General features: G+C 61.2%; 61 protein-coding genes (2 of these 61 running past the window's edge). 45 read left to right on the forward strand and 16 right to left on the reverse strand.

Annotation, left to right across the window (positions count from 1 at the left end):
• The 4 genes in view from VGG22_11825 to gcvH are tightly spaced (at most 9 nt apart) and all read left to right on the forward strand, a layout consistent with a single transcriptional unit that may run on beyond the window.
• Positions 1-100, forward strand: the final stretch of a protein-coding gene (locus VGG22_11825; protein HEY1729055.1) for a protease pro-enzyme activation domain-containing protein. 2,099 nt of this gene lie to the left of the window's left edge; only the last 100 of its 2,199 coding nucleotides appear in the window; its start codon lies beyond the left edge, outside the window; its stop codon occupies positions 98-100.
• A gap of 9 nt (positions 101-109) precedes the next feature.
• Complete coding sequence (locus tag VGG22_11830; protein ID HEY1729056.1) at positions 110-997, forward strand: hypothetical protein; 888 nt, start codon at positions 110-112, stop codon at positions 995-997.
• Positions 997-2,094 carry a glycine cleavage system aminomethyltransferase GcvT gene (gene gcvT, locus VGG22_11835; GenBank protein HEY1729057.1) on the forward strand — a complete coding sequence of 366 codons (1,098 nt, stop codon included), beginning with the start codon at positions 997-999 and terminating at the stop codon, positions 2,092-2,094. Before VGG22_11830 ends, gcvT begins: the two co-directional genes overlap by 1 nt.
• An 8-nt stretch (positions 2,095-2,102) precedes the next feature.
• Positions 2,103-2,483, forward strand: a complete 381-nt coding sequence (gcvH, locus tag VGG22_11840; protein HEY1729058.1) for a glycine cleavage system protein GcvH — start codon at positions 2,103-2,105, stop codon at positions 2,481-2,483.
• Here the strand turns inward: gcvH and VGG22_11845 are convergent.
• Positions 2,480-3,748 carry an ABC transporter substrate-binding protein gene (locus VGG22_11845; protein ID HEY1729059.1) on the reverse strand — a complete coding sequence of 423 codons (1,269 nt, stop codon included), beginning with the start codon at positions 3,746-3,748 and terminating at the stop codon, positions 2,480-2,482. The two genes, gcvH and VGG22_11845, sit on opposite strands and share 4 nt — an antisense overlap.
• A gap of 149 nt (positions 3,749-3,897) precedes the next feature.
• On the opposite strand from VGG22_11845, the gene VGG22_11850 reads away from it, so the two are divergent.
• The 11 genes from VGG22_11850 to VGG22_11900 all read left to right on the forward strand — a co-directional run bounded on the left by VGG22_11850 (position 3,898) and on the right by VGG22_11900 (position 14,892).
• Entirely contained in the window at positions 3,898-5,589 is a 1,692-nt protein-coding gene (locus VGG22_11850; protein HEY1729060.1) for a hypothetical protein, read from the forward strand.
• A gap of 20 nt (positions 5,590-5,609) precedes the next feature.
• Positions 5,610-6,974, forward strand: a complete 1,365-nt coding sequence (gcvPA, locus tag VGG22_11855) for an aminomethyl-transferring glycine dehydrogenase subunit GcvPA (GenBank protein HEY1729061.1) — start codon at positions 5,610-5,612, stop codon at positions 6,972-6,974.
• A complete protein-coding gene (gene gcvPB / locus VGG22_11860) occupies positions 6,958-8,430 on the forward strand; it encodes an aminomethyl-transferring glycine dehydrogenase subunit GcvPB (GenBank protein HEY1729062.1) in 1,473 nt (490 codons plus the stop codon). Before gcvPA ends, gcvPB begins: the two co-directional genes overlap by 17 nt.
• A 155-nt stretch (positions 8,431-8,585) precedes the next feature.
• Positions 8,586-9,074 carry an NUDIX hydrolase gene (locus tag VGG22_11865; protein HEY1729063.1) on the forward strand — a complete coding sequence of 163 codons (489 nt, stop codon included), beginning with the start codon at positions 8,586-8,588 and terminating at the stop codon, positions 9,072-9,074.
• On the forward strand, positions 9,071-9,823 hold the full coding sequence (locus VGG22_11870) for a segregation/condensation protein A (GenBank protein ID HEY1729064.1): 753 nt from the start codon (positions 9,071-9,073) through the stop codon (positions 9,821-9,823). Before VGG22_11865 ends, VGG22_11870 begins: the two co-directional genes overlap by 4 nt.
• Positions 9,824-10,411: an SMC-Scp complex subunit ScpB gene (scpB, locus tag VGG22_11875; protein HEY1729065.1), complete on the forward strand. Its 588-nt coding sequence runs from the start codon at positions 9,824-9,826 to the stop codon at positions 10,409-10,411.
• 6 nt (positions 10,412-10,417) lie between these two features.
• Positions 10,418-11,152 (forward strand): class I SAM-dependent methyltransferase, encoded by a 735-nt coding sequence (locus VGG22_11880; GenBank protein HEY1729066.1) that lies wholly within the window; start codon positions 10,418-10,420, stop codon positions 11,150-11,152.
• Positions 11,149-12,006: a deoxyribonuclease IV gene (locus tag VGG22_11885; GenBank protein ID HEY1729067.1), complete on the forward strand. Its 858-nt coding sequence runs from the start codon at positions 11,149-11,151 to the stop codon at positions 12,004-12,006. The genes VGG22_11880 and VGG22_11885 overlap by 4 nt, the downstream gene beginning before the upstream one ends.
• 52 nt (positions 12,007-12,058) lie before the next feature.
• Positions 12,059-13,381, forward strand: a complete 1,323-nt coding sequence (locus VGG22_11890) for a molybdopterin-dependent oxidoreductase (protein ID HEY1729068.1) — start codon at positions 12,059-12,061, stop codon at positions 13,379-13,381.
• Between the two features lie 3 nt (positions 13,382-13,384).
• Entirely contained in the window at positions 13,385-14,464 is a 1,080-nt protein-coding gene (locus VGG22_11895; protein ID HEY1729069.1) for an acetamidase/formamidase family protein, read from the forward strand.
• 95 nt (positions 14,465-14,559) lie between these two features.
• Positions 14,560-14,892, forward strand: coding sequence for a hypothetical protein (locus tag VGG22_11900; GenBank protein HEY1729070.1), 333 nt, complete (start codon positions 14,560-14,562; stop codon positions 14,890-14,892).
• On the opposite strand, the gene VGG22_11905 is transcribed toward VGG22_11900, so the two are convergent.
• Positions 14,831-16,042, reverse strand: coding sequence for an MFS transporter (locus VGG22_11905; GenBank protein ID HEY1729071.1), 1,212 nt, complete (start codon positions 16,040-16,042; stop codon positions 14,831-14,833). The two genes, VGG22_11900 and VGG22_11905, sit on opposite strands and share 62 nt — an antisense overlap.
• Before the next feature lie 111 nt (positions 16,043-16,153).
• Here VGG22_11905 and VGG22_11910 point away from each other — a divergent pair, with 111 nt between their 5' ends.
• The 18 genes from VGG22_11910 (at position 16,154) to VGG22_11995 (ending at position 34,123) form a co-directional block, all read left to right on the forward strand.
• Positions 16,154-17,632 (forward strand): hypothetical protein, encoded by a 1,479-nt coding sequence (locus VGG22_11910; GenBank protein HEY1729072.1) that lies wholly within the window; start codon positions 16,154-16,156, stop codon positions 17,630-17,632.
• Between the two features lie 2 nt (positions 17,633-17,634).
• Positions 17,635-18,054 carry a methylaspartate mutase subunit S gene (glmS, locus tag VGG22_11915; GenBank protein ID HEY1729073.1) on the forward strand — a complete coding sequence of 140 codons (420 nt, stop codon included), beginning with the start codon at positions 17,635-17,637 and terminating at the stop codon, positions 18,052-18,054.
• Positions 18,051-18,533 carry a MarR family transcriptional regulator gene (locus VGG22_11920; GenBank protein ID HEY1729074.1) on the forward strand — a complete coding sequence of 161 codons (483 nt, stop codon included), beginning with the start codon at positions 18,051-18,053 and terminating at the stop codon, positions 18,531-18,533. Before glmS (VGG22_11915) ends, VGG22_11920 begins: the two co-directional genes overlap by 4 nt.
• Before the next feature lie 5 nt (positions 18,534-18,538).
• Entirely contained in the window at positions 18,539-19,507 is a 969-nt protein-coding gene (locus VGG22_11925; GenBank protein HEY1729075.1) for an ABC transporter substrate-binding protein, read from the forward strand.
• Between the two features lie 13 nt (positions 19,508-19,520).
• Positions 19,521-20,918: an aldehyde dehydrogenase family protein gene (locus VGG22_11930; GenBank protein ID HEY1729076.1), complete on the forward strand. Its 1,398-nt coding sequence runs from the start codon at positions 19,521-19,523 to the stop codon at positions 20,916-20,918.
• Positions 20,911-21,726 (forward strand): phosphosulfolactate synthase, encoded by an 816-nt coding sequence (locus VGG22_11935; protein HEY1729077.1) that lies wholly within the window; start codon positions 20,911-20,913, stop codon positions 21,724-21,726. The genes VGG22_11930 and VGG22_11935 overlap by 8 nt, the downstream gene beginning before the upstream one ends.
• Positions 21,723-22,070, forward strand: a complete 348-nt coding sequence (locus VGG22_11940; protein HEY1729078.1) for a hypothetical protein — start codon at positions 21,723-21,725, stop codon at positions 22,068-22,070. The genes VGG22_11935 and VGG22_11940 overlap by 4 nt, the downstream gene beginning before the upstream one ends.
• 1 nt (position 22,071) lies before the next feature.
• Positions 22,072-22,737, forward strand: coding sequence for a succinate dehydrogenase/fumarate reductase iron-sulfur subunit (locus VGG22_11945; protein HEY1729079.1), 666 nt, complete (start codon positions 22,072-22,074; stop codon positions 22,735-22,737).
• Complete coding sequence (locus tag VGG22_11950; GenBank protein HEY1729080.1) at positions 22,737-24,407, forward strand: FAD-binding protein; 1,671 nt, start codon at positions 22,737-22,739, stop codon at positions 24,405-24,407. Before VGG22_11945 ends, VGG22_11950 begins: the two co-directional genes overlap by 1 nt.
• Entirely contained in the window at positions 24,404-25,924 is a 1,521-nt protein-coding gene (locus VGG22_11955) for a class I adenylate-forming enzyme family protein (GenBank protein ID HEY1729081.1), read from the forward strand. The genes VGG22_11950 and VGG22_11955 overlap by 4 nt, the downstream gene beginning before the upstream one ends.
• Positions 25,921-26,655, forward strand: a complete 735-nt coding sequence (locus VGG22_11960; protein HEY1729082.1) for an enoyl-CoA hydratase/isomerase family protein — start codon at positions 25,921-25,923, stop codon at positions 26,653-26,655. Before VGG22_11955 ends, VGG22_11960 begins: the two co-directional genes overlap by 4 nt.
• Entirely contained in the window at positions 26,652-27,734 is a 1,083-nt protein-coding gene (locus VGG22_11965) for an enolase C-terminal domain-like protein (GenBank protein HEY1729083.1), read from the forward strand. The genes VGG22_11960 and VGG22_11965 overlap by 4 nt, the downstream gene beginning before the upstream one ends.
• On the forward strand, positions 27,722-28,153 hold the full coding sequence (glmS, locus tag VGG22_11970) for a methylaspartate mutase subunit S (GenBank protein HEY1729084.1): 432 nt from the start codon (positions 27,722-27,724) through the stop codon (positions 28,151-28,153). Before VGG22_11965 ends, glmS (VGG22_11970) begins: the two co-directional genes overlap by 13 nt.
• Positions 28,150-29,556 (forward strand): methylaspartate mutase accessory protein GlmL, encoded by a 1,407-nt coding sequence (glmL, locus tag VGG22_11975; GenBank protein ID HEY1729085.1) that lies wholly within the window; start codon positions 28,150-28,152, stop codon positions 29,554-29,556. Before glmS (VGG22_11970) ends, glmL begins: the two co-directional genes overlap by 4 nt.
• Positions 29,553-31,034: a methylaspartate mutase subunit E gene (locus VGG22_11980; GenBank protein ID HEY1729086.1), complete on the forward strand. Its 1,482-nt coding sequence runs from the start codon at positions 29,553-29,555 to the stop codon at positions 31,032-31,034. Before glmL ends, VGG22_11980 begins: the two co-directional genes overlap by 4 nt.
• A gap of 99 nt (positions 31,035-31,133) precedes the next feature.
• Positions 31,134-31,625 carry a tripartite tricarboxylate transporter TctB family protein gene (locus VGG22_11985; protein HEY1729087.1) on the forward strand — a complete coding sequence of 164 codons (492 nt, stop codon included), beginning with the start codon at positions 31,134-31,136 and terminating at the stop codon, positions 31,623-31,625.
• A gap of 6 nt (positions 31,626-31,631) precedes the next feature.
• Positions 31,632-33,158 carry a tripartite tricarboxylate transporter permease gene (locus tag VGG22_11990; GenBank protein ID HEY1729088.1) on the forward strand — a complete coding sequence of 509 codons (1,527 nt, stop codon included), beginning with the start codon at positions 31,632-31,634 and terminating at the stop codon, positions 33,156-33,158.
• Complete coding sequence (locus tag VGG22_11995) at positions 33,155-34,123, forward strand: tripartite tricarboxylate transporter substrate binding protein (protein ID HEY1729089.1); 969 nt, start codon at positions 33,155-33,157, stop codon at positions 34,121-34,123. The genes VGG22_11990 and VGG22_11995 overlap by 4 nt, the downstream gene beginning before the upstream one ends.
• Here VGG22_11995 and VGG22_12000 read toward each other — a convergent pair.
• From VGG22_12000 to VGG22_12035, 8 genes are all read right to left on the reverse strand, one after another.
• Positions 34,104-35,072, reverse strand: a complete 969-nt coding sequence (locus VGG22_12000; protein HEY1729090.1) for a 4-hydroxythreonine-4-phosphate dehydrogenase PdxA — start codon at positions 35,070-35,072, stop codon at positions 34,104-34,106. The genes VGG22_11995 and VGG22_12000 overlap by 20 nt on opposite strands.
• Positions 35,072-36,031, reverse strand: a complete 960-nt coding sequence (locus VGG22_12005; GenBank protein HEY1729091.1) for a tripartite tricarboxylate transporter substrate binding protein — start codon at positions 36,029-36,031, stop codon at positions 35,072-35,074. The genes VGG22_12000 and VGG22_12005 overlap by 1 nt, the downstream gene beginning before the upstream one ends.
• A gap of 181 nt (positions 36,032-36,212) precedes the next feature.
• The gene (locus VGG22_12010) at positions 36,213-36,908 is read right to left on the reverse strand and encodes a hypothetical protein (protein HEY1729092.1); all 696 of its coding nucleotides are present in this window, start codon (positions 36,906-36,908) and stop codon (positions 36,213-36,215) included.
• Positions 36,909-36,911: 3 nt separating this feature from the next.
• A complete protein-coding gene (locus VGG22_12015; protein HEY1729093.1) occupies positions 36,912-37,364 on the reverse strand; it encodes a glycine/sarcosine/betaine reductase selenoprotein B family protein in 453 nt (150 codons plus the stop codon).
• A gap of 2 nt (positions 37,365-37,366) precedes the next feature.
• Complete coding sequence (locus tag VGG22_12020) at positions 37,367-38,149, reverse strand: ABC transporter permease (protein HEY1729094.1); 783 nt, start codon at positions 38,147-38,149, stop codon at positions 37,367-37,369.
• Positions 38,150-38,152: 3 nt separating this feature from the next.
• Positions 38,153-38,923, reverse strand: coding sequence for an ABC transporter ATP-binding protein (locus VGG22_12025; protein HEY1729095.1), 771 nt, complete (start codon positions 38,921-38,923; stop codon positions 38,153-38,155).
• Between the two features lie 15 nt (positions 38,924-38,938).
• Entirely contained in the window at positions 38,939-40,195 is a 1,257-nt protein-coding gene (locus tag VGG22_12030; protein HEY1729096.1) for an ABC transporter substrate-binding protein, read from the reverse strand.
• Positions 40,196-40,214: 19 nt separating this feature from the next.
• On the reverse strand, positions 40,215-41,006 hold the full coding sequence (locus VGG22_12035) for a 3-hydroxybutyrate dehydrogenase (protein HEY1729097.1): 792 nt from the start codon (positions 41,004-41,006) through the stop codon (positions 40,215-40,217).
• Between the two features lie 108 nt (positions 41,007-41,114).
• Between VGG22_12035 and VGG22_12040 the strand changes: the two genes are divergently transcribed.
• From VGG22_12040 to VGG22_12075, 8 genes are read left to right on the forward strand one after another with little or no spacing between them, the layout of a single operon-like run.
• Positions 41,115-42,371, forward strand: a complete 1,257-nt coding sequence (locus VGG22_12040) for a hypothetical protein (protein ID HEY1729098.1) — start codon at positions 41,115-41,117, stop codon at positions 42,369-42,371.
• Entirely contained in the window at positions 42,368-43,711 is a 1,344-nt protein-coding gene (gene accC, locus VGG22_12045; protein ID HEY1729099.1) for an acetyl-CoA carboxylase biotin carboxylase subunit, read from the forward strand. The genes VGG22_12040 and accC overlap by 4 nt, the downstream gene beginning before the upstream one ends.
• Entirely contained in the window at positions 43,708-44,163 is a 456-nt protein-coding gene (gene accB, locus VGG22_12050) for an acetyl-CoA carboxylase biotin carboxyl carrier protein (protein ID HEY1729100.1), read from the forward strand. Before accC ends, accB begins: the two co-directional genes overlap by 4 nt.
• Positions 44,160-44,516, forward strand: coding sequence for a hypothetical protein (locus tag VGG22_12055; protein HEY1729101.1), 357 nt, complete (start codon positions 44,160-44,162; stop codon positions 44,514-44,516). Before accB ends, VGG22_12055 begins: the two co-directional genes overlap by 4 nt.
• On the forward strand, positions 44,513-45,649 hold the full coding sequence (locus VGG22_12060) for an acetyl-CoA acetyltransferase (protein ID HEY1729102.1): 1,137 nt from the start codon (positions 44,513-44,515) through the stop codon (positions 45,647-45,649). Before VGG22_12055 ends, VGG22_12060 begins: the two co-directional genes overlap by 4 nt.
• Positions 45,646-46,107, forward strand: a complete 462-nt coding sequence (locus tag VGG22_12065) for a Zn-ribbon domain-containing OB-fold protein (GenBank protein ID HEY1729103.1) — start codon at positions 45,646-45,648, stop codon at positions 46,105-46,107. The genes VGG22_12060 and VGG22_12065 overlap by 4 nt, the downstream gene beginning before the upstream one ends.
• Positions 46,100-47,560, forward strand: coding sequence for a pyruvate carboxylase subunit B (locus VGG22_12070; GenBank protein HEY1729104.1), 1,461 nt, complete (start codon positions 46,100-46,102; stop codon positions 47,558-47,560). The genes VGG22_12065 and VGG22_12070 overlap by 8 nt, the downstream gene beginning before the upstream one ends.
• Positions 47,561-47,583: 23 nt before the next feature.
• On the forward strand, positions 47,584-49,638 hold the full coding sequence (locus VGG22_12075) for an acetate--CoA ligase family protein (protein HEY1729105.1): 2,055 nt from the start codon (positions 47,584-47,586) through the stop codon (positions 49,636-49,638).
• Here VGG22_12075 and VGG22_12080 read toward each other — a convergent pair.
• Genes VGG22_12080 through VGG22_12090 form a run of 3 tightly spaced genes read right to left on the reverse strand, consistent with a single transcriptional unit; the run spans position 49,631 to position 52,058 of the window.
• Positions 49,631-50,071 (reverse strand): hypothetical protein, encoded by a 441-nt coding sequence (locus tag VGG22_12080; protein HEY1729106.1) that lies wholly within the window; start codon positions 50,069-50,071, stop codon positions 49,631-49,633. The two genes, VGG22_12075 and VGG22_12080, sit on opposite strands and share 8 nt — an antisense overlap.
• 51 nt (positions 50,072-50,122) lie before the next feature.
• A complete protein-coding gene (locus VGG22_12085) occupies positions 50,123-50,884 on the reverse strand; it encodes an enoyl-CoA hydratase/isomerase family protein (GenBank protein HEY1729107.1) in 762 nt (253 codons plus the stop codon).
• The gene (locus VGG22_12090) at positions 50,877-52,058 is read right to left on the reverse strand and encodes a CoA transferase (protein HEY1729108.1); all 1,182 of its coding nucleotides are present in this window, start codon (positions 52,056-52,058) and stop codon (positions 50,877-50,879) included. Before VGG22_12090 ends, VGG22_12085 begins: the two co-directional genes overlap by 8 nt.
• Before the next feature lie 31 nt (positions 52,059-52,089).
• On the opposite strand from VGG22_12090, the gene VGG22_12095 reads away from it, so the two are divergent.
• Complete coding sequence (locus tag VGG22_12095) at positions 52,090-53,007, forward strand: FAD-dependent oxidoreductase (protein ID HEY1729109.1); 918 nt, start codon at positions 52,090-52,092, stop codon at positions 53,005-53,007.
• On the opposite strand, the gene VGG22_12100 is transcribed toward VGG22_12095, so the two are convergent.
• The 3 genes from VGG22_12100 to VGG22_12110 are packed head-to-tail and all read right to left on the reverse strand — an operon-like array spanning position 53,004 to position 56,175.
• The gene (locus tag VGG22_12100; GenBank protein ID HEY1729110.1) at positions 53,004-54,014 is read right to left on the reverse strand and encodes a TRAP transporter substrate-binding protein; all 1,011 of its coding nucleotides are present in this window, start codon (positions 54,012-54,014) and stop codon (positions 53,004-53,006) included. The genes VGG22_12095 and VGG22_12100 overlap by 4 nt on opposite strands.
• Positions 54,011-55,015 carry an acyl-CoA dehydrogenase family protein gene (locus VGG22_12105; protein ID HEY1729111.1) on the reverse strand — a complete coding sequence of 335 codons (1,005 nt, stop codon included), beginning with the start codon at positions 55,013-55,015 and terminating at the stop codon, positions 54,011-54,013. The genes VGG22_12100 and VGG22_12105 overlap by 4 nt, the downstream gene beginning before the upstream one ends.
• A complete protein-coding gene (locus VGG22_12110; protein HEY1729112.1) occupies positions 55,012-56,175 on the reverse strand; it encodes an acyl-CoA dehydrogenase family protein in 1,164 nt (387 codons plus the stop codon). Before VGG22_12110 ends, VGG22_12105 begins: the two co-directional genes overlap by 4 nt.
• A 3-nt stretch (positions 56,176-56,178) precedes the next feature.
• Between VGG22_12110 and VGG22_12115 the strand changes: the two genes are divergently transcribed.
• The 3 genes in view from VGG22_12115 to VGG22_12125 are tightly spaced (at most 33 nt apart) and all read left to right on the forward strand, a layout consistent with a single transcriptional unit that may run on beyond the window.
• Positions 56,179-56,460 (forward strand): hypothetical protein, encoded by a 282-nt coding sequence (locus tag VGG22_12115; protein HEY1729113.1) that lies wholly within the window; start codon positions 56,179-56,181, stop codon positions 56,458-56,460.
• Between the two features lie 33 nt (positions 56,461-56,493).
• Positions 56,494-56,706, forward strand: a complete 213-nt coding sequence (locus VGG22_12120) for a hypothetical protein (GenBank protein ID HEY1729114.1) — start codon at positions 56,494-56,496, stop codon at positions 56,704-56,706.
• A protein-coding gene (locus VGG22_12125) for a hypothetical protein (GenBank protein HEY1729115.1) crosses the window boundary here: on the forward strand, positions 56,703-56,940 show its start. 857 nt of this gene lie beyond the right edge of the window; 238 of the gene's 1,095 nt are visible here — the first part of the coding sequence; the start codon lies at positions 56,703-56,705; its stop codon lies beyond the right edge, outside the window. The genes VGG22_12120 and VGG22_12125 overlap by 4 nt, the downstream gene beginning before the upstream one ends.

Consider the following 56,940-nt stretch of genomic DNA (forward strand, 5'->3'; position numbering starts at 1 on the left):
CGGATACAATTCCGGACCTGGTTACGATCAAGTAACGGGCGTCGGCGCGCCGTTCGCAGGTCATCTCATTCAGGCGGTAACGGGAACAACGGTGCCGTAGCTTCGGCGCATGCCGAAAACCGAACACTGGCAGTGGTACGTCGAGGAATTCTCTCCGACGGAGATGCATCATCACGCCCTCGAAGAGACGTATTATTCCGGTCGCACCAAGTTCCAATCGGTCGCTGTCGTGCGCAGTGCAACGTTCGGTAAGATGCTCATCCTCGACGGCGACACGCAAAGCTCACAGGGCGACGAGCGGATCTATCACGAGACGCTCGTCCACCCTGCGCTTGCAGCAGCACAGGATCGTAGCCGGGTCCTGATTCTCGGTGGCGGCGAAGGCGCGACGCTGCGCGAAGTGCTGCGCTGCTCCGAGGTGCAGACGTGCACCATGGTCGACATCGACGGCGAGGTCGTCGATCTCTCCAAACGGTATCTCGCCGAATGGGGCGCGGATGCGTGGAACGATAAGCGCTCGAACGTGATCATCGGCGATGCGCTCAAATTCTTGCGCGAGAGTAAGGAGAAGTTCGGCGTCGTCATCTCCGATCTGACGGAGCCTCTGCCCGACTCGCCTTCGAATCCGCTCTTTAACGCCAACGTGTTTCGTGACATCAAGGCGCGTCTGGTCGACGGCGGTGTCTACGTGCTGCAAGCCAGCACCGCAGCCTTCCACAACATTGCGCTTCACGCCAAGATGGCGCGAACGCTACGCAAGTTCTTCAAGCACGTTCGCTCGTTCTCGACGCACGTTCCGGCCTTTGACACCGAGTGGGCATTTCTGGCGTGCAGCGACGAGGTCGACCTTGCCAGGCTCGATTCGGGACTCATCGACGCGTACGTCGCCAAGCTCGCGGGCTACAACACGTTCTACGATGCGGAGACGCACCGGCGACTCTTCTCGTTGCCGATCTTCGTTCGGCGTGCACTCGCGGAAGAAGGCGACGTCTTTTAGTGGCGACGATCAACCTGCGGCGGACGCCGCTGTACGATGCTCATGTAGCGCTTCAAGCGCGGATGGTCGGATTCGGCGGTTTCGAAATGCCGGTGCAGTATGCGGGCGTGCTGCGCGAACACGATGCCGTGCGGCATCGCGCGGGCCTGTTCGATCTCTCGCACATGGGCCAGTACGTCTTGCGAGGTGCGGAGATCGGCGAATGGGCGGATCAGCTCACCGTCAATGATGTCGCGAACATGCGGCCTTGGCAGGCTCGCTACAATCTCTTCTGCAGCGAGAGCGGCGGCGTGCACGACGACGTTATCTTCTACCGTCAAGAAGATGACGAGTGGCTGCTGGTCGTCAACGCCGGCAACGCGCGCAAGATGTGGGGAATCTTGCAAGCCCGCCGTCGCAACGGCATCAGGCTCGAAAATAATCATGGAACGCACGCGCTGATCGCGATTCAAGGCCCGCGCTCCGCCGAGATCGTTGAGCGTCTCGTCTCGCCCGCGGATCGCGAAAGCATCGTCGCGATGCGGTATTACGTTTGCGCGCGAACGGTCGTTGCGGGAATACCGGCGCTGATGGCACGCACCGGATATACCGGCGAAGACGGTTTCGAGATGTTCGTTCCGAACGACGACGCCGTCGCGTTGTGGGATGCGCTTTTGGAAGCCGGCGTAACGCATGGCCTCGAGCCCTGCGGACTCGGAGCGCGCGACGTGCTGCGGCTCGAAGCCGGGATGCCGCTCTACGGTCACGAGCTCGAAGAAGACATTACCCCCTTGCAAGCCGGCCTTTCGTGGGCAGTGAAATTCGGCAAGCCGTCGTTCGAAGGCAAGGTGGCGCTCGAAGCCCAGCGCGTTGCGGACGACTATCCGCGCATCGTCGGTTTTACGCTCGAGGGCCGTGCGCCGCAGCCGCGCATGGGGTACCGCGTCTTAGCAAACAATATCGATGTCGGCGAGGTGCGCAGCGGTGCGGTCGGCATCGGCACGGCGCTCGTCGACGTATCCGTCGCAAAACCCGGCTCCCAGCTCGAGATCGAGATTCGCGACCGGCGCTGGCCCGCAACCGTCGTCAAACTTCCCTTTTACAAACGTTCGAAATAGGAGAGAAAGTGGCGAGTCCCGCGGATTTTCTGTACAGCAAGGAACACGAGTGGCTCAAGCTCGACGGCGGCGTCGCTACCATCGGCATCACCGACTACGCGCAGAGCTCGCTCGGCGACATCGTTTACGTCGAGCTCCCGAAGGTCGGCGCGCAAGTCGAACAGTTCGGCAACATCGGCGTGGTTGAATCGGTGAAGGCGGTCTCCGATCTGTTCACGCCGATCGGCGGCGAAGTCACCGAAGTGAATGCCGCAATCGAGAGTGATCCCGCGCTCGTCAATCGCGAGCCGTTCGCCGGCGGGTGGCTTTTTAAATTGAAAGTCTCCGATCCGTCGACAAAGTCGGCGTTGATGTCAGCCGCCGACTACGACAAGCTCACGGAAGCCTAGACTTTCTTGGGCGTGTAGCCGTCGCGGTTCGGGATCTGCTGTGAATTGAAGGCCGCGGTTGCTGCAGCAGAATCGGAGGCATCGCACGCGCCGGCTGCGTCGAGGCCGTGGACCGTTGCCACGATCTCGAACATGAAGTCGGCTTTTTCGCGCGCTTTACTGCCGAGCACGACACCGGTATACATATCCTGCACGCATTGGTGATCGCAAGCGCGCCACCAAGCCGTCCCGGAGCGATATGCGTTGAAGCGATGATCGGCAAAGGCAGCCACGAGCGCATCGGCTTTGGTCGAACCGGCCGCGTGCATCCGTTCCGCAAGCTGCATCATGCATACGTACGGGAAGTAATAGCGCGACGAGGGAGAGTCACCGGTCGCCGCTTTTAATTTCGCAGCGATGGCGCGTGCCGAGTCGGAAACCGAGGGCGCCCAATTGACCGCGAACGACGAGCCGGCTAGTTCGTCGATGGGGACGGCCTTCCAGTAATAATCTTCCATCGATCCGGTGACGCCGCCCAGTTTCATTTTCTTGTGCAGGCCGAAATCGACGAATTGCTTGCACGTCTTTGCGCCGTCGAAGCCACCCAGGCAGAGTGCAAGCACGTCAGCGTCGGAGTTGCGTACTTTCGTAAGCGTTGCCGAGTAGTCGTTCGTACCGAGCGGAAGAAGATCCGAGCCGACCTCAGTGCCGCCCGCGGCCTTGAGCCGTGCCGACAAACGTGCGTAGCAATCTTTGCCGTATGCGAAATCGTTGACGACGAAGTACCATTTCTTGCCCTGTGCCAGCAATCGGTTTGCAACGGCGCGCACCTGCATCTCGACGTTCGGGGCGAAGCGATAGAGAACGCGCTGCGCCTTTTCACCGGTGATGCTCGTATCTTGAGGCCCGATCGCGAGTGTGAAGATACCGGCTTGTTCTGCAAGCGGTCCGATTGCGAGCGTCACGGCTGAAGACGTTCCGGTCATGAGAACGTCGATGTTCTCTTGGGTGAACAACCGTCGCGCTTCGTTGACGCCCGTTGCGGGCTTTGAGGCGTCGTCGGCTGGCACAAGCTCGTAATGAACGCCACCACGCCGGTTGAGCTCGTCGACTGCTACCTGAATGCCTTTGCGCTGGTGTTGCCCGATATCCGCGAGCGGACCGCTGAACGAATCGATATAGCCGATTTTCACCGTCGCGCTTTGCGCGCGAATCCTGGCGGGGACCGAAAAGGCGCTCGCGGCGGCTGCACCGCCCGCGATAAATGAAGCCCGTTTCGTAGCCATGGGGACTCCTCTCTCAAACGGCACTATCGCCCCTCGACTGGTTAGCGGTGCGAGCGCTTCGTCAACAAACACTTTACGTCCGCTTGCCGGAACTACCGGGAGGCAGTGGCTCGTGTTCCTAACCTACGAGCGTGCGACGCGCGCTTATTATGGCGGCTGCTTCTCTTTTATTTTCCGGCTGCGGAGGCGGTGGTGGTGCAGGCGCGGGAAGCGTGCTACCAGCCGCTGGTCCGCTTGCTACAACAGCACCGAGCACAACAAGCGTAACGCTCAACATTCCCGCCGATCCGAACGGTGGAATGATTGCCGGCATCTCCGATGCGCTCATCGTCGGCGGCATAAACTCGAACGTCGCGCCCGTGTCGATTACAGTCGGATTGAATTCGACGGCGACGACCGCGAGCGTTGGACATCATCGCGGTCCTTCGACTACGCGCTCTTCGAGCGCTACGCTCAGGATGACACAAGTGGCGGCAACGACACAAGTGTGGCAAGATGGGCCGAGCAATTCGGATATGCTGCGTGCGGTGCTTGCGACGCTGCAACGCAGCGAGACGTCGGCAACCAGCGGCGCGCGCCGCAGCGTGCAGAGCCTACCGACGGCCGTCGGCTCGCAAACGCAGATCTGGGTGCAGAACTTTGTGCCCGGCGTGGCTGGAACGACGTTCGAACAAGTCCCCGCAACGCTCGCGATTCAGACCGCGCACGCCAGCGTCTGGGTTCAGAACTCGCTCGATCTGCTAACGAATACGTCCGCGCTCAGCACGATCGCCTCGAACATCGAGAACGCGATGGCGAGCGACAACGCCCACTTCGGCACGTCGACCTGGGACGGCAGTGCCGCGTCGCTCAGCAAACAATACGGAACCTGCGACGCAAACGGCAATCGCAATGGCGGAAGCTCGCCCGAGTTCATCGTCCCGACCGATCCACACGTCAACTTCGTGTATGTCGATCCCAGCGAGATCAGCGTCGGCGGCTACATGGACGCCGACAGCCTGCTGCCCGAAGATGTCATCCGCTGCACGCAAGCCAACAACGGCACATATCATTCGAATGAATCGCCGACGATCGTTCTCGCATACTATGGCGACTCGCGTGGTATGAACTACGTGCTCGATGAAGATTCGATCGTTCACCCCGCGCACGAGTACCAGCATCTCATCAACATCGTTCACCACGCGATCTTGCAGTCGACGCCCGCGTATGAGGATGCGCTCCTCAACGAAGGTCTTTCGATGATGGCGCAAGATTTCGCGATCGCCGCGGCCACCAGCGGCGTCGAGCCGCTCGACGGCGAGAACCTGTATCGCTCGTCCGCCTATCTTGCCGCGACGCAGAACTACAGCGTCGCGGGATTCGCCGGCTTGCAATCCCCGGGCAATACGCTTTTCAACTGTTCGATCTGTTACGGCCCTGCATGGCTTTTTGAGCGTTATCTCTACGATCGATTCGGCGGCGATGCATACGTGCACGCGATGGAGGCCGGGTCGTCGACGAGCTGGGGCGAGCTTGGTTCCGTGACCGGAGCGAATCCGCAGCAACTGCTTCACGATTTTGCGCTCGCGGTCGGTTCGAGCAATACGCCGGCGGCCGTCGCCCCGTATCAATTCGCCAGCCTCAACCTACACGCGACGTACACCGATCAGCTCGGCAACGTCTACGCGCTCACCGGCCCCGCACCGCTCGCGTCGCTTACGTCAGGATCGTCGCAAAGCTACAACGTGTTGCTCGGCGCATATGTGTATTTTGCCTTACCGGGAAGTGCGAGCAGCGCAAGCGCATCCTTGAACGAGGCAGCCAGCAGCTTCGATCTCAACGGAGCAGTAATAGCCTACTAGACCCCCGAAATTGCGGTAACGTGAGCTACACCCCGCACACGCCTTCGGATATACGAGCGATGCTCGAGGCGGTCGGCGCAAAAGATCTCGCGGAGCTGGTAAAAGTCCCCGACGACGTCGCGCTTCGCGCGAAACTCGAGCTCTCGCCGGCGCTTTCCGAGAGCGAGATTGCATGCAAATTCACGGCGCTTGCAGCACGCAACGACGCGCCGAACTATGCGAGCTTCCTCGGAGCCGGCGTCTACCGTCATTATGTGCCGCCCGTCATCGGGGCGCTCGCGATGCGCGGCGAGTTTCTGACCGCGTATACGCCGTACCAAGCCGAAGTCTCGCAAGGCTACTTGCAAGCCATCTACGAGTGGCAGACCTATATCTGTCTGCTGACCGGAATGGATCTGGCGAACGCATCGGTCTACGACGGCGCTACCGCGCTTGCGGAAGGCGCGATCATGGCCGTCAATGCAACGGGCCGGCAAGCGTTGCTCGTTTCCAAAGCCGTTCACCCGAATTATCGTGCCGTGCTGGGGACGTATTGCGATGGCCTTGAAGTCGAAATCGACGAGCTCGAGTATCTTCCGAGCGGAACGACCGATTTCACGAATCTGAACGACAAGCTAGCCGGCGGCAAATATGCCGCCGTTATCGTGCAGTCGCCCAACTTCTTCGGCGCGATCGATACGTTCCCGAAGAATACTGCGGATGCGGTCAAGATCGGCGTCGTCGCGGAACCGCTTTCGCTCGCCGTCCTCTCTACGCCGCGCGACTGGGGCGCCGACATCTGCGTGGGCGAAGCGCAATCATTCGGCATCGCCGCGGCGTACGGCGGACCGCACGTCGGCTTCATCGCGTGTACAAAAGAACACATGCGGCGCATCCCCGGACGGCTCGTCGGCCGCACGGTCGACAACGCGGGCCGCAACGCGTACGTGCTGACGCTGCAGGCGCGCGAACAGCACATCCGGCGCGAGCGTGCCACCTCGAACATTTGCACGAATCAAGCCCACTGCGCGCTGATTGCAACGATCTATCTCGCCGCAATGGGCGCGACCGGTTTGCGAGACTGCGCACTCGAGAATCTTCGGCTTGCGCAGGCGACGCGCAAAGCGATGCTCGACGTACCCGATGTCACTGCGCGCTTCTCGGGTGCGACGTTCAACGAGTTCGTCATCCGCGTCCCGGGCAGCGCCGCCGAAACGCTCGAGGCGTTACGGCGTAAGCGCGTTTTGGGCGGCCTTGATCTCGGACGCTTCTATCCCGAGCTCGACGACTGCATTCTCACGACCGCAACCGAGCTCACGACGCAAGCTGACATCGATGCATTGCAGGCTGGTCTGCGCAGCGTTGTCCCAACCTTGAGAAAGAAAGAGCTTGCCGCAGCTCGCTGATGCGCTCGACGCGCCCCTGATCTTCGAGCAAGGCCAATCCGGCCGCGCGAACCCGTACGTTCCGCATCACGCGGAAAATGCGGACGCATACTTGCCCCGCGAAGTCTTGCGTTGCGAACTCCCGCTACCCGACAACACCGAACTCGACGTCGTGCGCCACTTCACGCGGCTCTCGCAGCGCACGTTCGGCATCGACATCGGCTTCTATCCGCTCGGGTCGTGCACGATGAAGTACAACCCGCGCATCAACGACGCGATGGCGAACCTGCCGGGTCTGCGCGATCTGCACCCGTTTGCGCCCGACGAGCTGGCGCAAGGCGCGCTCGCCGTCATGTGGGAGCTCGAACGCAGCTTGAGCTCGTTATTCGGAATGGCCGCGTTCTCGCTCAATCCTGCGGCCGGCGCGCACGGTGAACTGGCTGCGCTGTTGATCTCGAAGGCCTATTTTCGCAAACGTGGCGAGCGCGAACGCACGACGGTGATCGTCCCCGACACCGCGCACGGCACGAATCCGGCCTCGGCTGCAATGGTCGGTTACAAAGTCGTCTCGCTCGAATCGGACAAGCGGGGGCGCGTCGATCCGGAAACGTTGCGCAAGGTCGTCGGATCCGATACGGCCGTGTGCATGATGACGAATCCGAACACGCTCGGTCTGTTCGAAGATCGTATCAAAGAGATTGCCGAGATCGTGCACGCTGCGGGCGGCCTCATGTACTACGACGGCGCCAACGCCAATGCGCTGATGGGGAACGCGCGCCCGGGCGACATGGGCTTCGATCTCATGCATCTCAACCTGCACAAGACGTTCTCGATTCCACACGGCGGCGGCGGTGCGGGTGCGGGTCCGCTGGGTGTCGCCAAGCACCTCGTCGATTTCTTGCCGACGCCGGTCGTGCGCGAGCGCGACGGCGTCTTCGCGCTCGACTTCGACGTGCCGTCGACGATCGGTCCGATGCGCTCGTTCTGGTCGAACTTCGCGCACATGGTCCGGGCGCTCGCGTACGTCAACGCGAACGGCGCCGAAGGGTTGACGCGCGTCTCGCAGCTGGCCGTCCTGAATGCGAACTACATTCGTGCCAAGATCCGCGACGTGATCGAGACGCCGTACGATGAGCCGTGCAGGCACGAGTTCGTCGCCAGCGCGCAGACGCTCAAGCGTGAAACCGGCGTGCGCGCACTCGACATCGCAAAAGCATTGCTCGATCGCGGCTACATGGCGCCGACGATTTATTTTCCTCTGCTCGTTCCCGAGTGTTTGATGATCGAGCCGACGGAAACCGAATCAAAAGAAACGTTGGATGAATTCATCGCCGTATTTCGCGACATCATCGCGCAAGCGCATGCAAATCCGCAAGAAATACTTGCTGCTCCGCAACACACCGTTGTTGGCCGCGTTGATGAAACGAAAGCAGCGCGCGAACCGAACCTTCGTTGGAGCGATGGTAGCGTAGCTTAGAGAGGCAAGCGAGCAAGTCAAGCAACCGAAATTTTGAAAAAAGGTTGCTCCTCGACCTGTTGCTTCTTGGTCCCGGTTGCTACAATAGATGCAACCGGCGGAGCTCGCGAGGGCTCCGCTTTCGCACCCTTCGACGGGAAATAAGAACTCCGATCATGCGCATTAAGTATGAGGTCTCGGCCGGTGGTTTGATGCTCCGGCGAAGAGGCGGAACGATCGATGCATTGCTCATCGGTCGTGGACATCCGCGCATTTGGTCATTGCCTAAAGGGCACGTCGAAGCGCGCGAGACGCACGAGCAAGCCGCCATCCGCGAAGTGCGTGAAGAGACCGGCTGCTGGGGCGAGGTCCTTGGCAAGCTCTCGGATATCTCGTACTGGTTTTACATGAACCGCAGCAAGCACAAGAAGTCCGTTCACTTCTTTTTGATGCGCTATCTCTCGGGCGACACGATGAATCACGACCATGAGGTCGACGACGCAGCGTGGTTTGAGGTCCGGGCGGCGAAGAAAGCGCTCAAGTACGTCAACGAGAAGCGCCTGATCGACCTGGGAATGGAATACCTTGAAGCCCATCCCGACGCGATCGGCGACCGTGAAGACGTCGAGTACGTGAATCCGGCGAGGGAAAGCCCCGCGAGTTGAGTGTTATCCCGGCGCAAGAACGCGCTTGCGTAGTCAGCTTCCAAAACGTCTTTGACGGCCCGCTCGATCTCTTGTTGACGCTCGTCAAAGAACAAGAGCTCGACATCGCGACCGTTCCTTTGGCAATTGTCGCCGATCAGTACTTCGCGTACGTCTCGGGGATGGAAGAGCTGGACATCGAGCTGGTCGCCGAGTACCTCGTTATCGCCGCGACGCTCGTCTTTCTCAAGTCGCGCTCGCTCTTGCCGCCGATCCCGACAGAATTCGTCACCGACGGCGACGAGTCACCCGAGATGCTTGAAGAGCGTCTGCGTCAGCGGCTCATCACGTACTCGAAGTATCGCGAAGCCGGCGACGAGCTGCGGCGCTTTCTCGCCGAAGCGCAAGGCCACTACTATCGCGACGGTGGCGATTCGACGAGCGAGCTGCGCCAGCGCTATGCCATCGTCCCCGACAAGCTCGGTCTCGCGCTGATGGCGGCGCTGCGTTCGGCCAAGGACGACAAACGCACGATCGTGCGCGATCGCTTCACGGTCGCCGAGCAGATGCAACACGTGCTCGCGACGATACGCCGCGACGGCACGGCGATGTTTTCGAAGCTGGTTACGGAACTCGACCGCTCCGGGATCATCGTAACGTTCTTGGCTGTGCTCGAACTCATTCGGCGCGGCCGCCTCGGGTACGACCAGCCCGAAAGTTTCGCGGACATTCGACTCTTCACGATCGCTTCCGTACCGGCGGTTACCTAGATGCAAACTGAACTCATTGAAACCGGCGAGCTGCGCCGGCAAATCGAAGCCCTCTTATTCGTCGCGTCCGAAGCGCTCTCGATCAAGAAGATCGCGCACTTATGCGAAGCGGAAGAGATGGATGTAACGACGGCGCTTGCGGAGATCGAAGGCGATTACGCCGAGCGCGGAATCGTCGTGCGGAAAATTGCAGGCGGCTATCGTTTCGCAACCGCACCCTCGACGCGTCAAGTCGTTGAGACATATTTGCTGCCGCCGAAAACGACGCTCTCGCCTGCGGCGCTCGAGTCGCTTGCTATCGTTGCCTACAACGAACACCTCGAAGGCATGCCGACGACCAAAGCCGACATCGAGTCGGTTCGCGGCGTCAGCGCCGACTCGGTTGTGCAGACGTTGATTGAACGCGGCTTCATTGAGGAAAGCGGGCGCAAAGAAGTGCCTGGTCGCCCGATTCTTTACAAAACCACGCCTGAGTTCTTGGAGGCCTTTGGCCTCCTTTCGCTGGACGAGTTACCGAAGATCGATTTTGGGTCCCAGGTACCGGAGCTCTCTCTTCCGATACGCAGTCCCGAACCTTCGCCAACATAGCTGCGCATGATCGAAACCAACAATCCGTTCGACCAGCTAGCGGCTGAGTACGATGTGTACCGCAGCGGGTATTCGCGTGCGCTTTTCGACATTCTCGAAGAATACGGATTCAAGCCCGGGCTCAACGTGCTCGACATTGCGTGCGGCACAGGCCTTGCGTCGGAGTCGTTGGCAAAACGCGGTCTGAAGATTACGGGCCTCGATAATTCGGAAGCGATGCTCGAGAAGGCGCGCATTCGTTTGAAGGATGCCGGGCTCGTTCTGGGCGACGCAGAAAAACTTCCGTTTCCGGACCGCAGCTTCGATGCAATCGTCTGCGCGCAAGCGATCCACTGGATGGATCAATCCAAAGCGCTTGCTGAGATGACGCGCGTTACGGCAGCGGGTGGACGCGTCGCGATTTGGGTGAAGAAGATGGTAAGCGACGAGACGCTGCTCACATTGCGCGAAGATGCGGCGCGCGCGGTCGGCGTCGAACCGCCGGAAGACATCATGGCCAAGGGTTTTCGTGCTTTCTATCAGCACCCGTTCAAGCAGCGTCATCTGCGCGTCATTCCGTACGTCATCATGACCGACATCGACAAGTGGCTCGGCTACGAGCGCACACGCGCGCGCAAGAGTCATTACGGCGCGAAATTCGACCGCTATCTGGAAGCGCTCGAAAAGACGATGCGCGAGATGGCGGACGGTAAACCGTTTCAGGTTCGCTACTCGCAGTTTCTGTACGTCGGCGAGGTTTGAGGCTCGGCTTTCACGTCGGCGTCTCGCGTGGATACGCCGAGACGGTCGCGTACGCAAAGCGCGTCGGTTGCACGGCGCTGCAGTTCTTCAGCGGGAACCCGAAGACGTACCGCGTCGCGCCGATCGACACGCCGGCGCTCGAATGCTTCATCGAGCTGCGCCGCGAGAACGATCTCACGCCGGCGGTCATCCACACGTCGTATCTGATCAATCTCGCAAGCGAAGATGCGAATGCCGCTAAGAACTCGCTGCGCTTGCTCGAGAACGATCTGGCCTTCGCGGCTGTGGGCGAGGTGGCGTACGTCAACACGCATCTCGGCTCGTACGGCGAGGGCGACCGCAAAGCCGGATTCATGCGCGTCTGCAAAGCGCTCGAGAAAGCGCTTGCCGGCATTAAGCCCGGCGTGATGCTCGTGCTGGAGAACTCTGCGGGAGCCGGGCAGCTCTGCGGCGGGACGCTCGAAGAGCTCGGTGAGTTCGTGCGCACGCTCGATCATCCGCAGCTCGGAGTCTGTTTGGATACGGCGCATTCTTGGGCGGCTGGCTACGCCATCAACACCAAGGACGGCGTCGACCAGTTTTTCGCGCAAGCCGACAGCGAGATCGGCATGGACCGGATACCGATGTTCCACTTCAACGATACGCAAATTCCGCTGGGCGGTCATCGCGACCGGCATTGGCACATCGGCGAAGGAAACATCGGGTTCGACGGCTTTCGCGCGCTGCTCATGCATCCCGAAGTTCGTGAGAAGACGGCGATTCTCGAAACACCGGGCGAAGAAGCCGATGACGCGCGCAACATGCAAACGATCCAAGCCATCCTCAAAGGCGCCACTCTGTCATCCCGAGCGTAGCGCCGAAGGCGCGTAGTCGAGGGACCGCGACAATCGCCGCGAAGTGCGCGGCATGTTGAATCGGCGAGTTTTTATCGGCGCGACGGCGTCTGCAATCGCGGTCACGGGCGCGCCCGCGTTTTCCTTAGAAGAAAAACTAACGATCGGTATGGGCGGCATCGGACCGAGCCGGTTCCATCCATCGTTCGTCAAAGACGTCGGCTTACTGACCGATCTCAACAGTACGAATCAAGGCGCTCCGTACTGGAACCTTGACACGTACATCACTCCGGTCTCGGAATTCTATATTCGTAACGCGTTTCCAACGCCGCGTCCCGAGCTCGACAAGCGTGTCGATCCGCGCTTCTGGAAATTGAAGATTCACGGCGACGCCGTCGAGCGCGAGATGACGATCTCGTACGAAGATCTGCTGAAGATGCCGTCACGTTCGATGATGTCCGTGATGCAATGCACCGGCAACGGTCGCACGCTGTTCTGGGAACAGGAAGACATGCTCAGCGATCCCACCAAGGTGACCGGCAACGGCTGGGGACTTGGTGGCGTCGGAATGGGCGAGTGGGAATACGTACCGATGAGCTACATTCTCGATCTCGTCGGACTCAAGCCGAATGCCAAAGCGTGTTTGTTTTGGTCCGGCGTCGACGGCAAGACGCCGAATACAGAATCCGACACCGGCAGGCCGATTCCGATAAGCGAGCTGCACGATCGTCCGAACGAGATCGGTCTCGCGTTCAAGCTCAACGGCATGCCGTTGCCGGCCGATCACGGAGCACCCGTGCGCGCGTTTGTGCCCGGATGGTGTGGTGGTGCGTCGACAAAATGGCTCACTGAGATCAAAATTGCGTCGCACGATTTTTGGGTGCGCCTGAATACGACGGATCACACGCTGATTGGCCCCGATTATCCGCCGCCCGTTGCCGCGCCAAACGATGAATTCCGGTTCATCCGGCCGGATCAATTGCTCGGACAGCCCGTCACGTGGCAGATGGGGCGCTCGTTACTCGTCCTCCCGCTTACGCTGCGCAAATCGCCGGACATCCCCGAAAACTATCCGCTCGCGCGCGGTGAGCGGCCCGTGATGAAAGCCGGGCCGCAAACATTGCGCGGCTACGCATGGGCGCCGAACGCAGGCGTGCGGCAAGTCGACGTCCGCATCAACGGCGGCAGTTGGCAATCGACACGCCTCACCGACGTGCAGCCGAACCGCTATAGTTGGACGCGTTTCGAGTTTGCGTTCAATCCGGCGCCCGGCGACTATGTCATCGAAACGCGCACCACGGATCGCAAAGGAAACATGCAGCCGGCGAGCGTGCCGTTCAACAAGGGCGGCTACAATTTCTTCGCGATCCCGAAGTTCGATATTCGTTTTACCTGACCCATGCGCATATCGATCAACCGCGACTTACCGCTCGGAGAAGAACCGAACAAAGGCCACAATCGCTGGCATCCGGATATTCCGGCGATCGCAACGGTGCAGCCGGGCGACAGCATCGCGATCGAGACGCGCGACGCGCTGAACGGTCAAGTCAAGCCCGGCATGACCGGCGCCGACATCGAGCACTTCGCGGTGAACGTTGCGCACCCGCTCACGGGTCCGCTGCATATCGACGGCGCGAAGCCCGGCGATCTGCTTGCGGTGCACATTGAGAAGATCGAGCCGCAACCGCGCGGTTACACGAGCTTCCGCGGACCGGATTTCGGATTCTTGCGCGACGTCTTCAACTACAAGTATCTCGTGCACTGGGAAATCGAAGGCACGTTCGCGCGTTCGCCGCAAATTCCGGGCGTCGCGATTCCCGGCGCAGCGTTCATGGGCGTGATGGGTGTGGCGCCGTCGCACGAATTGATGAAGACGATCGTCGCGCGCGAAGCCGAGCTTGCCGCGAAAGGCCACCTCGTTGGGCTGCCCGATAAGCGCGGCGCCGTTCCTGCAACGGAACCGCTCGCGAGCACGGCGCTGCGCACCGTTCCTCCGCGTGAGCACGGCGGGAATTTCGACATCAAGCAGCTCGTCGCCGGGACGACGCTCTTTCTGCCGGTGTTCGTCGATGGCGCAAACTTTTCGACCGGTGATGCGCACTTTGCACAAGGTGACGGCGAGTCGTGCGGTACGGCGGTTGAAATGGCAGCCACGCTGCATGCACGCTTCGAAATCCTCAGCGGTGAAGCCGCACGCCGCAACCAGACCGAACCCTCATACGCGGGGATGTATGCGCACGACGCGGCGCGCGCCAACGGCAAGCACTACTACGCGACGACCGGATCGGCGGAAACGATGGAGCTCGCTGCGCGAAAAGCCTTGCTTTCCATGATCGATTACATCGTCGACGCTCGCGTCTACACGCGCGATCAAGCCTATTGCATCTGCAGCGTTGCCGTCGATTTGCATCTCAGCCAGATCGTCGACATGCCGAACTACACGGTCTCTGCCTTCTTGCCGTTCGAGATCTTCGAGTAGTGGCGGGCTACTCCGGGACGCCGCTTCCGAAGAAGCTTGGCATAAAGCCTGGCTAGCGGATCGCATTACCGGCAGTCGACAAAGACGTCCGCGCCGTGCTTACCGGCGCGATTGCCGATTGCACGTGCGCGAAAACGAAGCCGCTCGATTTCGTCTTGTTGTTCTCGGACTCGCGCAAGAAACTTCCGAAAGATTTCGCAGTCTGGGCGAAATTGCTGACGCCGGCGGGAATGTTGTGGGTCGCGTGGCCCAAGAAGACTTCGGGCGTTGCGACCGACCTCAACGAGCAGGTCGTCCGTGACGTCGGACTCGCGGCCGGTCTCGTCGACGTGAAAGTTTGCGCGATCAGCGAAATCTGGAGCGGGCTTAAGTTCGTGCGGCGACTGAAAGACCGCGGAGCATCTGTCGTGCAAAAATTCCGGGAATGATGCCGACCGCGACGATCACCGCCAAAACATTCCACGCATATGCAAATCCATCGCGATCGACGAGCGCACCGAAGAACGGCGGGATGAATGCGCCGACCAGATAGATCACGGTAAGCGAAGCGCCGAGCGCGCTTCCTGCGTGCCGGTAGCCGCCGATCTCGGCTTGCGCTGCGGCCCAAAGACCGTTCCAAGCCGCGGCCGAGAATCCGAGCGCGCCGGCTAAGATAAAGATGACGACGGCGGAGTCTGGACCGGAGTGCGCGAGCCGCCACAGCACGCCCAGCGTCATCGCAGAAATTATGAGCATCGGAATGATGCGATCGCCTCCAAAGACGTGGTCGCTCACGGAACCCCACACGAGCCTTCCGACGATCGCGCCGATTTGGAAGATCGCCATGGCTTCGATCGCAACTGTCAGCGGCGCGTGTTTCTGCGTGATCAGTGCGATCGCGAGAAATCCAACCGCCGTGTATTGAACCGAAACCAAAGAAGCGCACAGCAAATTCAAACAAATGCTGCTGGGACTCGTTGCAACCGCTACGAGACCACGCACCACTTCGCGAAAGCGAATGCGTTCTTGGCCGGCGTTCTCAATCGGACTCGAATAACCGCGGATGCCGACTACGGAGACGACGATGCAAATGATCCCCGAAACCGCGAGAGCGGCTTGATATCCGAAGCGGTATCCGACCGCCGGTAAGAGCAGAGAGCCGACGACTCCGCCAAGCGGAACGCCGGTTTGCCGGATTCCCATTGCAAATCCGCGATCGCGCGTGAACCATTGCAAGATCGCGCGTCCACCGGACGGCGCCGACGTCGCGTATGCCATCCCGAACAGCGCGAGCCATACGACCAGCCATATCAAGTTCGCAACGCACGCCGCGCCGAGCAGCGTGACGCCCATTGCGATGCCGCTCCACAACAGCACTTTGCGTTCGCCGAAATAGTCGACGGCGACGCCTGCGACGGCCGCGAACGCGGCGGCACCAATTGAAATTGCGGCGACGACCCAACCGAGATGCTGGTGATCCAAGTTCAGGCTGCGGCCGATCAGTGGTTGAATTGCGCCAATGCCTTGCTGCAAGAGCGAGGCCGACGTCTGCAAGATGACCGTGATCGTCAGGATGACGTAGCGCGCCGGCACCTTCACTGTGCAGCCACTCTGCCACCGAAACAGGGCTTGCGCAACGACAAATGCTTTGCTAGGATTCGTCAGGACGCATGACGAATGCGCTCGCCCGCTGCTGTGTGAGGGGAAACTATGCAGACAGCTTACGCCGTCCGCTTCAAACGCTGGGACTGGGATTACTTTCTGCGCGAGCGCAAGACGGTGCTCGAGCTGTGGCCGACCGGAGCCGAGATTGCGTCGGAAGACGCGCTCAAGCGCGCCCTCGAGTACCACAAGCAGCAGCCGTGGTACAAGTTCGCATCACTGCGCAACGCCAAGGCCGAGGAAGAAGAGCGTATCCAGATCACGCCGCAAGTCGGCCACGCGCTCGTCGACCACACGATCAAGCACATCCAGTGCTCGGAAGACCTTAAGCCCGATCGTTGGTACGTGCTCACGGATACATACAGCCGCAAGAACTTGTTCGATAAGGCGCAGGACGCGGTCGAGCGCTCGAAGCGCGACGGCTTCTCGTACCTGAACGGCTATCCGCCCGCGATCCACGGCGTGGCCGGTGCGCGTGCCATCAACGAGTCGACGAAAGCAGCGGTCGGCACCGACAACAACGACGAGGACGCGCGCTTCAATTGGGAGATTTTGCTGGCCGGCGGCTTTACGTGGGGGACGATCAAGAGCGTCGAGCAGCTGCTCCAGCATTCGCGCGACTATCCGATCGACAAGATGATCCACAACCAGCAATACATGGACCGGCTCTCCGCATTCTTCACCGAGAACGGCGTGCCGATCTTACGCCGCGCATCGGCGAATCTGCCCGGTTGGGATTCGCTCGGATTCAAGGTGCTGGTCTCGCTGATCGAAGTGCTGCTCGCCGCCGAACAAGGCCTCAAATATATCGACCTCAGCCTCGGCATCGGAATGAATCTCGTGCAGGACGTGGCTGCGATTCAATCGCTCAAGAAACTGGCGCGCGAATATCTCGACAAAGCCGGACACCAGGACGTCAAGATTTATTCGTGGACCTACTTCTTTTTGGGCGATTGGCCGCTGGTTCGCGGCCAGATGAACGCGCAGCTCGCGATGAACGCAACCGTTTCGGCACTCGGCGGATGCAACGGCATGTTCATCAAGTCGCCGGATGAATCGACGACGACGCCGACCGGAGCCGGCTTCCGCGAAGCAGTCGAGCTGTGCGGACAAATCGCGCGGCTGGTTGCGGGACAGCGCTTGCCGGACGGCGACGACGTTAAGCTGGAGCGCGAGATGCTCGAGCTCGAAGTCCGCACCTCACTCGATGCGCTGCTGAATATGGGCGACGGCGATCTTGCGCTCGGTTCGTGTTATGGAATCGAGAGCGGCGTGCTCGACACGATGTTCTCGCCGTATCGCAAGCTGCGCGGCAAGGTGAAGGTCGTGCGCGACAACCGCGGTGCGCTGCGCTACTTGGATCACGGCGACATTCCGTTGCCGCAGCCGGTTATCGACTACCATCGCTCGCGCATCGCGGAGCGCTCGAAGAAAGAAGGCAAGGACGCCGATCTCAGCTGGGTCATTCGTGAAGCAACGTGGGCGTCGCGACCGCTCGCAGAAGAAGCCGCGGAACGGAGTTATTAGAAATGGAATCGCGTCCTCGCGTCGTGCTCGGAACGATCGGACACGACGCACACATCGTCGGCAGTTCCGTGTTGCGGTACGCGCTCGAAGGAGCCGGTCTTGAACCGGTCTTTCTCGGCGCGCTCGTGCAGCCGCAAGAATTCATCGATGCAGCCAAAGAAACGGCGGCGTCCGCGATCTGGGTTTCCTCGCTCTACGGAATGGGCCGCATCGATTGCGAAGGCTTTCGCGAGAAGTGCATCGAGGCCGGCATGGACGACATCATCCTTTATATAGGCGGGATTCTCGTGACCGACCCCGAGCAGTGGGAGGAAACCGAAAAGCTTTTCAAATCGTTCGGCTTTAACCGCGTCTACCCGCCTCAAACAAAACCCGAGACCGCGCTCGCCGATCTGCGTAACGATCTCGGAATTCGGGCGTGATCGCAACCCGCAAATCCGTCGAAGCCGAGCGGACGGCCGCACTTGAAGCCGAACGCGCCGGAAATATTCGTCAAGCCCTGCTGGGTGCGTCCCGGGCGCTCAACCGTCTCGTCGTTGCAGCGCTCCAAAAGCGCGGACACAAGAAATTCCGCTCGACGCACCTCGGCCTTACGTCGAATATCGATTTGCACGGTACGCGGCTGAACGTTCTCGCGGCGCGCGCCAACATGACGAAACAGGCCATGTGGGAGCTTGCGAATGATCTCGAAAAATGCGGCTACGTCAAGCGTCGCATCGACGAAAACGATCGTCGTAACCGGATCATCGCATTCACCGATGCCGGATGGAAGCTGAAGATGGACAACATCGAGGTCTTTCGCGAGATCGAATCCGAGCTGCAGAGCAAGGTCGGTAGAACGCCATACGAGGCGCTGCGCGGGACGCTGCGCGCGATCGCAGCTTTAGGAGAAGAGGAATGAAGGCGTTGAAAGTCTCTTGCGTCCTCGCATGTCTGGCTCTGATACTTGCGCTGCATCCGGCGCGGCCGCTAGCAGCCGAGACAGCTCCCGCGCACGTCGCGATTGCATATCAGCCCGGCCTCGGTTATGCGCCGCTGCTGATCATCAAGCAGAACAAATGGATCGAGAAAGATTTTCCCGGCACAACGGTTGAGTGGCGCGAGCTCTCGAATGGCGCAACGATCCGCGACGGCATCATCTCCAACACGCTCCAAGTCGGAGTCGTCGGCACTGCGCCGTGGATCGTGGGTTGGGCGCGTGGCGTGCCGTGGAAGCTTCTCGCTTGCGCATCGAACATGGACATGTGGCTCAACGTGATGGACCCGAACATCAAGAGCCTCAAAGATCTCAAAGCCGGCGACCAAATCGCGCTGCCTGCGCCGGATTCGATTCAAGCCTTTGCGCTACGCAAAGGTGCGCAAGAGATTCTCGGCAACGCGCACGCGCTCGATACCAACATGGTGGCGATGGCGCATCCGCTGGGATTGCAAGCGCTCGTCTCCCATCAAGTCGTGGGACACTTGACCGCGCCTCCGTTTGAGTACGAAGAGATCGACCGGGGCGCGCACACGATTTTCAACACGCACGACGTCATGGGCGACACCTGCTTCACGGCCGTTACGATGCCGACGGCATTCGCAAGTCAGTATCCGGCGTTCACGGCGAAACTGCTCGGATACATGCAGCAGGCCGACAAGATGCTGAAATCGAGTCCGGCCGACGCCGCGAAATACATCGCGGACGCCGAGAGCAAGCCGGATCTTGCGGCGCAGTACAGAGCCTGGCTCGGACGTCCCGGCATCGCTTACACCGTTACGCCCAGTGGTTTCTTGAAGTATGCGACGTTCATGAAGCAGATCGGAAGCATCGACAAGGTTCCATCCGATATCAAGGAACTCGAGTTTCCCGCTCTTGCGCCGCTCGGCGGGAGCTGATAGGAGAAGCACAATGGCAGTCGCGACATCACAGAAGCATGCGGTGACCAACCCCTCGACGCTCGAGCACGTCGGTGAAGTCGAGTTTTCGTCGGTCGGCGACGTCGCGCGCAAAGTCGTTCGTGCGAACGAAGCGTTTGCGAAATGGCGCAGCACGCCGTTCACCGAGCGCGCAGCTATCCTGCGCAAGACGGCGGAGTCGCTGCGCAAGTTCAAATCCGAAATCGCCGCGACGCTGACGCGCGAACAAGGCAAGCCGGTCAAGGAAGCCGCGATCGAAGTCGAGCGCACCGCGGACACCTTCGATCTCTATGCCGGCGACGACATGGGTGCGCTTGTCGACTCGGTTGAGCTGCCCGGCAAAACCGCGCGCGTCGTGCGCCGTCCGCTGGGCGCGTGCGCCGCAATCGTGCCGTGGAATTTTCCACTGACGCTGATGGCGAACAAGCTCGTTCCCGCGCTTGCGACCGGCAACACGGTTGTCGTCAAGCCTGCGCCGACAACGCCGCTCGCAGCGCAGCGCTGCATCGAACTGCTGTATGAAGCCGGATTGCCCGAAGGCGTGGTCGAGATCGTCATCGGTGGCGCCGACGTCGGCGCGGCGTTGATCGAGCATCCATTGATTCGCAAAGTTTCGTTCACGGGCTCGACCACGACCGGCAAAGCGATCATGGCGCTGGCGGCCAAAGGCCTCAAGCGTCTCACGCTCGAGCTGGGCGGCAACGACGCGATGATTGTCTGTGAAGACGCCGACATCGTCGGTGCGGCGCGTGCGGCCGCGGTCGGCCGATTCTTCAACGCCGGTCAAGCCTGCATCGCAACGAAGCGCATCTACGTTCATCGCTCGAAATACGACGAGTTCGTCGAGCGTGTCAGCGAGCGCGCCGCGAAGCTTCCCGTCGGCGACGGCTTCGATTCGAACGTGCGCATGGGACCGCTGCATTCGCAACCGCAGCGCGAAAGCGTCGAAGGTTTCGTGCGCGACGCGCTCGAGCACGGCGCAAAGGCCACATCGGGCGGCAAGCGCTCCGATAAAGGCAAAGGCTACTTCTTCGAGCCGACCGTGCTCGTGGGCGTTCGCGACGACGCGCGTCTCATTCGCGAGGAATGCTTCGGCCCGGTGCTTCCGGTGATGGCGTTCGATTCGATCGACGAGGCCTTCGCGCGCGCGAATGCGACCGTGTTCGGTCTGGGCTCATCGATCTGGACGAACGATGCTGCCTTGCAAGAGCGCGCGGTGCGCGAACTGGACGCAGGCTACACGTGGATCAACGACATCGCGACGGACTACGACCGGTTGCCGTTCGGCGGCGTAAAGGAGAGCGGTTTTGGTAAAGAACGTGGCACCGAAGTTCTCAATGAATACCTCGAGCTCAAATCCGTCGTCGCAGGGGCGGCCGGACATGGCTGATCCCGCCTTCGGCTTCCTGAAAATCGGCCGTTATTCTTCGCAAAAGCCGCGCACGACGGCGATGACGATCTGCATCGACGGCATGGACAGCGGCTTCATCTCGAACGCGCAGGTCACGTCGCTCGGTGATTTCGTAGCACCCTACATCGACTACGCGAAGCTGGGCTGGATGATCCCGCGCCTGACCTCGAAGAAGATGCTGGTCGAGAAGATCGCCGCATATCACGCGCAAAACATTCGCGTCTTCTTCGGCGGCATGGCGATGGAAGTCGCGCTGATCCAGGGCAAAGCCGCCGAATACGTCGAGGCCTGCGCCGAGTACGGCGCCGACGCGATGGAAATCTCGGCCAGCGCCTCGTTCATCTCGGCGCGCGTTGCCGACGAATCGATTCGCCGCGCGAAATCTGCGGGACTCAAGGCCTTTCTCGAAATCGGCCGCAAAGGCGAAAACGCTGCGAATCCGACCGTCGACGACGTACGGCGGCAATTGGACAGAATGCTCGTGGCCGGCGGCGACGGACTCATCATCGAATCGGAACGCCTTGAATCAATGCATCACGGCGGAACGCTCGAGGGTTTTCTCGAGGGTTGCGGTGATCTCGATCTGGCCAAGCTGATCTTCGAGCTGCCGTACGGCTTGCCGTTTCCGCAGCTGCAGCCGATTGCAACCCGGCTCTTCTCGGTGCTGGGCGGCGAGATCAACGTCGCGAACGTCGAGTTCGCGCACGTCATGGGGATCGCAACGATTCGAACCGGCACGTGCTTCGGCGATCTCTTCGGCCTCGTTCCAACGGAGGTCACAGCGTGACCGAGACGCTCGAATCCGGACGGCATTTACGCATCGGCGTCCTTGCCTTTTGGCTTTCGCGCGTCGCGGCCATCGCGTTGCTCGTACTGCTCCCGCTCAAGCTGTACTCGGGCTGGGTGCGCATCGGAAAAGTTCCCGGGCCACCGGGACTGGCCGCACTGCATTCGGACGCAGTGCTCGATACGTTGCTCTTGCTCGCGCTCTTGACGCACGCGGCGCTTGGCGTTCGCGTGCTGTTGCTCGAGTTCGGCCTGAGCAAGAACGGCGACCGGCTCTTTTCGACCGTTGCCGTCTGCGCGGTCGTTTTGTTTGCGGCCGCGATTTACATAACGATCGCAGGTTAGCATGGCGCACGCACGCATCGATCGGTTCGAAGCCGGACGGCGCTGGACGCAAGACTACGAGCTCGAGCTGCCTCCTCAAAGCACCGTCCTCGATTTGCTCTTCGAGATCCAGCAGCGCCTGGATCAAACGCTCTCGTTTCGCTATTCGTGCCGCAACTGGATGTGCGGAAGCTGCGGTATGCTCGTGAACGGCCGCGAGCAGCTTGCCTGCCGCACGCGTCTGGCCGATCTTGATGCGCCCGCCGTGCAGATCGCGCCGCTGCGCAATCTTCCGGTCGTCAAAGATCTGATCGTGGATCTCGCGCCGTTCTTCGAGAAGTGGAACGCGGTCGGCGTCGCCTTCCCGGATCAAAGCCAGAAGCCGATTGCGAATCCCCAGAAGACGCAGCAAACGATCGATGCGCATTCCGACTGCATTACGTGCGGCTTGTGCTACTCCGCGTGCGACGTGCTCAGTCACGCCTCCGATTTTCTCGGTCCCGCCGCGCTCAACCGCGCATATACACTGCAGCTCGATGCGCGCGACGTCGCGCACCAGAAGCGCGGCGCGACGATTGCTGCCGACGGCGGCGTCTTCCGCTGTCACTCGATGGGACAGTGCACGAACGTTTGTCCCAAAGGCCTCGATCCGCTCGCCGCGATTGCGGCGCTCAAGCGAGGCGCGTGATGGAAGAGCTCGAGACCGACATTCTCGTTCTCGGCAGCGGCGGCGCCGGCCTGATGGCCGCGCTCTACGCGCTGGATACGAATCCGAAGCTGAACGTCACGCTCGCGACCAAAGGCCTTTTCGGGAAGAGCGGCTGCACGCGCATGGTCCAAGGCGGCTACAACGTCGTCCTCAGTCCGAACGATTCGACCGAGCGGCACTTTCAAGATACGATGCTTGGCGGACATTGGCTCAACAATCACATCTTGGCGCGCACGCTGGTCGAAGATGCGCCGGTCGTCGTCCACGAGATGTGGGAAAAGGCCGGCGTGCGTTTCGCGCGCGACAAAGACGGCAATCTGCACCAGAAAGGTCTGGCCGGACAAACCTTCGATCGCACGGTGCATCACGGCGATCTCACCGGCATCGAGATCGTCTCGCGCCTCTCGGAACAAGTCCGCGCGCGCGGAACGCGAATTCTCGAAGAGTGCCGTGCCGTCGATCTGCTCGTGGAAGACGGCGAAGTCTTCGGCGCCGTGCTTTTGCCGGCGCGCACCGGCGAGTTCATTGCCGTTCGCGCCAAGATCACGGTGCTTGCAACCGGCGGCTCGGCGCCGATCTTCAGTGTCTCGTCGGCCTCGCTCGAAAAGTGCGGCGACGGCTACGCGCTTGCGTACCGCGCAGGCGCGACCTTGATGGACATGGAGATGAGCCAGTTTCATCCGACCGGACTGGTTGCACCCGGTTCGCGCTTCAACGGCAGCGTCATCGCTGAAGAGCTGCGCGCTGCCGGCGGCCATCTCTATAACTCCGAGAACGAACGCTTCATGGGCAAGTACAATCCGCGTTTTGAAAAAGCGACGCGCGACGAAGTCTCGCGTGGATGCTATTTCGAAATTGCGGCCGGACGCGGAACACCGAACGGCGGCGTGTGGCTCGACGTTTCGCATCTGGGTGCAAAAGCGGTCGAAGAGCTTTTCCCCGGCATGCTCGAGCGCTGCTTTTTGATCGGGCGTGATTTGCGTAAGGAGCCGATCGAAGTTTGCCCGACCTCGCACTTCGAGATGGGCGGCGTGCGCATCGATCGCGATTGTCATTCGGATTTGCCGGGCTTGCTCGTCGCGGGCGAAGACTCGGGCGGCGTTCACGGCGCAAACCGGCTGGGTGGAAACGGCGTTGCCGATTCAACCGTGTACGGCCGGCGCGCAGGTTTGCGCGCGGCGAATACCGCCCTGGAACGCCGCATGAAGAAGGTCGATCCGTCGCGTTCAATTTCGGCGGCGCTTTCGCCATGGGAACGCACCGGCGGCGAGCAGCCGCAGGCGCTGCACGCCGAGTTTCGCGACGTGATGTGGACGAAGGTCGGCGTGGTTCGTGATGCCACGGCAATGAGCGAGGCAATCGACGCATTGCAAGCGTTGCAACAACGGATCGACCATGTATCAGTGACGGGTTCGCGTGCATACAATCTGACGTGGCAATCCGCGCTCGACGTCCGCAACGCCGTGACCGTCGGTCAAATGGTGGCCCAGTGTGCGCTCATCCGGCAAGAAAGCCGGGGCGCGCACTACCGGAGCGATTTTTCGAGTGAAGACCCGTCGTGGACGAAGAATCTCACGGTGCGGCTTGAAAGCGGTCAGATGCGTTTTGGCGAGCAAGAAGTCGTTCGGGAGCCGGCAGCCGCGCGATGAACCGCGCTGCGGGCGTCTCGCCGCTTAGCGGCGTCCGCTATTGGGCGCGTCTCGACCCGTCGCGCGAGGCGATCGTCGACGGCGGCGTGCGGCTAACATACGCGGACCTGCTCGCGCGAGTTGACGCGACCGCTGCGTACTTTCAATCACGCGGCGCGCGACGCGGAAGCATCATCGGGATGTCGCTCCGCAACACGCTCGATGCGCTCGTCATTCCGCTCGCGGCAGCCGCGCTCGGCGCGCAAATCTCGCCGGTCAACTTCCGGCTGAAGGCGCGCGAGCTCGGCAACATCGCTGCGCACCTGAACGCAACGGTCTTCGTGTACGGCGACGACCTTGCCGATGAGATGCAGCGCGCAAACCTGAACACGAAGCCCGCGTTCGTTGCGCACGCCGACTTCGAGGTTGAGCTGCAGGCGTTCGAAGGCAAGCGCGCGGGCGACGGCTTTGCGACGCCCGCCGATGCCTTCACGCTGATGTGGACGTCAGGGACGCGCGGTCTGCCGAAGCCGTGCCGCGGCTCGCTCGCTGCGCGCATGAATTGGATCGCAACCTTTCCGTTTGTGTACGGCGTGCGTCCGCACGACAACTATCTGGCCGTGATGCCGGTCGTGCACTCTGCCGGGATGACGTTTGCGCTCGCCTATCTGAACTTCGGCGGCACGGTGTTTCTGTGCGCGCATTTCGATGCGTGCGAGACCTGGCGCCTGATTCGCGAGGAGAAGATCGACGCGGGCATGTTCGTGCCGTCGATGCTGCAGATGTTGATCGAGGAGGATCCGTCTCCCGAAACTCCGGTGCCCGAAACGTTCCGCACGATGATCACGGCAGGTTCGCGCATCCGTCCCGCACTGCACGCGCAAGTCCTCGAGCGTTTTCCGAACCGGCTTTTCACGTATTACGGCTCGACCGAAAGTCCGAGCATGACCGTCTTACGTCCGCACGAGCAAGCCGCGTATCCCGAGTCGGTCGGCCGTCCGTATTTCGGCGTCGAGCTGCAAGTGCGCAATCCCCGCATGCTGCCGGATTATCCCGTGCGCGTCGGCGACATCGTTGCGCGCAATCCGTATGCGATGGATTCGTACGCCGTCGAAGGCGTCCCGATCCCGGTTTCGCGCGACGGCTGGATCGAAACCGGCGACATCGGCTATTTCAACGAGGACGGACTCTTGCACGTGTTCGGACGTGCAGCCGACGTCATCATCAGCGGCGGTCTCAACATCAGCTTGCCTGAAGTCGAGCGCGTCATCGCTGCGCACCCACTAGTGAAAGAGGTGGCCGTCGTCGGCATCGAGGACGAACGCTGGGGCGAGCTGCCCGCAGCCGCGATCGTCCCGATCGACGCGCGCGATGCCAACCGCATCATCGAAGCCATCGATGCCCATTGCCGCAGCGAGCTGGCAGGCTACAAGCGCCCGCGACACATCATCACGCTCGCGGAGCTGCCGCGCACGGCCTCAGGCAAAGCTTCGGTTTCCGAGATTCGCACGCTAATCGCCGTACGGGTGCAAGCATGAGCGAGCACGTCACGTACGCAACGCGCGAAAAAACTGCAATTCTCACCCTGAACCGCGCGGACAAGATGAATGCGCTCACGCCGGAGATGCGCGGCGCGCTGCTCGAGTATCTTGCGCAAGCCGAGACCGATGCAAATGTCGCGGCGATCATCTTGCGTGCCGAGGGCGAGCGCGCGTTTTGCGCCGGCGCAGACTTGAGCGAGCTGAAAACGCGCACCTGGAAAACGGAGATGAGCGACGCCGCCAAGCTGCGGCGCGCATTGCCGCGCACGCTCGAAGAGATGGGCAAGCCCGTCATTGCAGCACTGCACGGTTACGTTCTCGGCGCGGGCCTCGAGGTTGCGATGGCGTGCACGATTCGTGTCGCGGCCGATACGGCGACCTTCGGCTTACCGGAGCTCAAGCACGGCGTCGTCCCGGGCAGCGGCGGCACGCAGCGCTTGCCGCGTCTCGTCGGAATGAGCTTTGCGATGGACATGATGCTCACGGGACGCTCGCTCGACGCGCAAACCGCGCTCAGCGTCGGGCTCGTGAGCCGGGTCGTACCCGCCGCGCGATTGCTCGATGAAGCGCACGCGGTTGCCGAAACGATTGCGAAGCTCGATCCGTTTGCGGTGAAAGCCGCCAAAGCCGCGACGCTGCGTTCGTTCCGCCGCGACCTCGACTCCGATATCGAAGAAGAACGCCGCTGGTTCGCGCTTTGTCTCGTGGAGAAAGAGTCGCAGAAGTGATCGCGGTCGATCGGATCGAGCAACTCCGGGCGTGGCGTCTCTCGTTGCCGCTCACGCGGCCCTATCATCTCTCGCTCGGTGCGATCGAGGCGTTCGATACGATTCTCATCGAAGCGAGCGACGGACGCCACTCAGGAGTTGGGGAAGCGACGTATCTCACCGGGTACACCGACGAAACGGTCGACGCGGCTTGGGAAAGCGTCAAAGAATTATCTGCGCTCGTCGCCGGCAAGACCGCTACTGCAGCGCGCGCCCGTCTGGGAGATCTGCTTTCGAGCGCACCGTTCACGGTGACGGCGTTCGTTACGGCGCTCGACATGCTCGAAGAGAAGCCGCTCCTGCGCGTGGACGAGCTCACGCGCGTGCCGCTGCTCACGCTGCTCCAAGCCGAGACCGGCGCCGAGATCGAAACGGAGATCGCGGCTGCGATCGAGCGCGGCTTTTCAACCCTGAAAATCAAAGTTGGTTTCGACGCCGATGTGGATCTGGGCCGCGTCGCGACGATTCAGCGCATCAATCGTGGACGCTGCGCATTGCGTCTCGACGCCAATCAAGGTTATACGCGCGAGGATGCGATTCGGTTTTCCACGTCGCTCGATCCCGATGCGATCGAGCTTTTCGAACAGCCCTGCGATAAAAGCGATTGGGACTCTGCCGTCGCGGTTGCGCGCGTTTCGAACGTCCCGATGATGCTCGACGAATCGATCTACGGTGCTGCCGACATCGAACGCGTCGCGCAGCTCGATGCGGCGCGCTACGTCAAGCTCAAGCTCATGAAAGCCGGCTCGGTCGACACCTTAGCGCGCGATCTCGCGAAGATACGCGCGCTGGGTATGGAGCCCGTGCTCGGCAACGGTGTTGCCTGCGACGTGAGCAACTGGATGGAAGCCTGCGTCGCGCGCGGCCTCGTAACGAACGCTTTGGAATCGAACGGATTCCTCAAACCTCGCCGTTCGTATTTGAAAACGCCGCTACTGTTCGAGCGCGGTGCGATCGTCTTGGAACCGAACTGGACACCCCAGCTCGACATGGATGCCGTTCAAGCGCAAGTCCAGGCACATACGGAATGCCGGGCCTAGGCCGCACGCTCGTCACCGGAGTTATCGGATCCGACACGCACATCGTCGGGAATCGCATTCTCACGATGGCGCTCGAGGAGGCCGGCTATAAAGTCGTCTCGCTCGGTGCGTTGACGCCGGCCGGGGAATTCATCGCAGCGGCGGTCGAGACGAATGCCGACGCAATCCTCGTCAGCTCGCTCTACGGTCAGGGAGAGCTCGATTGCCGCGGCTTTCGCGAATTGTGCATCGAAGCCGGATTGCAAGATATCCTCATCTACGTCGGCGGAAATCTCGTGGTCGGCAAGCAGCCGTGGGAAGAAGTCGAGCAACGTTTTCTCGCAATGGGCTTCGATCGCGCGTTCCCGCCCGGCACGCGAACCGAAGACGTCGTTGCGATTCTTGCACAAGATTTCACCGCACGGGAAAAAGTCGGATGAACGCGCACGCTGCTCTCTTGATCGATTTCGGCAGCACGTACACGAAGCTGCGCGCCGTCGATCTCGACGAGGCTCGCCTGATCGGAACCGGTCAAGGTCCCTCGACCGTGCGCACCGACATTCGCATCGGAATGCGCGCGGCGCTGAGCGACCTCGAGGCAAAGCTGGGCGCACTTCCGCGCTTTCGCTACCGCCTTGCGTCGAGCAGTGCGGCGGGCGGCTTGCGTATGGTGACGATCGGTCTCGTCCGCGAGCTGACCGTCGAAGCCGCGCGCCAAGCCGCGCTCGGCGCCGGCGCAAAGCTGGTCGGAACGTTCACCAACAAGCTCACGCGCAGCGACGTCGAGGCGATTGACGCGCTTGCGCCCGACATCATTCTTCTCGCCGGCGGAACCGACGGCGGGAACACCGAGGTCGTCGTCCACAACGCGAAGATGCTGGCGCAGATCAAGACCGATGCGCCGATCGTCTACGCCGGTAATCGTGTCGCAGCCGACGATGCGCGCGAGCTTCTCGCCGGGCGCAGCTTGACGGTCGCCGACAACGTGATGCCCGAGCTCGGGAAGCTTGCATCGGAATCGGCGCGCGATGCGATTCGCCAAATTTTCATTGCGCGCATCGTGCACGCCAAGGGAATCGATCGCGCGCAAGAGATGTTCGACGACGTTTTGATGCCGACGCCCGCCGCCGTCATGGAAGGCGCGCGATTGCTCGCAGACGGCGCCGGCGGCGAACCGGGACTCGGCGAGCTGCTCGTCGTCGATCCCGGCGGCGCGACGACCGACGTTCACTCGATTGCAAGTGGCGAATCGAGCAGCGGCGCGATTCAGAAAGGCATGCCCGAGCCGCGCATCAAGCGCACCGTCGAAGGCGATCTCGGCATGCGTCACACTGCGGCCTCAGTCGTTGAAGCAGCGGGCGTCGAGCGGATTGCGCAGCAGGCAAACATTTCCGTTGCCGGCGTCGGCGCAATGCTCGAGCGCATCGCCGAGAACGTCGAGATGATTCCGCAAACGCCGGCGGAGCATGCCTTCGACCGCGCGTTACTTGCAACGGCGATTGAAATTGCGGTACGGCGGCACGCAGGAACGGTTGAGACCGTGTACACCACGATGGGACCTGCGACGGTTCAGTACGGCAAGGATCTCACACGTATCGAGTTCGTCGTTGCGACCGGCGGAGCGCCGATCCATCTCGGCGATCACGATGCGCTGCTCGAAGCCATGCGTTCGGCGCCTTCGGATCCACGCTCGCTGCGTCCGCGCGCACCGCATCTGTACCTTGACCGCGACTACATCTTATACGCGATCGGTTTGCTCGCCAGCGTCGATCCGCAAACGGCGCTACGCCTTGCGCGGCGTTCGATCACGCCGGCCGATCGCGCGAAAGAAGTCGCGCAGTGAGCACCGTCGCGCAAACACTGCTCTCGCAAGAACGGATCGCGGACGACGTGTTCGCCGCGATGCGGCGCGAAAATCTCGCGCGCTGGCCGACCGGCGCGGGCGTCGATATCGACGAGGCAGTCGCGTACCACAAGGGCATGCCCGACCACCGGCGCTTGGCCGGCGTTTTGCGGCGCGCCGACGCGGAGAAGCGAACCCTAACTCAGCCGCGCGGCGGTTTCGGTACCTTCGAGCTGCAGAAGAACCTCATGCAGATGCTCGATCGCGAGGGGCTCGCCGATATCGTCCCGACGACGACCGACAGCTATACGCGCAACGAACATTTTGAACAGGCCCAAGAAGGCGTCAACGAATCCGAACGGCTCGGACGTTCGATGCTCAACGGCTATCCGATGGTGAACTACGGCGTGCCGACCACGCGCAAGCTGATCGAAGCCATCGAAAAACCGGCCGTCATGCTGACCGGGACGTCGATGCCAAAACTCACCGGCGAGATCGGATTTGCTGCAGGCTACAACGGCTACCTCGGCTCCGGAATCGCGTACACGGTTTCGTACACGAAAGAGCTTTCCGTTGAGCAAGGCATTCGCAATTATCAGTATCTCGACCGCCTCGCGGCCGAATATCTCGCGCACGGCGTCGAGATCCACCGCCGCCAGCCCGGATTTTTGACGGGAACGAACATCCCGCCGTCGATTGCGATCGTCGTTTGTATTCTCGACATGCTGCTCGCGATGGCGCAGGGCGTTCGCAACTACGGCCTCGAGCTCGGGCAGACGCTGCATCTCATTCAAGATGCGGCGGCACTCGCGACCTGTCGCGAGCTGTGCGAGGAATATGCGCGCAAAGCCGGCCACGCGGACACGTTCACGCCAGTAACATCGTTGCATTGGATGGGCGCGTGGCCGCACGATGAAGCGCAAGCTGCCGCAATCGTCTCGTACGGCGGAACGCTGGCTGCGATCGGCGGCGCGGTCAGCGTGACGACCAAGAGCGTCCACGAAGCCTTCGGGATTCCAACGCCGGAAGCAAACTGCGAGGCTTTGCGGATGACGCGCATGGCGATCTATCTCGCGCGCAAGATCCGGCTCGAGGGGCTTCCCGAATACGAGTTCGAACGCGACCTGATTCGGCGCGAGGTGCGGCCGATCGTCGATCGGGTGCTCGAGCTAGGCGAAGGCGACGTCGCCAGTGGAACCGTTCGCGCGCTCGAGGCGGGGGTTCTCGACATCCCCTGGTCCCCGAACCGGTTCGTTCGCAGTCGCGTCATGCCGGCGCGTGACGTCGACGGCTACTTGCGTATTCTGGATGCCGCGGCGATGCCGTTTCCGAAAGACGTGCTCGCGGTGCACGAAGAGCGTCTGCGAAAACGTGCCGAGGCCGAGCACGTCGCATATGGACGCGACCTCGCGGTGTCGAGCGTCTACGAGCTCAGCGAGCCGATCGCGAAACTGCTTCCGTCCGAACGTAATCGTTAAGAAAACGTTTGCGATGCGTTCGGCAGGAAAAGCGCGATTCGTCATGGAGCATGACAAATGCTGCTGAGGGGTAGACTGCAGCGGTCGGCAGCCTATGCAGTGATCTTATGCTGCGCCGCCTATTTGTATTTTCTCGCGCAGCGTTTTCAGTTCGAGCTAGTGCCAGGGCGCGTCGGTCCCGACGCGTGGCCGAAGATCGTACTCGGCCTGCTGCTCGTGACGTGCGTCTGGCAGCTGGGAAGAATACTGATCGTCGGCGCCGCGCCGGCAGCCTCGGCTGACGATGAGCTTCCGCTCTCGGATGGCGGGGGCGATTACACGCACCTCGCGTTGCTTGCCATCGGCGTGACGGTCGTCTACGCGTACGTTCTGCCGGCTCTCGGATTTTTCGTTGCGACGGTGCTCTACATGGGCGCCATCGCCTACGTTAGCCGCTTTCGTCAAGTGGTGCCGCTTCTTGCAACGAGCATCATCGCGCCGCTCGTGCTGATGTTCGTCTTCATGAAGATCGTTTACGTCGCGCTGCCGCTCGGTGCCGGCCCGTTCAAAGCGCTCACGCTCGCGCTGCTCAAGATGCTCGGAGTGCACTGAGCTCGCATGGACGTGCTCAACAGTCTCGGCTCCGGCCTCCTGCATGTCTTCTCGCTCGGAGACTTTTCGATGTTGTTGCTCGGTCTCTTGATCGGGATGGCCGTCTCGATTATGCCGGGCTTGGGTCTCGTCATGGGCGTGGTGTTGGCGCTGCCGTTTACGTACCGCATGCCGATCGAGCCGGCGATCATCTTGCTGACGGCGATCTACGTTTCCGGAACGTACGCCGGATGCTTCACCGCGATCTTGTACCGGATTCCCGGCGAACCGATGGACGTTCCGCTGCTGTGGGACGGCTACAGCATGACGCAGCGCGGGGAAGCTGCAAAGGCTCTTGGTTGGGCGCTCGTCGCCGCACTCACCGGCGGTCTGATCTCATCAGCGGTGATGGTTGCGCTCGCGGTACCGTTTAGCAACGCGGCGCTCAAATTCGGACCGCCCGAATATTTTGCGGCAGTGTTCTTCGGATTTACATCGATCGCTGCGCTGGCCGGAAAATCGTTCGTCAATGCCTTCATCAGCTTGCTGATTGGACTCTGGATCGCAACGATCGGCGTCGATCAGACGTACAGTGCGCAGCGCTTCACGTTCGGCATGCCGGTTCTGATGGGCGGTTTGCCGTACGTCGTGATCCTGGTCGGCATGTACGGTCTCGGCGAGCTCATCAGCCGCGTCGGCCGGGGTCTTCCGAAGATCGAAAAACCGCCGGACGACGTCGCCGTCGGTACGTCGTTCCCGTCGCTGCGTGAAATGTGGTCGATCCGCTCGACCTTCATTCGCAGCAGCATCTTGGGCACGATTCTCGGGATCGTTCCGGGCGCCGGCGCGACCATCACGTCGTTCATCTCGTACGGCATAGAAAAGCAGTACGGCAAGCGCCGCGATCAGTTGGGCAAGGGCGTCCCCGAAGGGATCGTTGCACCCCAGATCGGTTCGACTGCATCGGTTGCCGGTCACATGATCCCACTCTTGACGCTGGGATTACCCGGCAGCGGTGCGACGGCGGTCATCCTCGGCGCGTTCTTACTGCATGGCGTGCAGCCGGGACCGCTGCTCTTCACGCAGCCCGATTCGAAGATCGTCGTCTACTCTATCCTCGCCTCGTTGTTCGTCGGCGTCATCGGCATGTGCGTGATGGGCTTCGTCTGGATCAAAGTGGTCGTCAAGGTGCTCAAGATACCGCAGCCGCTCTTGGTCGCGATTGTCATGGTCTTTTGCATCGTCGGCGCTTATGCGGATCGCAACAGCATGAACGACGTCTGGATCATCGTCGTCTTCGGCGTTCTCGGTTTTCTTTTCGAACGATTTCGGTTTCCAATCGCACCGATGGTGTTGGGCGTCATCCTCGGTCCGCTCGCAGAGAGCTCGTTCATCCAAACCATGGTGAGCTACAACAATGACTGGACGATTTTTCTGCGGCACCCGATCAGCGGGACGCTGATCGGACTCTCGATCGTCGCACTCGCCTACCCGCTGGTGCGCGAAATTCTGGGGCGCAAACCTAAACCTATTTTGCTGGGAGGGGAATCATGAAACGAACCACATTCACCGCGAGCATGCTCGGTGCGCTCGGCGCAGCGACGGTCGCTACGCCGCAGTTGGCGCGTGCAGAAGATGCGTATCCAAGCCGTCCGATCACGTTGATTGTTCCATGGGGGCCGGGCGGCGGCTCCGATCAAGTCGGACGCGCGGTTGCCAAGAATCTCCAAGACGTTCTGAAAGGGACCTCGATCCCCGTCATCAACGTCCCCGGCGCCGACGGTAACGACGGGATGGTCAGGTTGGCCGGCGGCGACGCCGACGGCTACACCATGGTCATTTTTATCGCGGACACGTTCGTCGGCAACATAACCGCGAAGACGCCGCCGGCTTGGCACTTGAGCGACATCACACCGCTCGCGATGATGAACACCATGCCGTTTGCATATTATCTTTCGAAGGACAGCCCATACAAGGATTGGGCCTCATTCGAGAAAGCCGCGAAGACTACGCAGATGCGCGTCGCCATCACCGGGTACGGAAGCGCGGAGGATATTGGAACCAAGTACTTTGCCAATAAGGGCGGCTTGAAACTTACACAGGTCGCATTTGCGAAACCGGGCGAACGCTATGCGGCGCTGCTCGGAAACCAGGTCGAAGTCATGTGCGATCCGATCGGCAATGTGAGTCATTATGTCGAATCCGGTCAGATGAAGCCAATTTGCGTCTGGGCCGAAAAACGTCTTGGGGTCGTCCCTTACTGCCCGACGGCGCACGAAGTCGGCTACAAGGTCGTCCTGGAAGAATGGCGCACCATCGCCGTCAAGGCGGGCACCGATCCGAAGAACGTGGCGTTTCTCGATCGCGCTTTAGCAAGCGCGTACAAAACCGCGGACTTCCAAGCGTTCTTGAAGTCGTCGTGGTCCGATCCCGACAGCTATGTTGCGGCGAAAGACCTGCCAGCGTTCTTTGCTGCGCGACGCAAGGACGTCGACACACTCATCGCAGCGACACACTGACCTTCGAGCCGCCGGCAAGGCGGCAAGCGATCTGGAACGTCTGCTTCACGCCGAGCGACTGCGCGATGCCTCGACCGGCGATGTCGTAGGCCGTTCCGTGACCGGGAGTCACGACGGGGAATGGGAGACCGCCCATGAGGGCGACTCCCTTCCCAAACCCAAGGAGCTTCATCGCAATTCCGCCTTGATCGTGATACATCGTCACGACCCCGTCGTACGAATGCGCCTGCGCACGTACAAACACAGAATCAGGCGGGAACGGACCGTCTACGTCAATGCCGAGTTGGCGGGCGTCGGCGATCGCCGGAGCAATGCTCTTGATTTCTTCGTCGCCGTAGAGGCCGCCGTCACCGGCGTGCGGATTCAATCCGGCTACCGCGATTTTCGGCTTCGTCTTTTTCGCGGGGGCAATGGTCCGATCGAGGAGTTGGATCGATTGCAGCACATTTTCTTTGGTGATCAGGTCAGGCACGTCACGAATCGAAGCGTGACCTGTGATGCGCGACATCCACATCGGTTCGAGAACGTAGATCCAGTTCGTATAGCCTTTGAAATCCAGTTGGGCGCAGAAAAACTCCAGATCGTCGTTTTCGCGTAGGCCGCCCAGATGCATCGCCTCTTTGTTTACCGGTGCGTAGAGAATTGCGTCGATCTCGCCGCGCTGCGCGGCTTGAATCATTTGCTTCCAGGTGTCAAGGACTTCAGAACCGGCAGTTGAGCTTACGCGTGCCTCACCGGCGCCTTCGGAAGGCCGCGATTTTGAAACGAATCGGGAAACCGCGGCTTTTGAAACGTTTGCGACCCGCTGTCCGAATTCGAGTACGGCGGGATCTCCGAACAAGACGATCTTCCCAATCCGATCGAGGTCGGGTTCTGCGAGAAAACGTGCCGTGATTTCGGGACCGATTCCATGTCGATCTCCCATCATCACGCCGATCGTCGGGGTCATTACGCTCCCTCAATTTCTTGTATCTGCTGCTGCGATCTCCGGTAGAAGGCCGGGACATCTTTTGCAGACACGTAGCTGTCTTTGGCAGACCAGGTGTAATCCATAAATTGCTGATAGTCAGCCGATTTATAGACGCGAGCAAACGCGTCGGATAAGAACGCAACGATGCGCGGGTCCGTCCCCGCCTTTACCACGAAGGAGCGCCAGAACAATGGTGCCACCTTGTAGCCGGCCTCGATCGCGGTCGGTACGCCCGGCATCTGGGGAACTCTCTTCGTGTCGAACACCATCACCGGCCGCATCTGTCCGCCCTCGATGTAGCGGCGAAGGTTGCCGTCGGGCTCGGTCATCAGATCGACCTGATTTCCCAGGAGCGCCGCGTAGCGTTCTCCGGGTTTCGCAAACGGAATCACCGTAAGTTTCACGCCCCTGCGGGCCAAGAATTTCGTGAGCAGATCTTCACAGCTGCCGAACCCGTCGATCGCGATTTTGATCTGCGTCGTTTTGGAGGCTTTCTCGAGATCCGCCCACGACTTGTACGGGCCGGTCGACGATACGAAATACGTGTACGGCTGACGATTCATCACCGCCAGCGGCGTGATGTCGCTCATATGCCACGCGGCCGAAGTCTTCGACGTCATGTTGCCGACGAACGTGTCCACGATGAACACGGCCATCGTGTAGCCGTCGGCGTCGCTGCCGACGAGCTTAACCATGCCGTCGTTACCGTCGGCGCCGGGCACGTTGATGACTGGGACCGACGTCCCTTTCAGGACGTCTTGCAGAGATTTAGCGACGGCACGTCCGACCTGATCGGAGCCGCCGCCGGGTCCCCACGGAACGATCAGCGTGATCGGACGGCTTGGAAATTCATCTGCTGCGCGTGCAATTCGGGGCGCGGCTACGGAAGCTGCGCCGAGCGCGCCGAGCATGCTTGTCGCGAACGAGGTTCGGTTCATAGGTCCTCGCAGTTCTGCCGGTAGGGCAGCATTTGTCAAGTTCCATGACGAATCTTTCTTCCGTGGTACCACGACGAGCACTTGCCGAAGAACGCAAGCGCTCGCGCTCGACGCCGTGGTTCCAGCGCTTATCTCAAAACGCGTGGTTCGATAAGGGATTCGCGCGGGCGCTATACGCGCGTTACTCTTGACCTCGCGGCACGATCGTATCTAAGTAATCCGTCCGGCCGGCTGCAATCAATTGTTGCTGTGCAGATCGCAAGAGCTTTCCGGCCTCCGTCTGCTGGAAAAACCACGATTCCGTCGCGCGCGCTTCCGGCACATGATCGGCGAGCGCGAGCGCGGCCTCTTCGTAATACGCGCGGACGTCGAGCGCGGCGCGATGCGGCTCGCTCGGCAGCCCCGCATCGTCAGGTGACGTGCCGGCCGCGATCTTTAAGAAGGCTTCGAGCAGCGCCGGGATCGTTTCGACGCCGCCGGTTATCCCAACCGACGTGCGTCCGCTGCGCTTGAGCTGACGTTCGTATGCGGAGCGCAGCGCGCGCGCTTCGTCGATTACCGAAGACGTCGCTCCATTGAATGACGGCGGCAGCGTGCACGTCATCGGCGTGTCGGTGGCGTCTGCGATGCGCTCGGGAAAATCTTCGAGGATCGGACCCTCTGTGCTCGCGAGCAATCCGAAGGCTGCCATGATAACGCTGCGCTGAAACGCTGCATCGTTTGGTTTTCCGAGCGGACGCCCGAACGGAAATTCGCAGTACAATGCGCGCGGCGGTTTGATGCGCTCCGTGTGACCGCGCACGGACGAAAGCTGAACGGTCGCGAGCCCTTGTTGTTCGAGCACGTGTGCGAGCGCACCACCTGTGCGCGTGCACATCGGTCAAGCTCCGGTCAGTAGCACCACGCTTACGCCGTCGTCGCGCAGCAGCTTGGCGGCTGCGGGTCCGGTGTCCAGACGAATCGTCGAGAGCGTATCGTGCAGAGCGCCCATGAATGAAAGATGCCGTGGCGCGACGCCGCCGATGATGCCTTCGGCCGCAAGCTCTTCGAGGCGGTCGATCGGATAGAGCACGTTGATGTCGCTCGTAAAGCCGGTGCGATCGAAGTTGAGACTCCAATGCGCCATGCGGAAGGCGCGCTGGGCGCGCGGGAGTACGCGAAATGTTTCCTCGCCTTGATTCCAATCCGCGTGACCGTCGCCGACGAGCGCGCCGGTCGTCACGATCGCTACCGTCGCTTGCGATAGCCGCGGCGGTACGGTGAACGCGGTCGTCGCAAATTCGAGGACGGGCATCTGTGCGGCGTTTGCGCGCGTTTGCGCGTCAGAGTTCATGTTCAGCGAGCTTCCCGCCACCACGGCAGCGCCCAACGCATGAGGAGCAGCAAGACCTGATCGAACGCTAGGCCGAGAAAGCCGATCGTGACCATGCACGTAATAATGATGTCGGTGCGCAGAAAGTTGCGCGAGTCCCACATCAGAAATCCGAGGCCGGTTCGTGCCCCGGTGATCTCGGCGGCGACCAGCGCCATCCACCCGATGCCGAAGCCGACGCGCAGGCCGGTGAAAATCTGCGGCAGTGCGGCATTCCACGCGACGCGAAACAGAATTGCGCTTTCGTTGGCGCCGAGGCTGCGCGCCGCGCGAATCATCTGAAGATCGACGGAACGAATTCCCGCGATCGTGTTGATCAGGACCGGAAAGAACACCGCGAGAAAGATAATGAACTCATTTTCCGTATTGCCGACGCCGAACCATAAGATGCCGAGCGGAATCCATGCCAGCGGCGGCATCGGCCGCAGCATCTCGGTCAAAGGAATCATCTGATTGTAGAAGCTGCGCCACCAACCCATCGCCATGCCAAGCGGAATCGCGGTTAGCGCTGCGGCTATGAATGCGACCATCTCGCGCTCGAAGCTCGCCCACGCCTGAATTCCGAGCTCGCCGGTGACGACAAGCTGGTAGGCCGCGACGGCAACCGCCGACGGTGGCGGCATCAGCGTCACGAACGACGGATGCGTCTTCGGAAATACGTAGCCGCTGAAGAATTGCCACACGATCACGACAATCGCAACGAAACCGAAATTGCGCACCCAGGCAATGCGCCGAAGAAGCTCCATAACCTACAAAGCGCTTTCGACGAAGTCCTGAAAGATCAGGTCGCGGATCTGCTCCTTGATCTCAAGGAAGCGCGGGTCGGTCTCTTTACGCGGCCGCGGCAAGTCGATCGCAAACACCGAACGGACGCGGCCCGGGCGCGGCGAGAGAACCAGGATGACGTCCGAGAGTTTAACCGCCTCCTCGATGCTGTGTGTCACCATCACGACGGTCTTGCGGTCGCGTTGCCAGATGCGCTCGAGCTCGTCTTGCATGAACATTCGCGTTTGTGCGTCGAGCGCGGCGAGCGGCTCGTCCATCAGCAGGATCAACGGCTGCACGGCGAGCGAACGCGCCAGCGAGACGCGTTGCCGCATGCCGCCCGACAGTTCGCCCGGATAGCGATCTTCAAAGCCGCGCAGTCCAACGAGATCGATGTAGCGCGCCGCGATCTCTTTGATCTCAGACCGCGGCAAACGTTTCATCTCGAGGCCGAACGTGATGTTCCGGTATACCGAGTACCACGGGAAAAGCGCGTGCTCTTGAAACACGATCGTCTTCGTCCAATCGGGCGAGACGATCGGCTTTCCATCGATCGTCAAAGTTCCGCTGGTCGGCTTCTCGTGCGCCGCGATCATGTTCAAGAGCGTGGTCTTCCCGCAGCCGCTATGGCCGAGCACGCTATAGAACTGGCCGTCCTCGACCGTAAACGAAATGTCTTTGAGGGCGACCAGTTCCGTGCGCTCGCGCGCGAGGCGAAAGACTTTATTGACGTGATCGACGACGAGCTTGGCCAAGCGTGTCCCTATAGATTACGGTTGATACGTCTTACCTTCAAATTGCCAAGCCGCGGTTAGATCACCCTTTTCGGGCCACGGCTGCGGCTTTTTCAATGTTGAAGTGTTGTAATAGGTCGGATACGGTGGGTGGCCGATTCTCCCGGGCCAGTTTTTCGGAATCCAAGGCGGCGTGCTCGGTACTTTCCAGCCGAGCTTCTTGAACGTCGCGTCCATGTAGTGGGGATCCCACGCCACGAAGTAATCTTGAGCGGTCAACAAGCGCGTGACGGTCTTATTCTTGTAGAGAAATTCTGCGATGCGTGCATTCTCCGTCGCCCAATACCGGGGGAACGGATATGCGGCGGTCGGCTTATACAGGTTGTTGTAATCGAGTTGCTGCTGCGCGAGCATCGCTTTCGGAAAGTGCTTGAGCATCGGGTCGACGCTCAGCCAGTCAACGACCTCGTCGGGATGATAGCGAATGTAGAGTGTCGCTTCCATGAACGCGTCGGTCAACGCTTGCGCGACGTCGGGCGCATTTTTTACGACATCCGCGGTGACGTAGTAATTGCCCTCATACATGCTGTAGGCGTAGCTTTCATCCATGATCCTGCCCGTCTTCAGATAGTCGGCCATGAACGAGCACGTCGGCTCCCAAGGAACGACGCCGGCGATACCGCGCGGCATTGTGATCTCGTCCGCGACCGGCATGTTCACAAGCGTAACGTCCTTGCCGATCACGACGCCGTTGACGCGCGCTGCGTCTTGGAAATAGAACTCAGGCGACGAGCCGATCAGCACTCCGACGCTGAGCGGCGTCTTTTGATTGGCCCAATCTTTGAGGGACTTGTACGGCGAGTCATTCGGCACGACGACGCAATGCAACAGATTCGGGCTAAGCACCGCAAGATCGACGACGGGGAATTGCTTGACGAGCAGCGTCGTGAACGGGAAGTTGCCTTCGAAACCGACTTGCGAGCGGCCGGCGAGCATCGACTCGTTGATCGGTGGGCCGCCGATGTATTCGGTGTATTTGGCCTCGACGCCGCGCTTTTGAAGCAGCTGCAGATGCTCCATCGCCGTTGCGATGCTGTCCTCACCCGACCACGGCCCCGTCCACGCGATTGAAAGCGGCCAATACCCCTTCGATTTGAGCCAGTCGATCGACTTCTGTGAAACCTGGTCGTACGGCTGCGGCCAGCCCCACGGTGTAAACGTTCGCGAAGGCGCCGCGTAGCTTGCGCTGCCGGCGAGCGACATCAAAATCAGGAAGCAAATGAATTTCTTCACGCGGGGTCCCCTCCGGCGTTCAGTGTGCCGACCATCCACCATCGATGGGGATGATCGAGCCTGTGATCGAGCGTGCGGCATCCGAACAAAGATAGGTACAGAGCTGACCGATCTCGCTTGGATCGATGAAGCGGCGAGTCGGCATCGTTTCGAGAAACGCGCGGCTGAGCGCTTCCTCCTCGGAGATGCCGCCGCCGAAACGTTTGACGTATTCCGGTCCTTGGCGGGTCACCATTTCCGTAAGAACGGCACCCGGGCAGATTGCGTTCGCCGTAATTCCGGCGGATGCGCCTTCGACGGCGGCCGCGCGGGTCAAGCCGACGACCCCGTGCTTTGAAGCAATATAGGCAGACTTGAGCGGCGACGCCACGATACCGTGAACGCTCGCCAAGTTGACGATTCTGCCCCGGCCGGCTTTTGCCATATACGGCCACGCCGACTTCACCGTGAGGAAAGTTCCGAAAAGATTAACATCGTTGATGAACTTCCACTTGTCTTCCGAGAACGAGGCCAGGTCGGAGAGATATTGCACGCCGTGAGCATTGACGAGATGGTCGACCGAACCGAAATCCCCAGCGGTTTCCTCGATGGTGTCGGCAAGGGAGCCGGCCTCGCGAATGTCCAGACAATAAGCACGCGCTTGAACGCCGTGCGTCAGTGCGATCGAACGCGCGATGTCACCGGCGTCCGCCAGATCGAAGAGCGCGACGTTTGATCCGGCTTTGGCGAGCTCCGCGGCTGTGGCTCGACCGATACCGCCCGCCGCGCCCGTAATGATCGTCGTGCGGCCTTTGAGGTCAATAAATGACACGGATCATGCCAGGTTAGAGCCTCCCTTAAAGGGTCTAGCTTGCCCAAATTAAAACTGATTTGCTAAAATTCGTCAAGCTAAATGACAAATATTTCATCCGTAGAAATTGTGGATTCCACGCTGACGGCCGGGCAAGCTTCGCTATGGGCCGGAATGATGACGAACGAGATGCTTCTGCCTATCGTTCCGAGGCTGGACAAGGCTGGATACAAAGCGGTCGAGTTGCTCGACCCGTTTGTTTTCATCGCGTGCGCGGATCGGCTCGGTGAGGATCCTTGGGAGCGTCTGCGCTTGGCAGCGAAGCGACTCTCGCATACGCCTGCCAGCGTCTCGCTGGCCGGCAAGTATCTCTTCGGCACCCGACCCGTCGGCAGGAAGACGCTGCGCAAAACGCTGCGACTGCTGGCGAAGAACGGCGTCTCGCGCGTCGATTGCTACGATCCGTTCAACGACGTCGATTCGCTCGAGCCGATCGTTGACGAGTGCAAGAAGCTAGGCCTGACCGTTTGCGGCGGCATCGTGTACGTGCTTGGCGAGGCGTACGATGCAAACTATTTCGCCGCGAAGGCGCAGAGGCTCGTGAAGTTCGGGTGCAACGCGATCGCGCTGCTGGATTTCAGCGGCATCTTACATCCCGAGTGCGTGCAAGTAATCATCGGAGCGCTAGCGCGGCAAATTCGTGCGATCCCGCTCGAACTTCGGACGCATTGCCGATCGAGCCGTGCTGAAATCTCATGTTTGTCGTCACTCGATTACGGTGTCTCGGCGGTCCATGCGGCGACGGAACCGCTTTCCGGCGGCGTCTCGTTGCCGTCTGCCGACTTCTTTGCCGAGCATCTTGAGCGTGAGGGCTATCATTCGGAGGTCGACGGCGCTACGGTCGCGGCGATTTCAGATTATTTTCTCGGCGTTGCAGACTACTACGGTCTGCCGAAAGGCGCTCCGGTCTTGTACGACGTTGAAACGGACCGGCATCAATTGCCGGCCGTCTTGCGCGAACGTGATACGGGCCGGCTCTTCGAGGCTGAGGTCGCGCGGATCCGCGCCGGCCTTGGCGATTCGCCCATGGCTCTTCCGGTTGCGACGTGGATCTGCGAGCAAGCCGCTTGGAACCTCGAGAACGGCGCCAGCGGGCTTTCGCATCTTCGTACGAAGCTGCGCGGAGAGAAGGCAAATGACGTCGCGAGCGAAGACGACGTTACGGCGTTGCACCTCAGCCAGGGAGCGATGCGAACGTTCACCGGGGCGCGCTCACAAATCGATCGCACCGCTTGGGACGTTTATGCCGATACCCCCGCCGCACAGTTGTTAGCCGAGCTTGCACGCCGCCCGTGGGTGCGCGAGATTGTCGTGGAACACGCATGATTCGACGCGTGTTGATTGCAAATCGCGGTGAAATTGCGGTGCGCGTCATTCGAGCATGCCGCGCCGCCGGAATCGAAACGGTCGCCGTCTATTCTGAAGCCGACACGGAATCGATGCACGTCGAGCAAGCGGATACCGCAGTTTGCATCGGGCCGCCGCCCGGCCGCCGCAGCTATCTCGACATGTCGTCCGTCGTCGCCGCCGCGCTCGGCACCGGCGCAGATGCGATTCATCCCGGCTACGGCTTTCTTGCCGAGAACGCCGAGTTTGCGGCGCTCTGTGCGTCGCAAGGCGTGATATTCATCGGACCGTCGCCGCAAGCCATCCGCGCGGTCGGCGACAAGATTATTGCGCGCGAGACCGTCGCGAAGGCCGGCGTTCCCGTCGTCGGCGGAACGAAGGACGCGATCTCCGATCCCTCCGAAGCTGCTGAAATGGCGCGCTCGATCGGCATGCCCGTTCTCTTGAAGGCGCGCGGCGGAGGCGGAGGGCGCGGCATGCGCGTGGTCGATGATGCTTCCGGGGTCGCCGCTGCATTTCTCGATGCGTCGCGTGAAGCCGAAGCTGCCTTTGGCGACGGCGGAATGTACATGGAACGCTATCTTGATGCAGTCAAGCATATTGAGATTCAAATCCTCGCCGATCAGCACGGCACAGTCGTCGCGCTCGGCGAGCGCGATTGTTCGACGCAGCGCCGGCATCAAAAGCTGATCGAAGAGGCGCCCTCGCCCGGATTGGATCAGACGATTCGCGAGCGGCTGTGCACGGCAGCCGTCAACGCCGCACGTTCCGTCGGCTACTTCGGAGCGGGAACAGTCGAGTTTCTTTACAATCCGAAGACGCGCGAGTTCTTTTTCATCGAGATGAACGCGCGAATTCAAGTCGAGCACCCCGTAACGGAAATGGTCACCGGAGTTGACATCGTGAAGGAGCAGCTGACCGTAGCTTCAGGCGGCAAGCTTTCGATCGGGAGCGACGTTCCACTCGCCGGACACGCGATCGAGTGCCGTATCAACGCAGAGGATCCGTCGCAAAATTTCATGCCGTGCCCCGGCGTCCTCACGCGATACCTACCGCCGGCCGGTCCCGGCGTGCGCGTCGACAGCCACGCTTACGAGGGTTATTGCTTTCCGCCGAACTATGATTCGCTGCTCGCGAAGCTTATCGTCCACGGCAAAGATCGCGAAGAATCGCGCACGCGAATGCAACGCGCGTTGAACGACTACGTCATCGAAGGGATCAAGACGACGATTCCATTTCACATCGCAATGTTGGATCATCCGGAGTTCCGCGCCGGCAATATCACGACGCAATTCGTCGGGAAAGGGATGATGACGTGAACGCGGGTGAGATCCTCGCGCTCTTGCAGCGGATTCGCGAGCTCGGCTACAAACATTTCCACTTCGCGCAGGGCGACGTCGTGCTCGAAGTCGACGTCGAGAGCACCGGGCGCATTCCGCAAGGCCGCGGCCGCGCTGCGCAGGCCGCAGGAGCCAGAGAGCAGCCTGTTCCAGCCGCTGCCTCGACGCAATCGCGCGCCGATTCGGATCTCATTGCGATCCGCGCGCCGATGAGCGGGACCTTTTTCCGTGCGCCGGCGCCGAATGAGCCGCCATTCGTCGAAGTGGGTAGCCGCGTGAGTGCTTCCGATACGGTCTGCATCGTCGAGGTGATGAAGCTGTTTAATACGATCTCGGCCGGCGTCGCGGGCACCGTCGTCGAGATCGCCGCCGAAAACGAGCAAGCGGTCACAACCGGGTTGCCGCTCATATGGATCAGGCCGGGCGCATGAACGTCGAATTGGCGTACGGCAAATTGACCTATCGCGACGTGCGCAAGATTCTTGCGCTTCTCGAGGCATGGCCGAGCGGTGCGCTGCACTTCGAAGAAAATGGACTCGTCGTCGACGCGATTACCGCGCGCGGCGACGCGCCAATTGCTACGGAGGTCGCATCGCCGGCGGTTGGGATTTTCCGCGCTGTCCCGGGCGACGGCATTCCGTCCGACGGCTGCATCGGACGCATCGAGGCGCCGCAAAAATCGACTCCCGTGCTTGCGCCAAGCGGCGCGCGGATCGCGGCGCATCTGGTGGAAGACGGCGCATTTGTCGAATATGGTCAGCCACTCGTCTTGGTGATGCGGTGAGCTCAGATACCATCTGCATTGTCGGCGTTGCCGAGTCCGATGAGATCGGCGATCTCCCGAACTGCTCCGGCCTCGAGCTACAGACGCAAGCCGCGCGCAACGCGCTCACCGACGCCGGTCTGACCAAAGGCGATATCGACGGTGTCGTTGCGCACACGGGCGGGCGAATGGCGGCCCTCAATTTTTCCGAGTACATGGGGCTTACACCGAAGTGGTTGGAGGAGACATTCGTCGGCGGCGCTTCCAACGTGTCGCACATGGACACGGCCGCAGCCGCAATCCGCTCCGGCATCTGTTCGACCGTTCTTGTCGCGTACGGAACGACGCCGCGGCAAGGCGAGTACGTCACCCTGACGCCGGAGTACGCCGATGATTTCGAGCGTCCGTTCGGCATGTGTTTCCCGGTCGGCGCGTATGCGCTTGTCGCGCAGCGCCACATGTATCAATACGGGACGACGCGCGCGCAGTTTGCAAAGCTCGTCGTTGAGAGTCGCCGCTGGGCGGCGCTCAATCCAAAGGCGATCCGCCGTAAGCCGATTACTATCGAAGAAGTCCTTGCCGCACCGGCCGTCGTCGATCCAATTCACCGGCTTGATTCGTGCCTTGTGACGGACGCGGGTGGAGCGTACGTGTTGACGACGCTCGAGCGGGCGGGCAAGCTAAAGAAGAAGCCGGTCGCGTTTCTTGGTGCCGGCCATTCATATACTCACCGCTCGATCGCGCAGAAGGAAGATATCACGACGAGCGGCGCCGCGATCTCTGCGCCACGCGCCCTCGAACGCGCCGGACTGACGCTCGATGATATCGACGTCTACGAAATTTACGATGCGTTTACGAGCCAGCTGCTGATCATGCTGGAAGACATCGGTCTCTGCAAAAAGGGCGAGGGCGGGACGTTCGTCGAGCGTACCGATTTTGGTCCGGGTGGCGATATTCCGCTCAATACCTCGGGCGGCGGTCTTTCATACTTGCATCCGGGTGCATTCGGGATGTTTCTCGTGATCGAAGCCGTGCGTCAGTTGCGCGGTGAGTGCGGAGAACGCCAAGTGCGTGGCGCTCGTCACGCGCTCGTGCACGGCAACGGCGGTGTCTATTTCAGCGAGGTCACTGCGATCCTCGGAGCGGTCGCATGAGCGAGTCACCCAAAGAGCTGCGCACGCTCTATAAATCGGAGCTCGCGGGAAGCGCCTATCAACCAACGCGCTCGCCCGAGGCGAAGCCGTTTTGGGACGGCTGCCGCGAGCATCGCTTGATGCTGCCGCAGTGCACGGCGTGCAAGCGTTTTCATTTCTATCCCCGCAAATTCTGTCCGTATTGCGATTCGCGCACGATCTCGTGGGTGCAATCGTCAGGGACCGGAACGATTTATTCTTTTGCTGTCGTGCGCCAGAAGATCGAACCGGCCTTCGCGCATCTCATTCCCTATGCGATTGCGATCATCGACGTGAGCGAAGGCATTCGCATGCTCAGCCGCATCCACGGCCGGATCGACGACGTTGCCTGCGGCAGACCGGTGCACGTGACGTTCGAAGAGCTCTCACCGGCAGTGACGGTTCCCCTGTTTTCGATGTCCCGAGGTGAACATGCGTAAAATCAAGCTCATCGACACCACGATCCGCGACGGCCAGCAGTCGCTTTGGGCGACGCGCATGACGAACGAGATGGTCCTTCCGTATTTGCCGCGCATGGACGAGATGGGTTTCGACTATATCGATCTGCTGGGCGGCGCGGTGTTCGACGTCTGCGTCCGGTTCTTGCGCGAGGATCCGTGGGAGCGCATGCGCCAGGCTGCGCGTCTTGTGAAGAAGACGCCGCTCAACGTGTGGACGCGCGGACAAAGCTTGTTTACCTTCGAGATGTTCCCGGACGACGTCGTCGAGTTAGCCGTGCGTCGCGTTGCCGCTACGGGAGCGAAGCGCTTTACGTGTTTTGACCCGATTCATGACATTCGCAATATCGAGCTTTCCATGCGCGTTGCAAAAGAATGCGGAATGGAAACCGTCGGCCACGTCGTGTACACGATTAGTCCGATTCATACCGACGAATACTACGTCGCAAAGGCCAAAGAGATTCTCGCCTTGGGTGTCGACGTGCTCGGCATCAAAGACCCCGGCGGTTTGCTTTCGGTCGAGCGCGCGCGGACACTCGTTCCGGCGATTCGCGCGATCGATGCGAATATTCCGCTCGAGCTGCATTCGCATTGCCGCGGCAGCGTCGGGGAGCTCGTACTACTCGAAAGCGTCCCGCTGGGTGCCGACATCGTGTACACCGCCGTTCGTCCGCTTGCGTCGTCCGACGCGTTGCCGGATGCACTCTACTGCACTCGCAACTTGCGCCGCATGGGCTATGAGGTCGGTGTTTCTGAAGACGGTCTCCTCGAGATGCAAGATCACTTCACGGAAGTTGCGATCAAGTACGGCAAACCAATCGTGCCACCCAACCGGTACGATCCGTTCCTTTACAAGCACCAAGTCCCGGGCGGCATGATCTCGAATCTGCACTCGCAGCTGCGCGAGCTCGGCATGGAAGATCGTATCGGCGAGGTGATGGATGAAGCGCCGCAAGTGCGCGAAGACCTCGGATACCCCGTGCTCGTGAGCCCCTTCGCGCAATTCGCGATCACGCAAGCGACGATCAATGTCGTCAGCGGCAAACGTTACGGCACGATCCCGGACGAAGTCGCACGCTACGTCCTCGGATACTACGGTAAGCCGGCCGGACCGATCGCGCCGATCGTCCAAGAGCGCGTCGCGGAAACGACAAAGGGAAGGGCGGCGATCACGCGGCGGCCAGGCGAAGTCATCGAGCCGCGACTGGAAGCGACGCGCAAAGCGCGCGGACCGTTCCTCTCGGACGACGATTTGCTCTTGGCCGTGTTCTATGCGCCGGCGCAGCTCGATCCGCTCTTCGCAGCGCGCGGCGCGGCGAGTACGTCCGTGTTACAACCGTCGCTAAAAGCGTTGCTCGCGAATCTCGAGGCGCTGCCGCGCAAACGCACGTTCCGTCTGGACGTTCCGGAATTCGTCGCGGAGGGCGCCCGATAAAAGCCCTCGACCTGAGTGCGATACTGGAGCCGCGCAGCGTCGCAATCGTCGGCGCGAATCCCGATGGCACGCGTATGGGCGGCGGCTTCGTCTTGCAGGCGATGCGCCGCCACCAATACAGCGGGAAAATTCTCCCGGTCAATCCGCGCTATTCCGATATCGACGGTTTAGCGTGCGTCGCCGATCTGGCGAGCGTCGACGGTACGGTCGACCTTGCGGTGTTCGCAGTCCCCGCCGCAACGATCCGCGCCAGCATCGAGGCCGTACCGAACGGAAAAATCACGTCAGCGCTCGTGCTGTCCTCCGGCTTCTCCGAAGTCGGAGAAGAAGGCGCGAAGCTGGAGCGCGAGCTGGTCCAAGCGTTTCGCGCAAAAAATATTCGGATGGTCGGTCCGAACTCGGTCGGCGTCGTCAATTTGGGAAACGGTCTCGTCGCCACGATCAGCCAGGCCTTCGATCGCACCGATTTTCCTAAAGGCGACGTCGCGCTCGTTTCGCAAAGCGGCGCGTTCGGTACGGCAGTCGTCGCGCGTGGGCTGCAAGAAGGCCTGGGGTTCCGCTTTTTCATCAGCACCGGAAACGAAGCCGATCTTCAGTTCACGGATCTGGCGCGCTCCCTCATCGTGCGCGATGACGTTAGCGTCCTGTGCGGCTACTTGGAAAACGTTCGCGATGGGAGCGGCTTTGTCGAGCTTGCCAAGCTAGCGGCCTCGATCGGCAAACCGATCGTGGTCCTGAAAGCCGGTACGACGCAAGCAGGTTCGGTCGCCGCCAAATCGCACACCGGCGCGCTCGTCGGATCCGACGAAGTCGCGCAAGCAATCTTCGATGCTTACGGCGTCGTCCGCGCGACCGACGGCGAGCATCTTCTCGAGCTGCTCAAGATGTTCGAACGAACGCCGCGTGCCAAAGGCAAACGGCTCGCGATCGTTTCGCATTCGGGCGGAGCCGGCGTCTTGGCCGCAGATGCCGCAGAGACCGCGGGTGCTGCCCTGCCGTTGCCGCCTGCCGAAGTGAAGGAGAAATTGTCCGAAAAGCTTGCCGCTTTTGCAACGATTTCGAATCCGCTCGACATGACGGGAGCTGCGTCGTTGCAAGCCGGCCTAATGGTGAACTGTCTGCGTACGATGCTCGAGAGCGACGCCTACGACGCAGGCGTTTTGTGTGTCGCATTGATTTGGCGCGAAGGCGAGATCTTGCTCGCCGAGCTGAACGCGCTTGCGGAAGAGTGCGCTAAACCGTTCGCCGTCTCGTGGTCGGCGCCGAGCGAAGCGCTGGCTCCAAAATTGCGCGCTGCACGCTTTCCGGTTGTGGCCGATCCCGCCCGCGCCGCAGGAGCGCTGGCGCGAAAGCTCGTTCACGACGCGACCGCGCATTCGAACCTGACGCATTCCCGCGAAGCGCGTGGCCGCGTCCGCGGCGACGATCTCGCGACGACGGCCGGACAAATTGCAGTCCTCGTACGTTACGGCATTGCGCTTCCGCGCCAGCTGCTCGCGGCGTCGCTCGAAGAGGCGGAGCACTTTCGCGCGTCGGTGAACGGTCCGGTTGTCGTCAAGATTGCGGCACCGGAATTGTTGCACCGTACCGAGGCCGGCGGCGTCGCAATCAATATCCGTTCGGCGGACGAGCTGGCGCAAGCGTACGAGCGCGTTCTCGCGAGCATTCGCGCAAATCATCCGGACGCGCGCATCGACGGCATGTTGATCCAAGAGATGGTCGGTGAGGGGACGCATGCATTCGTCGGCGTCAAACGCGATCCGACGTTCGGGCCCATCGTCGCGATCGGACCAGGCGGAACGTTCGTCGAGCTTTTCGGAAAGCTCGCGATGCGGCCGGCGCCGCTCGACCCGGATCAGGCGCTTTCGATGTTGCACGGCACCGTGCTCGACCGGCTGCTCGCGGGATTTCGCGGCGCTGCGGGATTCGATCGCAACTCGTTCGCGCAGCTGATCGCAAATGTGTCGAAGCTGGCACTCGAGGCTCCTGACGTGCAGGAGATGGAGTTCAATCCGGTCATCGTGCGACCCGACGGCAGCGGCTGCGTCGCGGTCGACTACAAGTTCGCGCTTACGTAGCGCGTTTACGCGTCGTGCGTTTCGCGCGCAGGTGTGCGAGCGAATGCAGCGTTTTGCGCATGCTCGTGTACGTCGAAGCGCCGACGACTTGCCGGAGCTCTGCTTCGATTTCCGAGAGCGCGTCCATGCATTCGAGCATCAAGTGGTTGCCGGCCTCCGTTAACGCGATGATCCGGTTACGGCGGTCGCTCGCGTCGATCTTGCGCCGGACGTAGCCGAGGAGTTGGAGCTCGTTGGCGAGCTGCCACATCGCCTGCTTTGTCATACTCGCACGGGTCGCGAGCACGTTGAGCCGTGTTCCCTCGAAGTCGATGTGCGAGTAGAGGTTCAAATGCGTCGGCTTGAATTTCTTGTGCCCGCGCTGCAAGAGCAGCGCCGTCATGTGCGCGTTCACCATGCGCGACGTCGCCAGCAGGAGCTGCCGCAGGTTCATAGCTCTCTGAGCCGAGAGCACCTTGAGCGTTGACGCTTTTGGTTTCGCCACCTAACGCTTCCGCCAGGCTTCGATCATCGCACGCATCTCCGCGGAGGCAAAACCACTCGCCTGCGCCATCGCTTCGTAATCCAGCGCGGCTTCGAGGCCTTCGAGCTTGCGCCGCGTGAGCGCGCGTTTTGCCAGACGCATCGCTTGCCCGGGTTTGGCCGCGATCTCGCGCGCCATCGTCATCGCGGTCTCGCGCACGGTCTTGGCTGCAAGTGCCTGATTCACAAGACCGATTGAGGCAGCGTCGCTCCCGGAGATCAGCTTGCCTGTGAAGACCAGCTCGGCTGCGCGCGCATCACCGACGAGCAGCGGAAGAAGATGCGTCGTTCCCATACCCGGATGTAGGCCGAGGTTCAGAAACGTGAAGCCGAGACGCGCCGATTCGGACGCGATCCGAATATCATACGAAAGCGTAAGCGTCAGGCCGGCGCCGATTGCGTCGCCTTCGATGGCTGCGATCGCCGGCACGTCGAGTGTAAGCCCGGTGAGATACGCGCGATAGAAGCGGCCCATTTGGCGGCGATTTTTCTCGGGCTCCCACGTCAGCTGCTCCTCGAGCATTCCCATGTCGCCGCCCGCGCTGAATGCGGGTCCGTTCGAGGCGAGCACGACTGCGCGCACGCGAGCGTCGCGCCGGATCTCTTCGATCGCAGCCGCATAGGCGTGCATCAGCGCTTCGGTGAGCGGATTGCGTTTCTCGGGCGCGTCGAGGACGAGCAGCGTCACGCCGTCTTCGTGCGTGACGCGCAGGGCGCTAGACAATCTTTTGCTCTTGCAGTTTCGCGATCTCGGCTTCGCTGTATCCCGATTCGCGCAGCACTTCGCCGGTGTGCGCGCCGCGCTCCGGCGCCGCCGTCACGAGCTTGCCGGGCGTACGCATCAAGGTCGCAAACTGGCTGAGAATCTTCAGCCTTCCGAGGCGCGGATGCTCGACCTCGCTCGTCACGCGCAGATGCTGCATCTGCTCGTCGGCGAAGACTTGATCCATCTTGTAGATCGGTCCGCACGGAATCTCGGCCGCACCCAGGATCGCAACCCACTCGGCGGTCGTTTTCGTTTTCATCGCGGCATCGATCGTGTCGTTGAGCGCCTTGCGGTTTTTGATCCGGTTCGGATTGTCCGCGTAATCCGGGTCCGCAAATAAATCGGGACGCCCGATGACGTCGCACAGGCGCTTCCAAAAGGCGCTGCCGGTTGCGGCGATGCTGACGTAACCGTCGGCCGTCGTATACGCCGACGACGGAACGTTGGTAGGATGATCGTTGCCGACTTGAGCCGGAACTTCACCCAGCATCGTGTAGCGTGCAGCTTGAAAATCGAGCACTTGCAAGCCGGCTTGCAAGAGCGTCGATTGCACCCACTGGCCTTCGCCCGAATGTTCGCGCTCGAGCAGCGCTGTCATGATGCCGAGCGCCGCCAGCAAACCCGCGGTCACGTCGCAGACCGCGGCCCCCGCGCGCATCGGACCCTCGCCCGGCGCCCCCGTTACCGACATGATCCCGCTCATGCCTTGCGCGATTTGATCCAGGCCCGGACGCTCGCGGTACGGTCCGTCTTGTCCGAAGCCCGAAATGCTCGCGAGAATGATGCGTTTGTTGACCGCGCGCAGCGATTCGTAATCGATCCCCAAACGTGCCTTGACGTCGGGCCGGAAATTTTCGACGACGACGTCGGCCGTCTTGACCAGCCGCATGAAGACCTCGCGGCCTTCGGGCTTCTTCAGATCGAGCGTCAGCGAACGTTTGTTGCGATGGAGGTTCTGGAAATCGGGGCTCTCACGCGGCGCGCCGAAATCTTCCGCGACCGTCGCCTCGATCTTAATGACGTCGGCGCCGAAATCCGCGAATTGCTTGACGCAGGTCGGCCCGGAACGGACGCGCGTGAGGTCGAGAATCCGGAGATGCGAGAGAGCAGGACTTGCAGTTATTGCAGGCATTATTACCTATAGTACGCGAGAAGGAAGTGAAATGGAACGCGCCTGGGACGTCATCGTTATCGGAGCCGGCGCTGCTGGATTGACCTCGGCAAAAGAAACGGCCTCCGCTGGTTTACGGACGGCTTGTATCGAGTCGTTGATGTTCGGCGGCTTGATCGTGAACGTCAACGAGCTGAACCCCAGCCTCGACGGCGCGAGCGGTTCAGGTGTCGACTTCGCGACCGAGCTGATGACGGCGGCAACGGATGCCGGCGTCGAGTCGCTGAACGGAATCGTCGAGCTGGTCGAAAACAACGGCGACGGATTCGCGGTGCGCGTCGACGGCGAGGTGCACACTGCACGCACGGTCATTCTCGCCTCAGGCGCGCGTCTGAAGCGTCTGGGCATTCCCGGTGAAGAAGAGTACGAAGGGCGCGGCGTTTCGCAGTGCGCGGATTGCGATGGGCCGATGTTTTCCGGCAAAGACGTCATCGTCGTCGGCGGCGGGGATTCGGCGATACAGGAAGCGCTGACGCTCGCCGGCTTGTGCAGTACCGTGTACGTTGCGCATCGCGATGAGGCGTTCACCGCGACGCCGGAATTCGTCGAAGAGCTGGAACGCTGCAGCAACGTTCGGATTCTCTGGAACACGATCGTCGAGCGGCTCGAAGGCGAAGAGCACGTCGAGAAAGCCGTCGTCTGGGATACGAAAGCCGATGCAAGCCGCGAGCTGCCGTGCAGCGCGATGTTCGCATATATCGGTCTCGAACCCAATTCTGAATATCTCGACGAGGACGTTCCGCGTGACGAGCACGGCCGCGTCATAACCGACGGCTCACTGCAAACGAAGATCCCCGGTCTCTTTGCTGCGGGCGCCGTTCGCGTGGGCTGCGGTGGTTTGCTGTCGGACGCAATCGGCGAAGGCCGCGCCGCGGCGTCAGCGGCCATTCGTTTCGTGGAACTAAGCTAAGCGAGTTTCCCAACCGCTTTCTGAAGCAGATCGAAGGCGGCCGGATCGTATTGCTGACGCCACTGCGCGTAAAGTCCGGCGCTGCGAATGACTTGCCGGAACGGTTCGAGTGCCGGTGCATTGAACATCATGCCTTGTCCGCGCAGCGTCGTTTCGAGATTCTGCTCTTGATCGGCCATGCTGAGCGTCGCTTCGTTTGAAGCTAGGGCGAACTCACGATCGACGATCTCTTGCAGTTTCTTCGGGAGGCGCTGCCACGCAGCCAGATTTCCGAGCAGCAGATAGTTGACGTAGCTATGTGAGGTCAGCGAACAGTACTTCACTTGTTCGTAGAACTTGAATTTTTCGAACACCGGCAGCGGCACGGTCAACGCGTCGACGAGATGCGTTTGCAGCGAGGTGTAGACTTCAGCCAGCGAGACCGGGGTCGGCGATGCATCGAATGCTTTGAACATTGCAATCGCAAGCGGGCCGGGTGGGACGCGGATCTTGAGGCCTTTCAGATCGCCGGGAGCGTTGATCGGTCCGAGGCGGCTTTGCGTTTGAAACAGCCCCGCGTAAAACGCATTCGGAAACTTTCGAATGCCGGCTTTCTCCGCGAGTCCGGCAACGTAGGCGCCGTACGCGCCGCCGGTCGCGCTCTCCATTTGCTGGTATGAGTTGAATGCGAACGGCATCGTACCGAGTGCCGCAGCCGGGACGATCGCGCCGAGAATGTCGTTGCCGACCTCGATGAATTCGACGGCTCCGCTGCGCACTTGCGAAAGCAGCTGCGGATCGCTGCCCAGCGACGCGTTTTGGAAGACGCGAATCTCGAGCTGGCCGCCGGAGGCATCTTGAATGCGCTTGACGGCCGTTGCCGTGGAGACATTGAGCGGATGCGTCGGAACGGTGTCGTTGGCGAGCTTGTACGAAAACTCGGCTGCATCACCGCGAAAGCGCAGAATGCCGACGGAGGCAAACGCACCTGCCGCAGCTCCGAGAACCTGTTTGCGTGAGACCTTCATGTAATATCACTCCAAAAGTTTGCGCCACCGCGGGCGACGACGTCTTCTCCAAGTTTTCGCGCCCAGTGCGATTCCGAACCGAACTCGGCGCGCCACGACCATAACCTGCGCGTGGCAAAATGCAGCGTGTGTTCGCGCGTCATCCCGATCGCGGCGTGAACCGCGTGCCCGATCGTCGTCGCGATCCCGGCCGCTCGTCCGGCGCGAATTTTTGCGACGCCGGCTGCATTGCTCTTCGCATCGCTCGCCAGCTCGCGCCACGCATACGCCGACGCCACCTCTGCTGCGATTTTCTCTTCCGTGAGAATCGCAAGCTGATGCGAGATCGCCTGATAGCTGCCGATCTGCTTTCCGAACTGTTCGCGTTCTTTTGCGAAGCGCACCGACTGCTCGAGGATACGATTGACGGCACCCGCCATTTGCACCGCGCGCACGAGCGCACCGAAGCGTTGCACAACGTCAGCCGGCAGATTGCCGGGCAGCGCGGCCGACTTAACCGGACCCGCGGCCGCGGCGTCAAGCGTATCGCGGGGCTCATCGGCGGCGTTTTTCCCCGGCGTCACGCGCAGATGCGCGATCCGGTACAGCACGACCGAGCTTTCAAGCGCACCGGGAATGACCGCGACGGCGTGTTCGGCCGCGCGGCCCCACGGAACACCTTGCATGTGTGCCACGTCGCTCGCGTCCGGAACGATCGTGAGCGGGCCCGGCGGTTGTTCGATGCCGGCCTGCCGCAAGAGCCATCCCGCAATCAACGTTTCAGCGAGCGGAATCGGTGCGAGCGCTTCGCTTGCTGCTGCGATAATCGGATACGCTTCGTTCCAGGTTGCGCCGAGCTCGTCGTCGTCGAACAGCGTCGTGTAACCGCTCTCTTCGACGTGCTTCCACAGCGCGCGCGGCCACGTTCCGCCCTCGGCGGCACGCAGCGTGTTCTCGTCGACTTCGCTTGAGAACAATTCGTGCGCGCTCTCTGCGAAGAGCGCTTGCAGCTCGGCCGTCATCGCAAGAGCTCCCGGCCGATGAGCGAGCGCAAAATTTCGCGCGTTCCACCACGCAACGAAAATCCCGGCGCCATCTCGGTCGTGACGGCTTGCACGCGCGTGAGATCGTCGGTTCCGAGCAGTTCGCGTCCGAACATGTCGTGAATCGCGTGCGGAATGCGCTGCTCGAACGTGACGCCGAGGTCTTTCACCACGGCGGCAGCGATGCCGGTGTCTTTGCCTTCGCCGAGCATGGCGGCGACGCCGAGCGACATCTGCCGCAGCGTCACGAGCTCGGCATACATGATTCCAAGCTCCGTCGTCACGCGCGAGTCGCCACGATCTGCCGCCCCGATCGCTTCGACGAGTAACCGGAAGCTGCTGAGATAACGCTCCGGTCCGCTGCGCTCGAGCGCAAGCTCGGAGACGACTTGCGACCAGCCACCGCCCTCGTCACCGAGCAATGAGTCTTCGCGAATGACGGCGTCGCGAAAAACGACCTCGTTGAAATTGTCGTGGCCGCCAAGCTCGCGAATCGTGCGAATCTCGATGCCTGGCGTGTGCAGATCGATGACGAACTGCGAGAGCCCTTTGTGTTTGTCGGTTGACGTGCCGCTCGTTCGGAAGAGTCCGATCATGTAATCGGCCTGGTGCGCGAACGTCGTCCAGAGCTTGGTTCCGCTCAGCTTCCAACCACCGGCGACGCGCTCGGCACGCGCTTGCACGCTCGCCAGATCGGAGCCGACTTCGGGCTCGCTCATCCCGATACAAAACGTCAGCTCGCCGCACGCGATCCGAGGCAAGATCGACTGCTTCATTTCCTCGGTGCCGCAACGCAAGATGAGCGGACCGCTTTGCCGGTCGGCGACCCAATGCGCGCCCGACGGTGCACCCGCCGCGAGCAGCTCTTCGAGCACGACGTAGCGCTCGAGCGAGGAACGCTCGTGACCGCCGTACTGCTTGGGCCAGGTCATGCCGATCCAGCCGCGCGCCCCCATGCTCCGGCTGAACGCACGATCGTAGCTCATCCAGCTAGCCGCGCGAATCTCGGCCGAGTACTGCGGAACGTGCTCTGCAAGAAACGTGCGAACGTCTTTGCGAAGCTGTTCTATATCTTCCCCGAGTGGTGGCGCGAGTGCAATCACCTTCACGGGAAAGTTTTTGGCGCAATAGAAGCGCATATCATGCCTTCCATACTCGTTTACGATCCCACGGCCGAAGAAGACAAAAGCCAGTCGAAGCTCGCGGCACGCTTGCCGTCGCTCAACGGCAAAGTCATCGGCCTGCTCGACAACACCAAAGATTTGGTCGGTGTGTTGCTCGACGAGGTCAGGCAGCAGCTGCAGAAAGACTATCCGCAGGCGCGCTTTCGCAACTTCCGCAAGGAATCGGTCTCCGGCATCAAGCCCGACCTCTTGGAACAGGCGCTGACCTGCGACGCAATCGTCGGCGCGGTCGGTGATTGAGGCTCTTGCGCGTCGTGGAGTTGCCGCGACTCAATGATCTTCGAAGAACGCGGGATACCGACCGCGACGTTCATCACGCACTCGTTCGAAACGTACGCGCGTGGTTTGTGCCGCATGCAAGGTTGGGAAGCGCTTCCGCTCATTGTCATTCCGCATCCGATCGCGGCGCGGCCGCAAGACGAGCTGCGCGAAAAAGTGCGTAAAGTATCCGAAGGGATTGTTTCGGCGTTGACCGTTCGCGCATGAACCCCGACGTCGAAGTCGTCGATTCCGTCGAAGGCGCGATCGCCTACTTCGAACGTGCGTACGAAAATGGTTGGACCGACGGCTTACCCGTCTTCCCGCCGACGAAAGAACGCGTCGACGCGATGCTCCAGCATACGGACCGCGATCCGGAGGACGTCGTCGGCAAGATTCCGCCTCGCAATGGTGTGGCGACCGTTCGCAAGATCGCGATCAACGCGGTGATGACCGGCTGCC

The organism is Candidatus Baltobacteraceae bacterium, assembly GCA_036489885.1.
Lineage (GTDB): Bacteria > Vulcanimicrobiota > Vulcanimicrobiia > Vulcanimicrobiales > Vulcanimicrobiaceae > JAFAMS01.

Coding starts and splice junctions, on each gene's coding strand:
- VGG22_11830 (HEY1729056.1), top strand. CDS start 110: ATGCCGAAAACCGAACACTGGCAGTGGTACGTCGAGGAATTCTCTCCG.
- VGG22_11845 (HEY1729059.1), bottom strand. CDS start 3,748: ATGGCTACGAAACGGGCTTCATTTATCGCGGGCGGTGCAGCCGCCGCG.
- VGG22_11850 (HEY1729060.1), top strand. CDS start 3,898: ATGGCGGCTGCTTCTCTTTTATTTTCCGGCTGCGGAGGCGGTGGTGGT.
- VGG22_11865 (HEY1729063.1), top strand. CDS start 8,586: ATGCGCATTAAGTATGAGGTCTCGGCCGGTGGTTTGATGCTCCGGCGA.
- scpB (HEY1729065.1), top strand. CDS start 9,824: ATGCAAACTGAACTCATTGAAACCGGCGAGCTGCGCCGGCAAATCGAA.
- VGG22_11880 (HEY1729066.1), top strand. CDS start 10,418: ATGATCGAAACCAACAATCCGTTCGACCAGCTAGCGGCTGAGTACGAT.
- VGG22_11890 (HEY1729068.1), top strand. CDS start 12,059: ATGTTGAATCGGCGAGTTTTTATCGGCGCGACGGCGTCTGCAATCGCG.
- VGG22_11895 (HEY1729069.1), top strand. CDS start 13,385: ATGCGCATATCGATCAACCGCGACTTACCGCTCGGAGAAGAACCGAAC.
- VGG22_11910 (HEY1729072.1), top strand. CDS start 16,154: ATGCAGACAGCTTACGCCGTCCGCTTCAAACGCTGGGACTGGGATTAC.
- glmS (HEY1729073.1), top strand. CDS start 17,635: ATGGAATCGCGTCCTCGCGTCGTGCTCGGAACGATCGGACACGACGCA.
- VGG22_11930 (HEY1729076.1), top strand. CDS start 19,521: ATGGCAGTCGCGACATCACAGAAGCATGCGGTGACCAACCCCTCGACG.
- VGG22_11935 (HEY1729077.1), top strand. CDS start 20,911: ATGGCTGATCCCGCCTTCGGCTTCCTGAAAATCGGCCGTTATTCTTCG.
- VGG22_11945 (HEY1729079.1), top strand. CDS start 22,072: ATGGCGCACGCACGCATCGATCGGTTCGAAGCCGGACGGCGCTGGACG.
- VGG22_11950 (HEY1729080.1), top strand. CDS start 22,737: ATGGAAGAGCTCGAGACCGACATTCTCGTTCTCGGCAGCGGCGGCGCC.
- VGG22_11955 (HEY1729081.1), top strand. CDS start 24,404: ATGAACCGCGCTGCGGGCGTCTCGCCGCTTAGCGGCGTCCGCTATTGG.
- VGG22_11960 (HEY1729082.1), top strand. CDS start 25,921: ATGAGCGAGCACGTCACGTACGCAACGCGCGAAAAAACTGCAATTCTC.
- glmS (HEY1729084.1), top strand. CDS start 27,722: ATGCCGGGCCTAGGCCGCACGCTCGTCACCGGAGTTATCGGATCCGAC.
- glmL (HEY1729085.1), top strand. CDS start 28,150: ATGAACGCGCACGCTGCTCTCTTGATCGATTTCGGCAGCACGTACACG.
- VGG22_11990 (HEY1729088.1), top strand. CDS start 31,632: ATGGACGTGCTCAACAGTCTCGGCTCCGGCCTCCTGCATGTCTTCTCG.
- VGG22_11995 (HEY1729089.1), top strand. CDS start 33,155: ATGAAACGAACCACATTCACCGCGAGCATGCTCGGTGCGCTCGGCGCA.
- VGG22_12000 (HEY1729090.1), bottom strand. CDS start 35,072: ATGACCCCGACGATCGGCGTGATGATGGGAGATCGACATGGAATCGGT.
- VGG22_12005 (HEY1729091.1), bottom strand. CDS start 36,031: ATGAACCGAACCTCGTTCGCGACAAGCATGCTCGGCGCGCTCGGCGCA.
- VGG22_12010 (HEY1729092.1), bottom strand. CDS start 36,908: ATGTGCACGCGCACAGGTGGTGCGCTCGCACACGTGCTCGAACAACAA.
- VGG22_12015 (HEY1729093.1), bottom strand. CDS start 37,364: ATGAACTCTGACGCGCAAACGCGCGCAAACGCCGCACAGATGCCCGTC.
- VGG22_12020 (HEY1729094.1), bottom strand. CDS start 38,149: ATGGAGCTTCTTCGGCGCATTGCCTGGGTGCGCAATTTCGGTTTCGTT.
- accC (HEY1729099.1), top strand. CDS start 42,368: ATGATTCGACGCGTGTTGATTGCAAATCGCGGTGAAATTGCGGTGCGC.
- VGG22_12055 (HEY1729101.1), top strand. CDS start 44,160: ATGAACGTCGAATTGGCGTACGGCAAATTGACCTATCGCGACGTGCGC.
- VGG22_12065 (HEY1729103.1), top strand. CDS start 45,646: ATGAGCGAGTCACCCAAAGAGCTGCGCACGCTCTATAAATCGGAGCTC.
- VGG22_12070 (HEY1729104.1), top strand. CDS start 46,100: ATGCGTAAAATCAAGCTCATCGACACCACGATCCGCGACGGCCAGCAG.
- VGG22_12080 (HEY1729106.1), bottom strand. CDS start 50,071: ATGAACCTGCGGCAGCTCCTGCTGGCGACGTCGCGCATGGTGAACGCG.
- VGG22_12090 (HEY1729108.1), bottom strand. CDS start 52,058: ATGCCTGCAATAACTGCAAGTCCTGCTCTCTCGCATCTCCGGATTCTC.
- VGG22_12095 (HEY1729109.1), top strand. CDS start 52,090: ATGGAACGCGCCTGGGACGTCATCGTTATCGGAGCCGGCGCTGCTGGA.
- VGG22_12100 (HEY1729110.1), bottom strand. CDS start 54,014: ATGAAGGTCTCACGCAAACAGGTTCTCGGAGCTGCGGCAGGTGCGTTT.
- VGG22_12105 (HEY1729111.1), bottom strand. CDS start 55,015: ATGACGGCCGAGCTGCAAGCGCTCTTCGCAGAGAGCGCGCACGAATTG.
- VGG22_12110 (HEY1729112.1), bottom strand. CDS start 56,175: ATGCGCTTCTATTGCGCCAAAAACTTTCCCGTGAAGGTGATTGCACTC.
- VGG22_12115 (HEY1729113.1), top strand. CDS start 56,179: ATGCCTTCCATACTCGTTTACGATCCCACGGCCGAAGAAGACAAAAGC.
- VGG22_12120 (HEY1729114.1), top strand. CDS start 56,494: ATGATCTTCGAAGAACGCGGGATACCGACCGCGACGTTCATCACGCAC.